Here is a 57671-nt window from a genome sequence, read left to right on the forward strand (position 1 = left end):
CGGAGCAGACGGGGGCGGCAACCTCGATCCTTTACAAGGTCGAGAATTTCTCCTCGCAGCATCGTGTCGTGCCGGTCAACAGCGTGACGCCCGGCGCCTTGCGCGGTCCGGGCAAGAACCCGAGCGCCTACGGCATCGAATGCGCGATCGAGGAACTGGCCTACAAGCTCGGCATGGATCCGCTCGAGCTCAGGCTGAAGAACTATGCCGATCACGATTACCAGTCCGGCAAACCATGGTCGACGCGCCGGCTGCGCGAAGCCTTGACCGAGGGTGCTGAAGCCTTCGGCTGGTCGAAGCGCAGCCACGCGCCGCGCTCGATGCGAGATGGCAAGACGCTGGTCGGCTGGGGCATTGGCTGCGGCACCTTCCCCGTCATCCGGGCACCGAGCGAGGCAATGATCCGTATTCTCGCGAACGGCCGGGTCGAGGTCGTCAGTGGCGCCATCGACATGGGGCAGGGCACCTATACGATCCTTGCCCAGAGTGCCGCTGAGGTCTTCGGCATTCCTGTGGATCAGGTCGAGGTCTATCTCGGCGACTCACGGCTACCGGGTTCGGCGATCGCCGGCGGCTCGATGCTGGCCGGATCGATCATGGGAGCCGTCCATAAGGCTGCGGTCGCGGCGCGCGACGAGCTCATCGGCCTTGCACTCAGCGATGCCAACTCGCCCTTCCGCGATACGGGCGCGAATACGCTGAATTTCGCCGAAGGGCGCATCGTGGCACCGCGCGGCGAGACGCCATCGCTGACGCTTGCCGAACTGATGTCCGCACTGAAACGTGAGGAGATCGAAGTCCGGCGCAATACCCTGCCTGACGGTACAAACGCACAGGAGCAGCTTCAGGCCTGGACCACCATGGCTAGAGTTCAAGGGCCGACCATGGGCGACTATTCGATGCATAGCTGGTGCGCCCATTTTGCCGAAGTTCGGGTCGACGAGGATTTCGGCACGGTGCGCGTCTCCCGCATGGTCTCCGCCTTCGACTGCGGCCGGCTCTATAATCCGCGGCTGGTCGAAAGCCAGTGGCGCGGCGGCATCATCATGGGCATCGGCCAGGCACTTCTCGAAGAAGGGCTTATCGATCAGCGCAACGGGCGCACCATCAACAACAATGTCGGCGATTACCTCGTGCCGACGAATTCCGACATCCCGGATATCCAGGTGATCTCCGTCGGCGTGCCGGATTTCAACGCCTCGGCGCTTGGCGGCAAGGGCGTCGGCGAGGTGGGCATCGTCGGTGTGGCGCCGGCGATTGCCAATGCCGTGTTCCATGCCACCGGCAAGCGCGTTCGCGACCTGCCGATCACATTGGAAAAGCTGCTCTAAGGGCAGAAGGTTCGAGCCGCATTGCGCAAAGCGTGCGGCTCGAATTTTTCGAGGTTGAGCCAGTTCCGATTTGAGCGAACGAGCGGCCGCAGATTTTCCTGCAATCTTACCAGGACGTGGGAACGACTCTGGCGCATTCTCGATGCGCTCAGTCAGCACCCTGGAAAAAACTTCTCCTCTCTCGTCGATAAAAAATATGGATTGGCTTCTCATCGATAGCCTCTCTGCCATTCTGTGCCCCGAGCGAGGGTGACCACAGCAAGGCCAGAGCCGAAGCTGTGTTGTCCGCGTCGCTACCTCGCATAATTTGATCGACAGGAAGACAATTCATGACCTACCGCCCCGATCCGGAACGCTATGACTCGGCCCATTTCCGCCGCGTCGGTCGAAGCGGCCTCAAATTGCCCGCCATCTCTTTCGGCCTCTGGCACAATTTCGGCGATACGACGCCTCTCGATACGCAAAGGTCGATCCTGTTCAAGGCGTTCGATCTCGGCATCACGCACTTCGATCTCGCTAACAATTACGGCCCGCCTGCGGGAAGCGCAGAGATCAATTTCGGTCATATCCTGAGACAGGATCTGGCCGCTTATCGCGACGAGCTGATCATCTCCTCCAAGGCAGGCTGGGACATGTGGCCGGGTCCCTATGGCCGTGGCGGCGGATCGAAGCAGGCGCTGCTTGCCAGCCTTGACCAGAGCCTGACCCGGCTTGGCGTCGACTATGTCGATATCTTTTATTCCCATCGCTTCGATGCGGAGACGCCGCTGGAAGAAACGGCCGACGCACTTGCCCAGGCGGTCCGGCAGGGCAAGGCGCTTTATGTCGGCGTATCGTCTTATTCCGGCAACAAGACGCGCGAAATCGCAGCACTCCTGAAGGAACGTCAGGTGCCGCTCCTGATCAATCAGCCGGCCTATAATCTCTTCAATCGCTGGGTCGAGAAGGATTTGCTTGCCGCCTCGGACGAAGTCGGAGCCGGTATCATCGCCTTCACGCCGCTCGCTCAGGGCCTGCTCACCAACAAGTATCTCAACGGCGTTCCGGAGGATGCCCGCGTCAATCGGCCGGGTGGGGACTTCCTGCGCCCTGAGCATTTGAAAGAGGAGAATATCGATCGCGCCCGGGCGCTCAACGAGATCGCCAAGCGTCGCGGCCAGTCGCTGGCCCAGCTTGCCATCGCTTGGGTTCTCAGGGATCCACGGGTGACGTCGGCCCTGATTGGTGCAAGCTCGGCACGTCAGGTCGAGGAAAACGTGGCCGCCCTGAACGATCTCACATTCAGCCCGGAGGAGCTCGCCGAGATCGATCGTTATGCCGTCGAAGGCGGTATCAATCTTTGGGAAAAGCCCTCGCACGACGAGGCCGTCTGATACGACGGCAGCATCTGCCCGAGATGTCGGGCAGATTGCCTTGCGATGAATAGCAGGCTGAGGGCAGGCTGTTCCTCAGCCGCCATATTCGATGATCTCAAGTCCGGCATTGTAATCCGTCGCATAGATCAGGCCATTGGCGTCAACGAAGACGTCGGCGGACTGGATGACCTTCGGCCGGCCGGGACGGCGGTCGGTCATGACAGTCGGCCCCGCCGGCACGAGAGCGCCGGTTTCGACAGGATGATAGGGGTCGGAAATGTCGAAGGCGCGAATGCCGGCATTCTGCCAAGTCGCAAAGATCAGGGTTTCGGAGACGAACGAGCCGGGCCGGTTTTCATGCAGATTGTGCGGTCCGAAATGACCGCCCTTCTTCGCGTAATCTATTTCGGCCGGGATCGGGAAGGTCGAGACGCTGATCGGATTTTCGGGCACGCGGATGTCGAAGACCCAGGTATGCTTGCGGCCGTCTTCCTCCTTGTCCAGCACGGCTTCATCCGCAACGACAAGAAGATCGCGGCCGGGAAGCGGCAGCGGCGAATGCGTGCCGCCGCCATAGGGCGGGCACCAGTTATGGTGCTTGATGAGCCGGGGGGCGGAATGATCCTTGACGTCGAGAAGCGTCAATCCGCCGTCGCGCCAGCAGGCATAGGCGGTGTCGCCATGGACAAGTGCATGGTGCAGGGCATAACGCTTACCTTCGCCCCAATCCGGCGTTTCTCCCGCCGCCTTGTTCATGCCGGGAAGCCACCACCGGCCGACAAGTTCGGGCCTGGTTGGATCGGCCATGTCGATAGTGACGAAGATATAGTCGGTAAAGCCGTCGAGCAGCGCCGAGGCATAGGCATAGCGGCCGCCGACATACCACAGCCTATGAAAGCCGACGCCTTCGACATCCAACTGGCCGATCTTGCGCGGACGGTTGGGAATGGAGATATCGAACACGCTCATGCCCGCGGTCCAGGCGCGCTCACGTTTTCTGGAGGCGACTGTCTCGCCGACGGATTGCGTGTAATAGGCCTTCTCGTCCGTGAAGGTTTCCACGTCGGCAAAGAGGTCGAGCGCGTTGATGACCAGCAGCAGGTCGTCATGCGTCTGCAGATGGATGTTCCAGGTATTTGCCGGCGCCGGCACGTAATTGACCGTCTGCGGGTTCTTCGGGTCGCGCACGTCGACGATCGAGAGGCCCTGCGACCAGGGATGGGCGACATAGGCGTAGCCTCGATGAACCATCAGCTGCAAGCCATCGCCGCGGCCGCCGATATCGCTATGGCCGATCAGTTTCATGTTGCGGGCAAAGTCGGGTTCAGGCAGATCGGTCGATGCCATGGGACGTCTCACGCTCAGGGGAATGAAAAGGGCCGCCCGTAGGGGCGGCGCCTGTGAAAGCAATTGATAAGGCTCAGTTCTTAGCCGCCGGAATCCAGCTGGCTGTTGCGGCATCGCTCTTCAGGAAGGCCGGGAATTTCTGCTGCAGTTCTTCGATCGTGCCGATCTTGTTGTTGATGAGATCGTCACGCGTGATGAGCGTCGGCTGCAGAAGAACGGAGCGGCCCGGGGACTGGCCGGCAATGGCAAGCGAAACGGCGCGAACGGAAACTTCGCCGACGACGGCAGCGTTCGTGGCAGCGGTAGCGACCCAGGCGCTGTCCGGCTCGACCATCAGCTGGATATCGGCAGTCGAGGTGTCGACACCATAGATCTTCACCTGGCCGGAAAGGCCGAGCTCGTCGATGGCGAGCTTCACGCCCTTGGCAAACTCATCCCACGGCGTAAAGATCACCGAAATATCCGGATTGGCGCGCAGGACGGCCTTGGTCTGGTCGGCCACGGAAGCAGGCACGGTGTCATTGACCACGCCCCAGACGGCCTTTTCCTTCAGATTGTGCTTGACAATGAAATCCTTCCACACCGCATAGCGGCGGTCGAGCGGCGCAAAACCGGCAACGTAGACGGCACCGCCGGTGAACCCGTCACCCTTATCCTTCACGGCCTGGTCAAGCACGAGCTTGGCCATATCCCTGTCGCTCTGTTCGATCTGCGGAATTTGCGGATCGTCGAGGTTGACGTCATAGGCGACGACCTTGATGCCTTTGTCGAGCGCCTTCTGCGCGACATCCTTCAGGACTTCGGGGCGGCCATTGTTGATGATGATGCCGTCGACACCGAGATTGATCGCCTGCTCGACGAGATTGCGCTGCGTGTCGTTGTCATTGCGGGCCTGGGAGACGGTGAGGTTGACGCCAAGCGCATCCGCCTGCCGCTTGACACCGGCCTCGAAGGCCTGCAGCCAGTCGCCGCTGCCCAGGAAGCTGACGACAGCAATATTGACGGTCCTCTTGTCGAAGGGAGCGGGCGCGCCGCTGAGGCCTGCCGCCGATGCCGAGGTCATGAAAAGCGAGCCGGCGACAATGGCCGAAGCGATGGCTTTGAATAATTTGATCATTGAAAATCCATTGAGTGTCGAGTTGGGACGGATGCCGGGATCACGCCTTGCTGCGGCTGATCCCATAGGTAAGTGCAAGCGCACCGACGAGAACGGCGCCCTTGATGAAGTCCTGCGTGTAATAGGGCGCATTCAGCATCGTCAGCCCGTTCAGAAGCACGCCGACGAAGACGGCGCCGATCGTCGTGCCGAGAACGTTGGGGCGGCGCAGTCCCAGCACGGCAAAGCCAATGAGCGAGGCTGCCACGGAATCCATCAGCAGCGAGGCGCCGGAGGAGACGTCGCCACGTCCGACACGGGCAGCGACGATGATGCCGCCAAGCGAGGCGAGAGTGCCCGAAAGCACGTAGGCAAAGGTCTTCAGGCGGGCGATATTGGCGCCGGCGAGCCTGGTCGCGGCTTCATTGCCGCCGGTCGCATAGAGAAGGCGGCCAAGGCGTGTGCGCTCCGTGAGGACGTAGAGCACGAAGGCGACGATCAGCATGAGGATGACGGGGAAGGGAATGGTGCCGAACAGGCTCGACCGTCCGATCGTCAGGAAGGCAGGGTCAACCTTGCCGGTTGCCGTCGTTCCATCGGGAAGAATGAGGCCGACGGAGATAGAGCGCCCGGCGGTTGGGATCAGCTGCAGCCCGGTCAAAAGAAACATGGTCGCGAGCGTGGCGAGCAGATCCGGTACCTTCAGGCGAACGATCAGCAAGGCATTGACGAGCCCGACGATCGCGCCGAAAGCGAGCACCAGCGGCACCGTCTCGTAGGCGTTGAGATTGAGCACGATCATGGCATAGCTCGCCGCCATGACACTCGAGGCGGCGACCGCACCGACGGAAAGATCGAAGCCGCCGATGGCAAGCGTCACCGTAACGCCCGCGCCGATGATGGCGACCACCGAAACCGCCTGCAGGATGCTCATCAGATTGTTGATATTGATGAAGGCCGGCTGGGCGAGGCTGAAGATGATGACGAGGGCAAGGAGGAGGAAAAATACAGCCCCCCGCCGTACGAATTCACGTGGCGATATCGCGCCGTCTACTGCCTTTCCCTCGGGGATCTGGATGGTTCCTTCACTCATCAGGCATATTCCTCGTTCTGCCGATCGCCGTCACTTGCGTGAGCGACCTCTTTCAGTGTGTGATGCTCCATCAGCACCACCCGGTCGGCGACTTCGAGCGCCTCTTCCGGATCGGATGTGGCAATCAGGGTGGCGCGATCGCTATGGGCGCGGATGGCGGCGATAATGTCCTGGCGGGCACCGACATCGACACCCTGGAAGGGTTCGTCGAGCAGCAGCAGGCGGCTCGGCTCCGCCTCCCAGCGCGCGAGCACGACCTTTTGCTGATTGCCGCCGGAAAGCGACCAGACGGATGCGTCGGGACCAGACGCCTTGATGCCGAGGCGCCGAATGGCCTTTTCGCCCTCACGAGTCTCTCGCCCCGAAAACAGGAAACCCGATGGATACCATTGCTTCAGGTGCGGCAGGCTGATCGTGGAGGCGATGCTTTCGCCCGGCCAGTCCAGCGGCATCAGCGAGGAGCGATGCCGATCGGCGGCAGCCATGACGACGCCGCGCGCGATCGCCTCTGCGGGCGAGGCGGGCTCAAAGGGGGCGCCATCGAGCAGCGCGTTGCCGGCAGCGAAGCGTTCGAGGCCGAAAAGGGCCGAGAGAAGCCGGCTTTTGCCGGCGCCGAGAACGCCGGTAATCGCTACGACTTCGCCGGCATGAAGCTTGAGATCGATCGGCGGGCTGCCGGCAAGCAGCCGCACGCCCTGAAGCTCCAGCACGGTTTGGTCGAACCGTTCGCGGCGATGCGGACGAGCGGCCGTCATCGATCGTCCGATCATGGTTTCGATGGCAGCGTTAAAATCGATGGGGCGTGTAAAGTCACCGACATTGCGGCCGCCGCGCAGGACGACTACGCGGTCGGCCAGCGCATCGAGATCGGCGGTTCGATGCGAGATATAGAGAATGCCGAGGCCGCGCGCTTTCAGTTGGCGAACGATATCGTAAAGGCGCCCTGTCTCGCGTGCGGAAAGGCTTGCCGTCGGCTCGTCCAGGATCAGAAGCTGCGCCTTGTTCGAGAGGGCTCGCGCAATGGCAACCATCTGCCGGTCCGCCGTACCGAGGTCGCCGAAATCCCGATCGAGCGGCAGGTCGAAACCGGCTTCCGAAAGGATGGTCGCCGCCTTTCGCCGCACCGTACGCTTCGACAGGAAGAAGGGCTGTCGTCCATCGACGAATTGATTGAGCAGAAGGGCATCTGCCATCGAAAGGCCCGCCACGCCGACGACGTCAGTGGATTGGTGCACGGTGACGATGCCTTGGGCTACGGCCTCGGCTGGACTGTCGGCGTGATAATCATTGCCGTTCCACAAGATCCTGCCTGAATCGGCGCGGTGAATGCCCGACAGGATTTTCACCAAAGTCGATTTCCCAGCGCCGTTGGCTCCCATCAGCGCGACGACTTCGCCGCTGTCGATGGTGAGCGACGCGCCCGCCAGGGCCTGCGTCGAGCCGAAGGCAAGCGAGAGATTTTGAATATCCAGCAAGGTCATGCGTGCAGGCTCGATGATTGTCTGCGACAGCAGTAAGCCACTGCCGCCCAATCACAAGGATCGGCCTTGCTTTGTTGATTTATTCTATAGAATAAATTTTCATTTGGTTTTGCTTAGGTTTACTGGTGATCTCCGTGGGTTGGGAATGAGATCAATCAAACAATATGCCGCTCTGCAGCGCGTGAGTTTAATTTGTCCGAAATGCCAAGGGAGCTGAAAAACCCTTCCTTTAGTCTACTAATTTTATAGACAATATAAAAGCTCGGATATCGCGAATTTCCGTAGTCGTGACGGCATTGGTTTCGCCATTCGGATATATGCGCCAGGAGTTTTTATGGACACAGTTCTTTACCTTGCATCCCTTGCGGCCCGACCGAGCTTCGCTGCAAGCCGACGCATTTGGCCGATCCTGCAACATGTCCTGGCAGGCCTCATGGTGCTCTTTTCCCTCTTGCTATTGCTGCACGCTTTTTGCGGTGCCTGAACGCGCGTCGATCAAGGCCTCCCAAGGCAAGCGAAGAAAAGCCCGGCCCGCAACAGCGCAGGCCGGGCTTTCCAGCGTTACTTGATGGCGTTGAGATCGATACCCTTGGTTTCGCGAACGAAGATAAGGCCGATGACGAGCGTCATCGCAGCGATCGCGATCGGGTACCACAGGCCGTAATAGATGTCGCCCGTTGCGGCACTCATGGCGAAGACCGTTGCCGGCAGCAGGCCGCCGAACCAGCCATTGCCGATATGATAGGGCAGCGACATGCCGGTATAGCGGATGCGGGTCGGGAACATCTCCACCAGGATCGCGGCAATCGGGCCGTAGACCATCGTCACATAAATGACGAGGATCGTCAGGATCAGGATGGTCAAAGGCCAATTGATGGCCGAGGGATCGGCAACCATCTTGAAGGCGCCGCCGTTGGCGATGGTGTAGACCGGCATCTCTGTCGCGCCGCCAGCTTGATCCGCCGTCAGCAGTTTCGCTTTGATGAGATCGGCAACCGGGGTCACCGTCTTATCGCCCGCTCGCACGGTTGCGGCGTTCAGCCCGAGTTCCGGGTTGGCGGCGATGAAGGCATCGAGCTTGGCGTCGGGAACCTTGGCGGCGTCGCGCGCCAGCGGGAAGCCGGCCTTCTGCAAGGCAAGGTTCATGTCATGCGTGAATGCCGCGCTCTTCGCTGCTGCTCCGGCACCTGCCGCCGTTGCGTCATAGGAGGTTATGGTCGCGTCGCCGACCTTGATCGTCGCCGGCTGACCGGCTGGACCTTCGACAATCGTATAGGGCACGGAAGATTTCGCCAGGAAGGACGTGGCGATATCGCACGAATTGTTGAACTTGGCGGTTCCTACGGGATTGAACTGGAATGTGCAATCGCCGGGAGCTGCCGTCACCGTGGCGTGGACCGTCTGTTCCGCTTGGGCGAGGGCGGGGTTTGCGGCGTTGGTCAGCGCCTTGAACAGCGGGAAATAGGTGAGGATCGCCAGCGCAAGGCCCGCCATGATGATCGGCTTGCGGCCGATCTTGTCGGACAGCCAGCCGAAGAACACGAAGAAGCCGCTCCCGATCAGAAGCGCGATCGCGATCATGATGTTGACCGATTGGCCGTCGACCTTCAGCACGTTCTGCAGAAAGAACAGCGAGTAGAACTGGCCGGCATACCAGACGACCGCCTGGCCGGCAGTGAGGCCGAGCAGGGCGATGAGGGCGATTTTTGCGTTCTTCCATTGGCCGAAGGCTTCGGAAAGCGGCGCTTTGGAGCCCTTGCCCTCTTCCTTCATCTTCTTGAAGGCCGGCGATTCGCTGAGCGAGAGCCGAATCCAGACGGAGATGGCGAGCAGCAGGCAGGAGAGAAGGAAGGGAATGCGCCAGCCCCAGGCCGCGAAAGCCTCCTTGCCGAGGGCATTCTGGACAATCAGGATGACGATCAGCGACAGGAACAGACCGAGCGTTGCCGTCGTCTGGATCCACGACGTGTAGTAGCCGCGCCTGTTGTCGGGCGCATGCTCGGCGACATAGGTGGCGGCACCACCATACTCGCCGCCAAGCGCCAGGCCCTGCAGCAGGCGCAGGATGATCAGGATGACGGGAGCGGCGATGCCCCAGCTTGCCGAGCCGGGCAGAACGCCGACCAGGAAGGTCGAGAAACCCATGATCAGGATGGTGACGAGGAAGGTATATTTGCGTCCCACGAGGTCGCCGATGCGTCCAAAGACCAGGGCGCCGAATGGCCGGACGAGAAAGCCCGCGGCGAAAGCCAGCAAAGCGAAGATATTGCGGGTCGCCTCCGGATAATCGCTGAAGAAGGTTGCGCCGATGAAAGCGGCCAGCGACCCATAGAGATAGAAGTCGTACCATTCGAACACTGTGCCGAGCGAAGAGGCGAAGATGACCTTCTTCTCTTCCCTGGTCATGCCTCGACCGTTCGTCTCGGCCACGGACGTGGATGCCATGAATCAATCCTCCCAATTGCACCAGGGACATGGTCAAAAGACCCGTGTCATGTCCCCCATAATGACATTACGCAGGACTTTCCTGCCGATGGGCGCGGAAAGTCGCGCCAGTGGGTGCTCTCCCGATTTCCTCCCCCGGGAGATCACGCACCTGATGCATTTGCGAGTGTTGGCTAAAAATTGAAAATTGCAATGCCTGCAACCGCTGTCGCTATGGAAAACTGTGCGTAAAGCATCAAGAAATACGAATATATCGCTACGGGGCGCTAATACGGCGTACTCGCGGCACGGGGCCGGCGCCAGGAAGACTGGCATCAGCCGTATCTGAAATGTGCCGCGTGCCGGAGGTCACAGGTCCGCGTCTGCGCCGCTCTGGGCCTGTCTCACGCCGGCTGCAGCCGCAGGCGCCGGATCGGCGGAAAGGCAAGGGCGATACCGGCGGCCCCCAGACCGACCATGGACGAACCGATGAACAGCCACGAATAATTGGCGAAGCTGTCGAATATCCAGCCGCCGATCAGCGGCCCGGCCGCCATGCCGATGCTCGAAAGCATCGATGCCGCGCCGAAGACGGTGCCGATGACACGCGGCCCGAAATATTCGCGGGCAAGCACCGCATAAAGCGGCATGACGCCGCCATAGGCGCTGCCGAAAACGATCGCCAGTGCATAGAATTCGCCGAGTTCGCTGACCAGCAGATAGGTGGCAAGTGCTGCCGCCTGTACCAGCAGACCGGCGATCAGCACCGGTTTGACGCCGAGCCTGTCGGCAAGCGTACCATAGAGCAGGCGGCCGCCGAGCCCGGCAAGTCCCTCGACGCTGTAGATGCTGACGGCAGCCATAGGGCCTACGCCGCAGATCGTGGCGTAGCTGACCATATGGAAGATCGGTCCGGAATGGGCCGCGCAGCAGGCAAAGAAGGTGGCGCCAAGGACGATGAATTGCGGCGAGCGGAAGATCTGGCCGAGCGGCACGCTCTTCTCCTCCGCCTGCCCACCCCAGCCGGAGGTCTCCGCCAGAACGGACGCGCACCGCACCAGCAGGGCAGCCGGGATCAGAAGCACCCACGCCATGAGACCGATGACAAGCATAGCGAAGCGCCAGTCATAGGCGGAAATAAGGTAACGGGCGAAAGGCGATACCGTCATCGGCGCGACGCCCATGCCGGCCGACACCAGCGACACCGCCAGGCCTCTTCCCTTGTCGAACCATGCGGTTGTCGCCGCGATCATGGGCGCGAAAAAGGCGCTGGCGGCGAGGCCGACGAGAATGCCGTAAGTCAGCTGGAATTGCAGGAGCGAGCCGGCGCGGCTCGCCAGGACCAGTGCAAGCCCGAGCAGCAGCGCACCGATCGTCACCACGATGCGGATGCCGAAGCGGTCACTTGCCGCACCCCAGGCGAAGGCGCCCAAGCCCATGGTCAGGAAATTCAACGTCATGGCGGCGGCGATGCCGGCATGCGACCAGCCCGTGTCGGCGGCAATCGGCACCTGAAAGATCGCTAAGGAAAACATCGCGCCGAGCGCAACACAGGTCATCAGCGCACCGGCACCGACGATTACCCAACGATAGGACGAATTCATTTCGCAGCTCCTTCCAGCCCGGTTCGGCGCGAGAGATCGGATAATATCCTTTCTCACCATGTCTGGAATAAAGACGATTGCGTCGGGACGATTTCGACATTGCCGCCGGAAAAATTTTCATCGGCTGCGCGGGCGATACGTTTGAAAGTCTGGCGGCCAGATCGCCCACAGGGCGCGTGTGCCCCGGCGTGAGGAATCCTCGGTAGCTTTAAGCGGTAGGGTGATACCTCTCCTTGAGGGGAGAGGTCGCCGCGTAGCGGCGGGTGGGGGTGACAATTGCTTGGCTGCAAAGGTTGCGGCGATCACCCCACCCCGGAGCTATGCTCCGACCTCCCCCACAAGGGCAGGGTGAAAATCAGTGTACCGGAGCAACCAGCGAGAAGAACGCGCCTTGCGGGTCGGTGGCCTGGACGATCCAGCCCCATGTCGAAATCGGACCTAGGTTCCCCACCGAACATCTCGCAGACGCGATGGCCCTGTCAGACATCGGTGTCGTTCCGCAGTCATGAGGACGCCGATCTGTCGGCATCGCGTTGCAACCGCTGTCGGCACGTCGGCACCCGGAATTTAATCTTGAGCTCATATACGGCTGCTAAAACAGCCGCCTCGATGCTGGAAGACCCTGCTTCGCAGCCGAAGGCGAGCTCAAGCAGCTACAAATGATTTACAGCCTCAAAGCAATACCGAACCAGATCTTTACGTCATGGAGCGGCATATTCAATGGCTCATATCGTCATCATTAATCCGCGTTTCGAAACCTCCTATTGGGGTATGGAACACGCGCTTCCGCTGTTCGATGTGAAGGCCAACCTGCCCGTTGCCTGTCTGCCGCTGCTCGCGGCGCTAACGCCCGCGGAACATACCGTTATACTCTTGGACGAGAATATCGAACCGATCGACTACGACCTTTGCGAGAAAGCCGACATCGTTGCGCTGACGGGCATGATCGTCCAGCGCTTCCGGATGACGGAAATCCTGATCGAGCTCAAACGACGCAATTGCTTCACCGTCGTCGGCGGACCTTGGGTTACGGTCAAGGAAGACTATTTCGGCGATCTCGTCGATGTCTCCTTCATCGGCGAAGCGGAGGAAACCTGGCCGAAATTCCTGCGCGAATGGCGGCAGGACAACCATGCGCGGCGCTACGAACAGTCCGACAGAACGGATATGAGCAAGGTGCCGGTGCCGCGCTTCGACCTCCTGAAGATGCATGAATATGCCGTCGGCAGCATCCAGTTCTCGCGCGGCTGTCCCTTCACCTGCGATTTCTGCGATATCATCGTGGTCTTCGGCCGCAAGCCGCGCATCAAGACCAGCGCCCAGGTCATCGCCGAGATGGAGGCTCTGCTGGCCGCTGGAATGGATACGGCCTTCATCGTCGACGACAATCTGATCGGTAACAAGAAGGCGATCAAGGAGGTTTTGCGCGATGTCGTCGCCTGGCAGGAAAGACGTCATTATCCGATGACGTTCCTCACCGAAGCGTCGATCGATCTGGCTGACGATGCGGAGCTGATGCAGCTGATGGTCGATGCCAATATCCGCGTCGTCTTCATCGGCATCGAAACACCGAACGAGGAGGCGTTGCGGGAAACAAAGAAGCTGCAGAACCTGCGCAAGGGCGGCACCATGCTGGAAAAGATCCACGCGATCCAGCAGACCGGCATGGAAGTGTGGTGCGGCATGATCCTCGGCTTCGACAGCGACGATGCGACTATTTTCGATGCGCAGCGCGTCTTCATCAAGGATGCGCGCATCGTCAACGCCATGATCGGCATGCTGGCGGCGATTCCGAAGACGCCGCTCTACACGCGTCTTGCCAAGGAGGGGAGGCTCGATCACGATGATCCGCCCGCCTTCGGCACCAACGTCATTCCGCTCAATCTTTCGCGTGAAACGCTGCGGGATGGATATCTTTCCGTCCTTAGCGATCTGCATCAACCGACGGCTTACTTCGACCGGCTGGATGCGCTTTACATCGATGCTCATATCGAACCGGAAAGCACCCGCTTACGGCACCTTCGTCGCCATCCTTTGCGGCTGCTGGTTCTCAACGCAACATGGGCGATGGAGGCGGCTGGAATTTTCGTTCGCCTGATGCGTGGTGTGAAGGAAGCGGATCTGCGCGCCGTCTATCGCCGGCGGCTTCTCAATCTGCTGCGGCATCGCCGCTCTCCGATCATCCTGCAAATCTACGCGATCAAGTGTGCCATGCACTACCATGCCCATATCATGGTCCAGCAGATGCGCACCGGCGGTGGCATCGTCAACTCATTCTAGCGACGCTTCGGCGAAGAGCTTCATTGCAACGAAGCCTGTTTTGTTGTTGCGCCGGCGCAACACCAGGCGTGAGATTCCTGCAATTCGAAATTGTGGGGTTGCCGTTTTTCCGATCTCGCGTATTATATACCCATCCGCAAATCAAACAGAGGAGGCGTGACATGCATCATACACGAATGTTTACATACGTCTCCGGCGGAATGCTCGTTGCTGGCTTGGTATGCACCATGCCAACCACACGACGAGCTTTTATTTAAAGCCAATAAAGGCTTTATCTACCGCCGTTTAGGCACTTTTCCCATAACTGCATCGTGACCTGCCCAGGGAATGAATCCGCGCATGTTTTGCGCGCTTGCTCCTGAAGCCGGTCAAGCTTCAAGAGGACCTGGCTGCGTAATTGCGCCAGGAAGGACGATGACGCATTCACAATTTTTAGTTGCTGACAGTTTGACGGCGACGATCGACGAACTATGCCAGAAATTCGGTGTCTGGAGGACCGCAAGGGCTCTGCTGCTTGTCGTCTGGAGGCAGCGGCAAACGCGCATGCAGGTGTCCGAACTATCGAATCATCAGCTTCGTGACATTGGTCTGCCGGAGCGGGAGGACACTCCGAGCCAGTTCAATTCCCTGGCGCTACACCTGCGCCGCTTCGGTTAGGCCGAAAAGGATGGGCATGAGCGCTTCATCCCATTCCGCCGATCGATTCCGGCCCGGAAATAGCCTTGACCGACAACGTCCAGGGTATGAAACGCATGATCGGCGGCGCAGACCCGAATGGTTCTGTACGCCGCCGGTTACCATAAAAATGGCTTCACCGCCATCAGCGGGGGATGGCAATCGATGGTCTCCCCTGCTGTGGCGCGAACGATGACCGTTGACATATCGCTCTGTTCGATCGTGGACGGAGTGCAGGTCATCGCGCAGGAAGCAGCGACATTCGCCGCTTTGGCAGCCATCATCCTGGTCTATCTTCTGCTCGTTGCTTTATTCCGTCTTCGCCGGCCAAGCCGCACGCGGTTTAGCCAATTGCCATGCCTTCGGGTTACACGGTCAGGACCGCATATATGACGCCGCCGTTTTCACCGCGCGTGACCGAAACATCCGTGACCGGGTGCTTGACCTTGTCGATGATCGACTGCACATCCTCATTCGTTCGCCAGATCAACGGCCAATTCATGAAGGTTTCCATGTAGCCTTCGACGCCGATATCCTTTGCGAAATTCGCGAGAAGGAACTTGCCACCTGGCTTCAGCATCTGCAGGCAGCGCTCCGTCAGCCGAACGGCGACGCTTTCGGCAAGATAATCGTAAAGACCGGCTGCATAGATGAAATCGAACGTGCCAAGCTTCTGCGCGCGCCCGAGAATGGTGCGGACAGAGCCGTTGATCGCTTCGATGCAGCTGCCATGGAAGGCCGAACTCACGGTACCGACGCTGACGGGATCCTGATCGAGCGCGATCCAGCGCTTGAGCCTGCCGCTTTGCAGAGCCTGGGAGCGCTCCGCTTCACGAAGGTGGCCAGCCGCAATCGCCAGGATTTCGGCCTTGTCGTTCTTTTCGGCCACCGCATCGACATGCGCCGCCAGAAGATCACGCCTCTCCCGCACGGCAACGGCGGACGCGGCTTGCCGGGTAAAATCGTAAACTTCGGCGCCCAGCGCCGAGGCTTCCTTCACCTGTTCGGCGACGGCCGGATGTTCATAAATGAAGTCCAGCAGATAGGCATCGCCGCTATAGCCGCGCGGCTTTTCGAAGGACCATCGGGTCAGAGGGTCCTGAAGCAGGAAGGACGAAACTGGATGCGTCTGCGCAGTGGCGGTGAGATGCGTCCAGGTCCGGGGCGTCACCTTGTTCTTCAACGCCTGCAGGCGCTCCGTCAGGGCTTTCATGATGCCCTGAACCGGTGCACTGGCTTCAAATGCCTGCTGTGCCAAAGAGAGAATAAGGGCAAGTTCGGCCTCGCCCTCTTTAATTTGCTCGGTTGTAAGACTGTTACTCGATGATCTCGTATGTTTCGAGATGGATTGCGCGGTAACGAGGCTATAGCCATCAAGAGCAGTTTGAAATTGTTTCAATTTTAAACGAGTCCGTGAACACTCCGCAAACCATATCTCAGATAAAAAATGAGCGCTATGGTTTTGTTAATGTCACTGCGGCAACGCTGTCGTTATCAAACGGATCAAATTAGCCGCCTTGGTCAAGCGAGTGATTGGTTCAGTCGAGCGACGCAAAGGTAAAGCGGTGGACATGAAGTCTCGGCTAACTCGGGTGATGATGAGTATGCGTCGATTGTCGGGAGGAAGCGGTCTTGGCTGGAAAGAGGCTCGCTTGATGAGCAATCCTGCCGAGCTTCGTGCGCTCTACAAGGACTATGGCAACGAGGCGCGTCGTACCCTGGCACGCAGCGGCCTTTGGCTTGCGGTGCCGGTCTATATTCTTTTCCTGATCACCGACCTGATATTCACTCCCGATGTCTCCCATGTGACGATTCCGGCGCGTTTTTTCATCGGCGGCGTCTCGCTCCTTGTTCTGGAGATCCAGTTTGCGCGCCAGCGTCGCGCCGGAGAGCTTGAGACGACATGCGCGAGCGCCGTGGTCTTCGGGTATGTCGTGTGGCTCGTGCCGACGCTGCAGACTGCCAATGCCGAGGCTTTTTCCTATTACGCCGCCTTCGGCGCCATTTTCATGATGGGCGTCAATCTGTTCTTCAGCCTCGAATTTGCTCTCGCTCTTGCGTCATCGGGGATGATCTTCGCCATCTTTCTGCTATCGCTTGCCGAGTTCCATTACAGCCCGGCCTATTGCCTGGCCTTTACGACCTTTTATCTCTGTTGTTTCGTGTTCACCGCCTATGTGAACTGGAAATTGAACAAGGAGCGTTTCAACGTCTTTCTCAATGCCAGGGAAGCCGAACTGCAGCAGCGCCAGGCGGCGGAACGCGGCGAGGCGCTTCTGCGCCTGTCCATTACCGACTCCCTTACCGGAATGGAAAACCGCCGGGCGGCCGATATAAGGCTCAAGCAGTTCTGGGAGCGTTGGCGTGAGGATGGCGTGGCATTTGCGGTCCTGCTGGTCGACGTCGATTTCTTCAAAAAATACAATGACTATTATGGGCACCAGGAAGGCGACCATTGCCTCATCACGGTCGCCAATGCCTTGTCGGATATCGTGGCGCCTCTGGGTGCGACCGTCGGACGATACGGCGGCGAAGAGTTCATCGTCATCCTCGATCTTGAGCGCGGATCGGACGCACTGGCGTTGGCGGAAGCCATTTGCCAGGGGATCGAGGCGCTGGATATCGTTCATGCCCAGCGGCTCGACGGCTTCCAGCACGTCACCGTCAGCGTTGGGGCGACCGTCACGAGGGATGCAGCCGGCACCAAGCTGGAAAATGTCATCAATGAAGCCGACCGCGCCCTTTATTCCGCAAAGGCGAGCGGCCGCAACTGCGCCAGAATATTCGATCCGAACGAGCTTCCGGGTGGTGACGCCAGCGAGAACATCGCGGCGATACTGAAGATCGCCATCCAGCAGAACCTTGTCTCTCTGGTCTATCAGCCGATCCAATATCTCGAGACGGGGGAAATCGGCGCCTATGAGGCCCTGATGCGCCTGCAATTGCTCGATGGCTCGAGCTCTTCCCCCGCGATCTTCATTCCGATAGCGGAGCGAACGGGGGCCATCATCGAATTGGGCTACTGGGCGATCAGGAGGGCATGCTGCGAGCTGCTATCCCGCGACGTCGTCGAAACGGTCAGCGTCAACGTCTCCCCGATCCAATTGCGTGCGCCGGGCTTTGCGGCACAGGTGGCCGCCATCCTGGCCGAAACCGGCGTTTCCGGGCACAGGCTTGCGTTCGAGATCACCGAGGGCGTCGATATGGAAATACGCCCCGACGTGCTCGACAGCGTCCAGGACCTCAAGAGGCTCGGTATCAAATTCTGGCTGGACGATTTCGGCACGGGTTTTGCCGGTCTATCTTGGCTTCGCCTGATGGAATTCGAAACCGTGAAGATCGACAAATCGTTTCTTCACGACGCGACAAACAGCGACGGCGCCAAGATCCTTCTCGAAGATATCATCGGCCTGGTGCGCAATCGCGGGCATCGCATTCTTGTCGAAGGGGTCGAGAACGAAGAGCAGCTCGATCTCGTCAAATCCTTTGGCATCGATGCCGTTCAAGGGTACCATATCGGCAGGCCCGCACCGCCGCTCAAGCATCCGATCGTGGTCCGCCGTGCGGGACACCGACGCTGGCAGGCATCGGCCTGAGCGCCGGTGCTGGTCCTCAGCGTCACCGCAAAGGCAGCAGCGTCATGAGCGTCAACCTTTCCGAGATCTACCGAAATTATATCGCCTGTTTGAACCGGCAAGACTGGCCAAACCTTGGCAGGTTTGTCGATGAGGATGTTCACTACAACGGCGCCTATGTCGGATTATCCGGCTATCGCAACATGCTCGCGGGCGATTTCCTGGCAATCCCCGACCTCCGTTTCGACATTAGCCTGTTGATTTGCCAGCCGCCGCATGTCGCCAGCCGCCTGCAGTTCGATTGTACGCCAAAGGGGATGCTGTTCGGCATGCCGGTGAACGGCAGGAGGGTCCAATTTTCGGAGAACGTCTTCTACGAGTTTCGGGACGCTCGGATCCGCAGCGTCTGGTCGATCATCGACAAGGCTGCCATTGCGGCTCAGCTATAGATCTTGACGATCAGGTTCGGAAACGGCCGCCGATGGCAGAGCTACTTATGATCAAGGCGCAACGCTATGAAACCGGCGATGAAGGCGGCCAGGCCACTGACGGCAATAGGACCTAAATAGCTGCCGGTGTGATCGAAAATGACACCCGTGGCCGTTGGGCCAATCAAGGCCGCGATACCCACTGCCGTATAGAGATATCCGAGGACAGCGCCGATATGGCGCGTCCCAAACAGATCGGCGGCCACAGCCGGATAAAGCCCGACGCAGCCGCCATAGCTCATGCCGAAAGTCAACGCGAACAATGCCAGCTGGATCATGCCAGTTGCCGATGCCCACAGGGCGAACGAGGCTGCGACCGCGAATGTCAGCGATGCCAAGAGCCGGCGGCGGCCGAGGCGATCGCCGAGACCGGCCAGAAAAAAGCGCCCGATGACGTTACCCACGCCGATGAGGCTTACAAGAACCGTCCCATCTTGAAGCGAGAGGCCCATATCCAGGGTGGCTGCCACGATATGCACATAGGGAATGAAGGTGCAGAAGGACGACAGGATGAGCATGATATAGAAAAGGCGAAATCTGCTGTCGCGCCAGATGGCGAGAGCATTTGCATGGCTGTTCGCCTGAGGCGAGGTCGGATTGGTATTATCGCGCCTTTTGCGCATGACAATTGCAGCCGGCACGCCAAAACCCGCAAGCATGAATGCGAGGGCGACAAAGCATCCACGCCAACCGATGGACGGAAGTGCCTGGCCGACTGCGAAAGGCAGAACGAGGGTGCCGATGCCAATGCCCGCTGTCGCAATGCCCGAGGCCTGACTTCGTTTGCGGATGAACCAGGACTGCACAACCCCAAGGGCTGGAACGTAAGACAGGCCGATCCCAAACCCGATGCCAAAGCCATACCAGATATAAAGCGATAGGAGAGAGCCGGCACGAGTGGCGCCTATATAGCCAAGGATCATAGCGGCTAACCCCAGAAGAACCAGGCTGCGCGGCGACCATCTATCGGCAAGCGGTCCGGCAATCGCCCCCAGGGAGTAGAAAAGGAAAGCGGAAATGGAGAAGACGAAAGCGATCTCGCCGCGAGAGGCACTAAATTCTGCGGCAAGCCCAGGGAAGGTGGCGGAAAAGGAATAGGCGGCTCCGAACGTCACAGCTGTCAGAGCATGGGTGGCGGCAACGACTTTCCACCCCTCCCGCATATCGGCTTCTTCATGGTTATGCGAAAGGGTCAGTTCGGACATCATCGAGCTCTGAAAAAGTCGCGCTGCCGGCCACTATGGCCTACGGCGTAGCGGCCGAACAATGAATAGTGCTGATGCCCTTTATTGATTCCCTTGATCTATCCCGGTTTCGAGGCCCGGCATCGCGAGACCGGGCTATTCGCGAACTATCTGCGAAGAAGCCAGGTCGGTTTCGATGAAAATGCATGATCTGTCGGCGGTCTGCAGGAGAGTGTCCGCGACGCCACCATAGGAAAGGCTGCCGCTTGCCCGCTTGCTCACGCCGAGCACGATCAGATTATATTTTCCGCTGCGGGCATGGCGCAGGATCGAAAGCTCAGGCGAAGGTCCCTGCTGAACCACTTTTTCGATTTTGACGCCGTAGTAGTCGGCAATCGCGCCGACCGTCTTCATAACCTCCCAATTATCGCTGCCGCGGTCGCTGATGCGCGGAATGGCTCTTGCCTGCCGTGGTTCGACGATCAGCAGCACGGCGCAATGAGCGTTTGCCGCCTTGGCAACGGCAAGTCCGAATTCCGCCGCCCTGACGGAGCGCTCCGTACCGCTGACGGGGAGCAGGATTCGCAGATCTTGGGGGCGCTCCGGTAACGCCCCGCGCGCAGTGACGATGGCGGAGGTTCCCTTGAAGGCCGAGGTCATGACCTGCAGGGTCTCACTGAAGCGGCCGTCCTCTCCCATCGAAGGCTCGATGCCGGTGAAGAGAAGGTCGTGGCCGCTGTCCGAGATGTCGCCGAGCATGGTTTCGAGCTCACCATCCTTTTCCCGAGCCGTGACGTGGATATCGCTTTCGGCGCCTATGTCCTTGTCAGGTGGCGCCGACGACAACAGATCGGTTGCGCATTGGCGCAGATCCTCGGCAATGGCTCGGGCTTGCGAGGGTGGTTCCGCGGCAGTTGCCATTTCCGGCTCCCTTTCGGCCTCCTTCGGTTCGCGCACGTCGAGAACGGTGACCGGCATCTTGCGCGTCACTGCGAAGAAGGCGGCAATCCAGATTGCAAGGCGGCTGCTTTGCGAGCCGTCGACGGTCAGCAGGATGCGTTCGAAATTCGCCAGGAAGCTTTCGCTTTCGAATTGCTCGCGCTCGAGCCGATCGCGCTCTTCGTCGCGCAGCGGCAGGCGTGCCAACGCCCAGCGCAGCGTCGGCGGCATCGCCATCGTCGTGATGACGGCCATGGCGACGATGACGGAAAAGAGCTTCTCGTCCAGAACGCCGACGGACAGGCCTATGGTCGCGACGATCACTTCCGTCGATCCCCTCGCATTCATGCCGCAGCCGAGAGCGAGGGCCTCCGATCCCGAATAGCCGCTGATCTTGGCGGCGGCAAAAGCCCCGCCGAACTTGCCGAGGCTGGCAATGACGACGACGGCCGCCGTCAGCAACAATATGGAGGGATCGGCGAGCATGGTGAGATCGGTCTGCAGGCCGGTCAGACCGAAGAAGACGGGCATGAACAGCGCCGTCGTCAGCGCACGAAGCTGCACGTCGATCTGACGGGTGAGGATCGGCGATTCACCGACGAGGATGCCCGCGACGAAGGCGCCGAGCACGGTATGGACGCCGATAAGATTGGTGATGATCGCCATCGTGCCCATGATCGCGACGATGGCGCTGAGCACCGGCAGGTCGCTGCGAAAATTGTCGTTGGTCCAGCGAATGATTTCGAAGACGATCCGCCTGCCAATGGTAAAGCTGACGGCCATGAAGGCCAGCGTGCCGATCGCGCTGGTTGCCAGAGTCGAAAGGTCGACCGTGCCCTTTTCGGCGAGGCCGAAGGTGATGGCGATGATCACCCAGCCGATCGTATCGTCGATAATGGCGGAGGCGACGATCAGCTGGCCGATGTTCCGGCGCATGAAATCCATCTCACGCACCACGGAAGCGACGATCTTCACCGAAGAGATGGAAAGCGCAGTACCGAGAAAGAGAGATGTGACGAGCCGCTTGCCGGGATCGGGAAGCAAGGCGTCTGGGATGAGCTCTCCCAGGACGAAACCTGCGGCAAAGGGAATAGCGATGCCGGTGAGCGAGACGCCCGCAGCAGATCTGCGCAGGCGCGTTGCCAGGCCGAGATCGGTTTCCATGCCAGCCAGCAGCAGAAGGAAGAGGATACCGAGCTGACCGATTGCATCGGTCATATTTTTCTGGCCTGGATCCGAGGGAAAGATGCTGGCCTGCACATGCGGAAGCACCAGGCCGAAAAGGGAGGGGCCGAGAATGATGCCGGCGATGATCTGGCCCATGATCGACGGCTGGCCGATGCGCACCATCCATTCGCCAAGCAACCTGCCCGATACGACAAGCAGGACGATCTGCGCCAGAAACAGCCCTTCGGAGGCATGGCTGGCCTTTTGCCCATCAGCCGCGAAGGCGATTTGCGCGATCGACAGCGATAGGATGAGGGCGATGGGAAGGGTAAGTGCGCTTGAAGGAAATACTTTCGAGGTTCTCTGGCGTGACGGCATGGATCGATCCCACTGAGCAGCAGGAAAACGCGCCAGAGCCTTTGCCGTTCCAGATGGCATCGGCAATTGCCGTCTTGATTTGTCCGGCATCGGGACGGCAAGCCGGTCCGCCGCCCTTGGAGCGGCGGACCAAAACTGATTGGAAAGTCAGACGCGTTCCAGCGCGATGGCAATGCCCTGCCCGACGCCGATGCACATGGTCGAGAGCGAATAGCGGCCGCCGGTTTCCTTCAGTTCCAGAGCTGCGGTGCCGGTGATGCGGGCGCCGGACATGCCAAGCGGATGGCCAAGCGCGATGGCGCCGCCGTTGCGGTTGACGCGCGCGTCGTCATCGGCGATGCCGAGTTCGCGCAGCACGGCAAGCCCCTGCGAAGCGAAGGCTTCGTTCAATTCGATGACGTCGAATTGTTCCTGGCGCATGCCGAGGCGCGTCATGAGCTTGCGTGAGGCGGGAACCGGGCCGATCCCCATGATGCGCGGGGGAACACCGGCGGCCGCGCCGCCGAGGATGCGGGCAATCGGCGTCAGGCCGTATTTCCTGGCAGCTGCCTCTGAAGCAATGATCAGCGCGGCAGCGCCATCATTGACGCCGGAAGCATTGCCGGCCGTCACCGTGCCGCCTTCCTTCTTGAAGGGCGTGCCAAGCTTGGCGAGTGCTTCCATCGTGGTGGCGCGCGGATGCTCGTCCTTGCCGACGACGACCTGATCGCCCTTGCGCTGCGGGATCGTCACCGAGGTGATCTCCCTGGCAAGCCGGCCGTTCTCCTGCGCTGCCGCAGCCTTTGCCTGCGAGCGAACGGCAAAGGCGTCCTGGTCTTCGCGGCTGACCCTATAGTCTTCGGCGACATTCTCGCCGGTTTCCGGCATGGAATCCACGCCATACTGCTTCTTCATGACAGGGTTGATGAAGCGCCAGCCGATGGTGGTGTCGTAGATCTCGGCATTGCGCGAAAAGGCGCTTTCGGCCTTGGGAATGACGAAGGGGGCGCGCGACATGCTTTCGACGCCGCCGGCGATCATGATGTCAGCCTCGCCGGCGCGGATGGCGCGGGCGGCAGTAATAACGGCATCCATGCCTGAACCGCAAAGGCGGTTGATCGTCGTGCCCGACACCGAAATTGGCAGGCCGGCCAGCAGGCCTGCCATGCGCGCGACGTTGCGATTGTCCTCGCCCGCCTGATTGGCGCAGCCATAGATCACATCGTCGACGGCTTCCCAGTCGACCAAGCCATTGCGCTCGATCAGCGCCTTCAGCGGCACGGCGCCGAGATCGTCGGCGCGGACGGAAGAAAGCGATCCGCCGAAGCGGCCGATCGGGGTGCGGATAAAGTCACAAATGAAGGCTTCGGTCATGGTCTTCTCCCTGCGGCGGCGCGCAAAAACGGGCAGCGGATTTGCGACAACGGCATACGAAATATTATAAGCTTAAAGCATTGCGCGCAAATCTGAAAGATAGCAACGCGCTTTAGAGCTTCGGCACGATGAGGTCGGCGACGGGGCGATCGGTATGAAGCGGCGCGCCGGTCATCGCCTGCAGTTCATCCATCGTCATTGCGGCGAGTTTTTCGCGCACGACGAAACCTTCCTTGGCAATGTCGATGACCGCATGGCTCGTATAGATGCGGGTGATGCAGCCGACGCCCGTCAGCGGGAACGTGCAGGCCTCCACCAGTTTCGGCTTGCCGTCCTTCGTCACATGTTCGGTGATGACGAAGACCTGCTTGGCGCCATGAACCAGATCCATGGCGCCGCCGACGGCAGGCACGCCTTTTGAGCCGACGCGCCAATTGGCGAGATCGCCGTTCTGCGCCACTTGATAGGCGCCAAGGATCGCGACATCCAGATGGCCGCCGCGCACCATGGCGAAGCTATCGGCGTGGTGGAAGAAGGAGGCACCCGGCTTCAGCGTGACGGCCTTCTTGCCGGCGTTGATCAGGTCCCAATCTTCCTCGCCTTCCGCCGGCGGCTCGCCGAAATTCAGTATGCCGTTTTCGGTGTGGAAGATCGCCTGACGGCCCGGAGGCTGGTAGCGGGCGACCATTTCCGGAAAGCCGATGCCGAGGTTCACATAGGCGCCGTCTTCGATATCCTGAGCCGCGCGCCAGGCGATCTGCGCGTTGGAGAGCTTGATGTCTTCGCGTGTGTCGATGGTCATACGTAAGCCACTCCGGCTCGAATGAGATTTTCTTCCTGCTGCGGATCGGCGACTTCAACGACGCCGTTGACGAAAATGCCGGGGGTAACGATGTGCTCGGGATCGAGCTCGCCGGCGGCAACGATTTTCGAGACCTGTGCGATCGTCTTGGCCGCGGCCATGCACATCAGCGGATTAAAATTGCGGCCGGCCTTGTTGTAGATGAGATTGCCCTGCACATCGCCGACATGGGCTTTGACAATGGCGAAATCGGCCTTGAGCCAGCGCTCCTGAACATAATGGCGGCCATCGAATTCGGCGATGACCTTGCCGTTGGCGAGTTCGGTGCCATAGGCGGTTGGGGTATAAAAGGCTGGAATGCCGGCGCCGCCGGCGCGGATGCGTTCGGCAAGCGTCCCCTGAGGCACTAGCTCCAGCTCGATTTCGCCCGCCAGATAGCGGTCCGTGAAGGCGCGCGGATCGGATGAACGCGGGAAGGAGCAGATCATCTTCCTGACCATGCCGGCATCGATCATTGCAGCGATGCCGATACGCCCGTTGCCGGCATTGTTGTTGATGACGGTCAGGTTCTTCGGGCCCTTGTCGATCAGCGCATGAATGAGTTCGATCGGCGCGCCGGAGCCGCCAAATCCGCCGATCATGACGGTCGCACCATCACCGATCTCGGAGACGGCAGCCGCCGTGCTCGCAATTGTCTTATCCATGCGCAAACTCCCACTTGCCAATGCGGGCGGACCAAGGCGCCCGTCCTCTTCCTTTCGAATAGATCAGCACGGGCTGGACGGCAATCATTTTGTGCGTTATTTGATATTTGTTCATATAACGCACAAAATGATGCCAAAATCGAGGATCTAAGATGCGCGAAACGGATTTCGTCAGTGGCTTTGCCAAGGGATTGAAAGTCATCGAAGCCTTCGGCGAGACGCGGCAGCGCCTGACGATCGCCGAAGCATCGAAGCTGACCAGCCTCAATCGCGCCACCGTGCGCCGTTCGCTGCTGACGCTCTCCGAACTTGGCTATGCTACTTATGACGGCAAATTCTTCACGCTGACGCCGAAGATCCTGAGGCTCGGCCACGCCTATCTGGCCGCAACGCCGCTGCCGACCATTATCCAGCCGCATCTCGATCAGCTTGCCGAGCGTGCCGGGCAGAATGCGTCAGCCTCGGTGCTCGACGGCACGGAGGTCGTCTATATCGCCCGCGCCTCGCAGCGCCGGGTGATGTCGATCAACCTGACGCCGGGCAGCCGGCTTCCGGCCTTCTGCGCCTCGATGGGCCGTGTGCTGCTTGCGGCCCTGCCGGAAAGCGAGGCGCGCTCCGTGCTTGGGCGAACTGATCTCAAGGCGAACACGCCGAATACCAAGACCGATCCGGAGGAGCTGATGGCGGAGTTTCGTCGCGTGAAGGCGCAGGGCTATGCCGTCATCGACCAGGAGCTGGAAATCGGCCTCTGCTCGATTGCCATGCCGGTCGAAAACGATCGCGGCCAGACCGTGGCGGCAATCAATATCGGCGCACCGGCTGCCTATGTCGCGGCTTCCGACATGGCGGAGCGCTTTCTGCCACTGCTGAAGGAAACGCAGAAGGCGCTGCGGCTGGTGCTGCCGTAACCATCACATTCCCAACCTCTCCCGCTCCTCGATGCGCCAGGCACGCGGCGTCTGGCCAGTCTGCTTCATGAAGAAGCGGGAGAAATAGGCGGGGTCGGCAAAGCCGAGGCGATAGCTGATTTCCTGCACCGTCGCGAAGGTGAAGACCAGTTCGCGCTTCGCTTCGTCCAGCAGCTTGCGCGTGATTAACTCGTGCGCACCATGCCCCGTCCGGCTGCGCACGATACGACTGAGATGGGCCGGTGAGATGCCGAGGCTCTCGGCATAGAAGGCGGCCGGCTTGTGCGAGCGGAAGTGGCGCTGGATCAGGCCCTGCAGCATCTCCATGCGGCGCTCGCTTTCGTCGCCCGGATTGGATTCATCATCGGCTTTCTGAGCGATGCGCGCCGTCAGCAGCAAGGCCGAGGTCAGATAGGCATCGAGCAGATCGTTGCGGCCGTTGCGGTGGCTCGCAAATTCTTCCCCCAACCGTCTCAGCGTCCTGGCGACGTGGGCTGCGTCTTCATCGCGGGTGTCAAGCAAGGTCAGATGCGGATCGGCAAGCCATGTGCCCAGCCGGCTGCGATCGCCCGGCGAAGCTTTGAGGTGCGAGATCAGCACCGTGATGACGAAGCCGTCTATATCTCGCGAAAAGCGGAAGCCGTGATTGAGGCGAGGCGGCACCGTGATGACGGCGGGCGGCGTTATGGCATGGGGAATTCCGTCAAAGATGGCATCACCGGATCCGGCATCTATGTACAAGATCTGGAAAAAGTTCTCATGCCGGTGCAGGCGGATTTCCCAGTGATGCAGGCTGCTGCGGGAGGGAATTGTCTCGCAATGCAGCCAGAAATCCGGCTTTCGGCCGGTATTTTCGCCATAGAGTTCATAGGTCGGCACGTTCTTCGTCATGGCATTCCTCCCTCGCCATGTTCGATTTGTGCAATTTCATGACCGAAATGTCCATTGCGGACTTGCCTCGCGCCGAAGAGACTTGAGGCAAGAAATACGCATGGGAGGAGACGATGCGCACTCAAGTCGCCATTATCGGTTCGGGGCCGTCCGGGCTGCTGCTCGGCCAGTTGCTGACGGAGGCCGGCATCGACAATGTCATTCTCGACCGGGTCGGCAAGGATTATATTCTCGGCCGAGTCCGCGCCGGCGTTCTTGAGGAAGGCACCGTCCGGTTGCTGGACGAGGCGAAGGCGAGCGCACGCCTGCATGCCGAGGGCTTGCCGCATGATGGCTTCTCGCTTGCCTTCGACGGTCGCGATCATCGTATCGACCTTCATGGTCTCACCGGCGGCAAACGGGTTGTCATCTACGGACAGACCGAGATGACCCGCGATCTGATGGCCCGCCGCGAGGAAAGCGGTGCTCCAATCATCTACAGCGCTGCCAATGTCCAGCCACACGACTTCGATGGCGATACGCCCTATCTGACTTTCGAAAAGGATGGCATTTCGCACCGTATCGATTGCGATTTCATTGCCGGCTGCGACGGCTTCCATGGTGTCAGCCGCAAATCGGTTCCGGAAAAGGCGATCCGCAGTTTCGAGAAAGTCTATCCCTTCGGCTGGCTCGGTGTGCTGGCGGAAGTGGCCCCCGTCAATCACGAGCTGATCTATGCCAATCATCCGCGCGGATTCGCACTATGCTCGATGCGGTCGATGACGCGCAGCCGCTATTACATTCAGTGTCCGCTCGACGAGAAGGTCGAGGACTGGAGCGACAATCGCTTCTGGGAGGAGCTGCGCCGTCGGCTGCCGGCCCACCATGCCGAGGCTCTGGTGACGGCGCCGTCCTTCGAGAAATCGATTGCGCCGCTGCGCTCCTTCGTGGCTGAACCGATGCGTTTCGGTCGCCTCTTCCTTGTCGGCGATGCCGCCCATATCGTGCCGCCGACCGGCGCCAAGGGGCTCAATCTGGCGGCGAGCGACGTGCATTACCTGTTTTCGGGTCTCTCCGAGCATTATCAGGACCGCTCGAATGCCGGACTGGAGGCCTATTCCGCCCGCGCGCTTGCACGGGTCTGGAAGGCGGTGCGCTTTTCCTGGTGGATGACGACGATGATGCATCGCTTTCCCGATACAAACGATTTCGACCAGAAGATCCAGGAAGCCGAGCTCGACTATCTCACCCATTCCCGTGCCGCTTCGACCGCGCTCGCCGAGAATTATGTCGGCCTGCCGTTTTAGGCGAGCATCAGAGCTTCTTGGCGACCTCGCTTGCTGCTTCCCGGATCGTCTGCATCAGGATCGACAAGGGAAGGGTGGGGATGGCGTCGGTGCGCATGGTCAAGCCCACCGGTCCCTTCGTCTCGGTGGTATCGATCGGCAGAAGTGCCAATAATCCGTCCTCGACATCGCCGGCAACGACGCCGGCTGAGATGATCCAGATAGCGTCGTTCGAGCGCACGAAAGCGCGGCCGAAGGAGTCGGACACGGTCTCGATCTGGTTGGGCAATCCGCCGGCGCCGTTGGCGATCAGGAAGCTCTCGACGAAGGGTCGGATGATCGAGCCGCGCGTCGGCAGCAGGACCGTATAGCGATTGAGATCCGAAAACAGCGACTGCCTGCCCGATAGGAGCGGATGGCCGGCCCTGACGGCGAAGACGACCTGTTCGGAGTAGAGGTGCTCGAAGGAAAAGCCGGTCATTTTGTCGGGGCTTGCCAATCGGCCGACGACGAGATCGAGATCGCCGACTCGCAACTGCTCAAGAAGGACCGCGTTTTCGCCTGTCACGATCTTGATGCGGCTCCAGGTCTCCTCCTTGAGGAACAGGTCCATTGCCCGCGGCATGATCCGCGTGGAAACTGTCGGCAGCGCGCCTACCCGGATCGGCGGCGCTTCGCCGGAGCGCTCCTGCGAGACGGAATCCAGCCCTTGTCGGAGTGCTGTCAACGCGGCACCGGCATGGCGGAGAAAGACTTCGCCATAGCGGGTGATGCGGATGCCGCGCCCGTCGCGCTCGAAGACGGCGACACCAAGCGCTTCTTCCAGCTCGCGGATGGTCTTCGTCACCGCCGGCTGGCTGATATTCAGCAGGCCAGCCGCCTTGATCACGCTTTTCTGGCGCGCAACCTCGACAAAGGTCTGCAGATGGCGGAATTTGATGCGTGCGTCGAGCATGCTCACTCATAACCCCGGAGTTATTGTAGAGCAAAGAAATATCATTTTACCTAACCAGATTATACATCCAATCTCGCGGTCGAGGAGATTTCCAGTGCAGTTTGCCCGCATCAACGACGTCACGATCCATTATCAGATCATTGGCGGCCCCGCCGACAAGCCGGTTCTTGTCTTTGCCAATTCGCTCGGCACCGATTTCCGGATCTGGCGGGATGTGATCGTGCGTCTGGCCGGCGATTTCGCCATCGTGCTTTACGACAAGCGCGGCCATGGTCTCTCGGATCTCGGTCAGATGCCCTATTCCATCGAGGATCACGCCACCGACCTTGCCGGCCTGCTCGATTTCCTCTCGGTCAAGAATGCCATTATCTGCGGCCTGTCGGTCGGCGGGCTGATCGCGCAGTCGCTCTATCAGCGGCGGCCGGATCTGGTGCGGGCGTTGATCCTCTGCGACACCGCGCACAAGATCGGCACGGCCGAGAGCTGGAATGCCCGCATCGCCAAGGTCGAGGCTGATGGTATCGAATCCATCGTCGATTCCATCATGGAGCGCTGGTTCACGCCCGCCTTCCGCCGGCCGGAAAACCTCGCCTATGCCGGCTATTGCAACATGCTGATCCGCCAGCCGGTTGCGGGCTACGCGGCTACCTGCGAGGCGCTTCGCGATGCCGATCTGACCGAGGCGGCCGCCAAGATCTCCGTGCCCACCATCTGCATCGTCGGTGATCAGGACGGTTCGACGCCGCCCGAGCTGGTGCTGTCGACGGCAAAGCTCATTCCGAATGCACGCTATGAAGTGATCAAGGACGCCGGCCACATCCCCTGCGTCGAACAACCCGAGGCGTTGACCGAAGTCATCCGTGCCTTCATCGACGTCGTCCTGCGTGGAGAACAAGCCTGATGAATGATCCCACCGCGCCGTCCGAGCGCTATCTGCAGGGCATGGCGACACGCCGCGCTGTGCTCGGCGATGGCCATGTCGATCGCGCCCAACAGGCTGTGACCGATTTCGACCAGCCTTTCCAGGAACTGATCACCGAGGCAGCCTGGGGGCATGTCTGGTCGCGCCCGACGCTCAGCCGGCGCGAGCGCTCCATCGTGACGATCGCGCTGCTGGCAGCCCTTGGTCAGGATGACGAGGTGGCCATGCATGTGCGCGCCACGCGCAACACCGGCGCGACGCGCGACGATATCTGCGAGGCTCTTCTGCATGTGGCGATCTATGCCGGTGTGCCGGCCGCAAACCACGCGATCAAGATCGCCAAGCAGGTTTTCGAACAGATGGACGCCGAACAGGCGGCATGAAGCGAGGCAGACATGTCCGATAGAAGCAACAGCAAGCCCGAAACGGGCGCCTTTTTCGCGAGAGACCGCGCCTGGCATCCGCCAGCCTTTGCGCCGGGATATAAGACGTCCGTGCTGCGCTCGCCGCAGCGCGCGCTGCTGTCGCTCGACGGCACCATCTCCGAAATTACCGGACCGGTCTTCGGCCATTCCATATTGAATGAGCTCGATAACGACCTGATCCATAATTTTGCCAAGCCGGGCGAGAGCGCTATCGGTGAGCGGATCATTGTTCATGGTCGCGTGCTCGATGAGCGCGGCCGGCCGGTGCCGGGCGTCCTGCTCGAATTCTGGCAGGCCAATGCCGGCGGCCGTTACCGCCACAAGAAGGAAACCTATCTCGCGGCCATCGATCCGAATTTCGGTGGCTGCGGCCGCGCCATCACCGATGATGAAGGACGCTATGCCTTCCGCACCATCCGCCCCGGCGCCTATCCCTGGCCGAACGGCGTCAATGACTGGCGTCCGGCCCATATCCACTTCTCCGTCTTCGGCCATGGCTTTGCGCAGCGGCTGATCACGCAGATGTATTTCGAGGGCGATCCGATGATCTGGAAATGTCCGATCGTCGGCACGATCCCCGACAAACAGGCGATCGAGCAGCTGATTGCGCCGCTCGACTGGGGCAACACGATCCCGATGGATGCCCGCGCCTATAAATTCGATATCGTGCTGCGCGGTCGCCGTTCGACCCTGTTCGAAAACCGGCTGGAGGGCAATTGATGATACAGGATCTCGGCTACCTCAAGGAAACGCCGTCGCAGACGGCAGGGCCTTACGTCCATATCGGCCTGACGCCGAATTACAGCGAGATTAGCGGCGTCTACGAAACCGATCTCGGCTCCGTCATGGTCAACGACAAGACGCTCGGCGAGCGTATCACCGTGACGGGCAGGGTTCTCGACGGCGCGGGAGCGCCGGTCAAGGATGCCGTCCTCGAGATCTGGCAGGCCGACAGCGCCGGGCTTTATAACAGCCCCTCGGAGTTGCGTGGCACGGCCGATCCGAACTTTACCGGCTGGGGGCGTTGTCCGACCAGCTCGACCGACGGCGTTTTCCGTTTCGAGACCATCAAGCCCGGCCGCGTTCCCTTCAAGGACGGCCGCAAGATGGCGCCGCACATCACCGTCTGGATCGTCGCCCGCGGCATCAACATCGGCCTGCACACGCGCATGTATTTTCCGGAGGAAGCTGCCGCCAACGCGGAAGATCCATTGCTTGCCCGCATCGAACACAAGGAGCGCTTGGCAACGCTGATCGCTCACAAGGAAGGTTCCGTCTACACCTTTGATGTCCATTTGCAGGGCGACAAGGAAACGGTTTTCCTCGATATATAGACCATGAGCGTTTCTCCCTTCGACCATCCATTCCTGTCTGGCCTTCTCGGGGACGAGGAGATTGCGGCCTATTTCTCGGCCAAATCAGATATTCGCGCCATGCTCTCTTTCGAAGCGGCGCTTGCCGAGGTCGAGGCGCGGCATGGGTTGATCCCGCAGGAGATGGCTGCGCATGTCGCTAAGGTCTGCGCGGATTTCGAACCCGATCTACAAAGGCTGAAGACGGCAACGGCATCGGATGGCGTCGTCGTGCCGGATCTTGTTCGGCAGCTGCGCAAGGCGGTCGGAGAGGATGCCGGCAAACATGTCCATTTCGGTGCCACCAGCCAGGATGTCATCGACACCAGCCTGATGCTGCGGCTGAAGGCGGCGGTTTTCATCCTAAGCAACCGTCTCTTTGCCGTATCCTCCGCGCTCGCCAAACTGGATGAGCGCTTTGGATCGAACAGGCTCATGGGGCACACCCGGATGCAGGCTGCGATCGCGATCACCGTGTCCGATCGGCTGCGGGCATGGCGCCATCCGCTCGATCAGTATCGCGACCGGCTGACGCAGGAGACTTTTCCGCTGCAATTCGGCGGGGCCGCCGGTACGTTGGAAAAATTCGGGCCGAATGCGGCGGAAGTCAGGAGTTCGCTGGCACAAGCGCTCGGCCTCACGGACGAGCCGCAATGGCAGAGCCAGAGGGGGCGCATTGCCGAACTGGCGGGGCTATTCTCCATGATATCAGGCAGCCTCGGCAAGATCGGCCAGGACGTAGCACTTCTGGCACAGGCGGGCGACGAGATCGAGCTTGCCGGCGGCGGCGGTTCCTCGGCCATGCCGCACAAGCAAAACCCGGTCGCTGCCGAAACGCTGGTCACGCTTGCCCGTTTCAATTCCGTCCAGCTTTCGGGCATTCATCAATCACTCGTGCACGAGCAGGAGCGCTCTGGCGCCGCCTGGACATTGGAATGGCTGCTATTGCCGCCTATGGTGGTGGCAACGGCAGCTTCGTTGCGCCACGCGTTGCAACTGGTCGGTTCGATCAAGCGCTTGGGAACGACAGCCGAGTAGGATATTCGTCGCCATTCATAACTGAATTGGTATGGAAGCAAGGTTTTATTTCATTTTACATCACCATTTCCCATGAGAAATTGGTGATGATCAGAATTTGAATGATCAAGGGCAGCTCAAAAAGACGGCTGCCGGGAGGAGAGAAAATGAAACGGTTTGTCTTGGCCGCCATTGCGGCCGTTGCTCTTGGCGGTGCTGCCTATGCCGATACCATCAAGGTTGGTGTCATCGGTCCGTTTTCCGGCCCGTTCGCGCTGCAGGGCAAGAATTTCAAGGCCGGCATCGACGCCTATATGGCCGTCAACGGCAAGAAGGTCGGCAATGATGAGGTGGAGGTGATCTACCGCGATTTGCCCGCGGCCGATCCCGCCCAATCGAAGTCGCTCGCCCAGGAGCTCGTCGTCAAGGAGAAGGTCCAGTATCTCGCCGGCTTCTACTTTACCCCGGATGCGATGGCCGTGACGCCGATCCTCAAGCAGGCCAATGTGCCGATGGTGATCTTCAATGCGGCGACCTCGGCCATCGTCACCAAGAGCCCGCTCGTCGTGCGCACATCCTTCACCACCTGGCAGACCTCGACGCCGATCGCCAAGGTTGCCTATGATGCCGGCGTGAAGAAGGTCATCTCCGTCGTCAGCGATTATGGTCCGGGCGTCGATGCCGAAAACGCCTTCAAGGCTGGCTTCAAAAAGCAGGGCGGCGAAGTGGTGCAGGCGATCCGCATGCCGCTTTCGACCAACGACTTCAGCCCGATCATGCAGCGCATCAAGGATTCCGGCGCGCAAGGGGTTTTCGCGTTCCTGCCCTCCGGTCCTACGACGCTCGGTTTCGTCAAGGCCTATAACGAGAATGGCCTGAAGTCTGCCGGCATCAAGCTCTTTGCGCCGGGCGACCTGACGCAGGAATCCGATTTGCCGGCGCTTGGCGATGCCGCGCTCGGCATGCAGACGACCTTCCACTATGCGATTTCGCATGACTCGCCCGAAAACAAAGCCTTCGTCGCCGCTGCCGACAAGGCGATCGGCAATCCGGCCGAGCTGACCTTCCCCGCCGTGGGCGCCTTCGATGGCATGCATGTCATCTACAAGATGATCGAGGCGACCGGCGGCAAGCAGGATGCGCAGAAGGCCGTCGATGCCGTGAAAGGCCTGTCCTGGGTCAGCCCGCGCGGCCCCGTCACCATCGATCCGGAAAGCCGGCATATCACGCAGAACATCTATCTGCGAGAAGTCGCCAAGGGCGATGACGGCAAATACTACAACAAGGAAATCCAGACCTTCGAGAAGCAGGGCGATCCCGGCCTTGCCGCCGCGAAGTAAGCGCTCCAGTACCTGATCCCCTGATCGGAAGATTCTGTTCAGGGGATGACGGCGGTCGCGCAACAACAAACCGGACCAGCGATATCAATGCAAACCGTGCTCAGCATAGCAGTCGATGCCCTCGCTTACGGCATGGTGCTGTTCGTCATCTCCATCGGCCTTTCCGTCACCATGGGGCTGATGCGCGTCGTCAATCTTGCCCACGGCGCCTTTGCCATGATCGGCGGCTACATCGCTTCCTACGCGGCGCGCGATCTGGGGCTTGGCTACGGTGCGGCCGTATTGCTGGCTGTGGTGGGCACGGTCATCATCTCCATCCCGATCGAACGGCTGCTTTATCGGCGCATTTATGGTGCGCCTGAGTTGACGCAAGTTCTGATGACGATCGGCATCACCTTCTGCATCATCGGCATTGCCAATTACGTCTTCGGCCCCACTCTAAAGACCATCCCCTTGCCGGGCAGCCTGCAGGGCTCCGTCGATCTCGGCTTCCGCACCATCGGCACCCATCGTATCTTCGCGATCGTCTGCGGCCTCATCGTCGCCCTGGCCTTGTGGTATACGATCGAGAAAACCTCCTTCGGCGTGAAGCTGCGCGCTTCCGTCGATAATGCCGCGATGGCGGCCGCTCTCGGCGTCAGGACGGAAATCGTCTATGCAGTCAGCTTCGCGATTGCCGTCGGGCTTGCCGCTTTCGGCGGCGTGGTCGGTGCCGAACTCCTGCCGGTCGAGCCCTATTATGCTCTGCGCTACATGGTGACCTTCTTGGTTGTCGTCTCCGTCGGCGGAGCCGGCTCGATTTCCGGCGCGCTGCTTGCATGCCTCATCCTTGGCTGCATCGATACAACAGGCCGTTACCTCATGCCGGAATATGGGGAATTCTTCTTCTATCTGGCCGTCATTGCCATCGTCTGCGTCTTCCCGCGCGGCTTTGCCGGGAGAATGAAGTAACATGGCTTTGACCCTTGAAAGAGAGGCGGCGCCGACCGTGACCAGACATCGCACATTTGGGCAGGATTTGATCGCGATTGCGGTCATCGTCGTCACAGCCGCTGCCGGCTACCTGCTGTTTCCGGATAATCTCGCCCTCCTGACGCGGCTGATCGCGATCGCGCTTCTCGTCCTCTCGCTCGATCTCGTCACCGGCTATTGCGGCGTGGCGACGCTCGGCCACGCAGCACTGTTCGGTGCGGGAGCTTATGCAGCGGGCATTGCATCGGCCCATTACGGCATCAACGATCCCTTGCTGATGACGCTTGCCGGAATCGCCGGCGGCGCGGTTGCCGGGTTGATCTGCTCCATCGTCATTTTGAGAGCTAATGGCCTGCCGCAACTCGTACTGTCGATCGCGCTGGTCTATCTCTTCCACGAATTCGCCAACAAGGCATCGGGCTGGACGGGCGGCAGCGACGGATTGTCGGGCATTTCAGCAGATCCGCTGTTCGGTGTTTTCGAATTCGATCTTTACGGGCATACGGCCTACTTCTATGGCGTTGCGCTGCTGCTGATCGTGCTCGTGCTTTTGCGCTTTCTCGTGCGTTCGCCCTTCGGCATGCTCTGCCGCGGTATCCGCCAGGATCCTTTACGCATCCGCGCCATGGGGGCATCGCCAAAAGTGGCGCTGATCAAGATGTATATGATTTCCGGTGCCGTTGCCGGCATTGGCGGCGCACTGAATGCGATCTCGACGCAGGTCGTCGGCCTTGACAGTCTGTCTTTCACGCAATCGGCCGAGGCGCTGGTCATGCTCGTGCTCGGCGGTACCGGTTCGCTGTTCGGTGCGCTCGTCGGCACGCTGATCTTCATGCTGTTCGAGGATTACGTCTCCGCCGCCAATCCATTCCACTGGCTGACGATCGTCGGCGCACTGCTGATCCTCGTCGTTCTTTTCGCGCCGAAGGGCATCTATGGCACCGCCGCCGCTTATGTGGCTCGCCGCAGGGAGGCGCAGGCATGAGCGCTATTTTCGAAGTCAGCAATCTCAAGAAGGCGTTCGGCGGGCTGACGGTGACCAACAATGTCAGCCTATCCATGGCGCCGGGAGATCGCGTCGCCTTGATCGGGCCGAATGGCGCCGGCAAGACCAGCTTCGTCAATCTCGTCACGGGTAATCTGCAGGCGGATTCCGGTGAGGTGCGCATCGCCGGCCAGAACGTCAATAAGATCGAGGCCATCGGCCGGGTGAGGCGCGGGCTGGTGCGTTCGTTCCAGGTGACCAGGCTGTTTCAGGATATGACGCCGGCCGAGCATGTCGGCATGGCGGTGCTGCAGCGGACAGGGCGCTCCGGTCGCATGTTCGGTAATTTCCTTTCCATGCGCGATGTCATGGCCGAGACGGAGGAGTTACTCGGCACGCTCGGGCTTGTGGCACTCGCGCATCGCAAGGTCAGCGAGATTGCCTACGGCCAGCAGCGGCTTCTGGAAATTGCCGTCGCCATGGCCCTGAAGCCGAAGGTGCTGCTGCTGGATGAGCCTGCCGCCGGCGTGCCGCAGAGCGATACCGGCCGCATCGAGCAGGCGCTGGCCGATCTGCCCGCCGATCTCGCCGTGCTGATGATCGAGCATGACATGGACCTCGTCTTCCGCTTCGCCAAGCGCGTCGTGGTGCTCGCGGCCGGCACGATCATATTTGACGGATCGCCGAAAGACGTGACGCAGGATGCGCGGGTGCGCGAAGCCTATCTTGGGAGCTATGCCAATGCCGGCCACGCCGCTTGAAGTCGAAAACCTGTCGGCCGGCTATGGTCCGACACGGGTGCTGGAAGGTGTTTCCTTTTCCGTGCCGGCCGGCGGCCGGCTTGCCGTGCTCGGCCGCAACGGCATGGGCAAGAGCACGCTGCTGGCGACCCTTGCCGGCCAGACCCGGCGTTATGACGGCCGCATCCGGCTGGGCTCGGCCGATATTGCCGGGCTGCCAAGTGCCAGACGCGCCCATCAGGGCCTCGGCTATGTGCCGCAGACGCGTGACGTCTTTCCGACGCTGACGGTGGAGGAAAATCTCTCCGTTGGGCTGAAGGGACGGCCGAAGAGCGCCTTGCAGGAAGCCTATGACATGTTTCCGCGCCTGCAGGAGCGTCGCAGGAATTTAGGCGGCCAGCTTTCGGGCGGTGAGCAGCAGATGCTGTCGACGGCCCGCAGCATCCTCGGCCGCCCCTCCGTCCTGCTTCTCGATGAGCCGCTGGAGGGGCTGGCGCCCGTCATCTGCGAGGAGTTGATGGCGGCCTTCGCCAAGCTCGCCAAGTCGGGCGACATGACGATCCTGCTGGTGGAGCAGCGCATCCAGAGCGCACTGGATTTTGCCAGCGATGTTATCATTCTGGAGCGTGGCCGACTTGCCTGGAAGGGGACGCCCGAGGGGCTGGCTGCGGATCATGGCGCAGTCGAGCGTCTGCTCGGCGTCGGTGGATTGCATTAGCGCATCCACTTCCGACTGTGCTCCAATGGAGCGCGGCCTTATAATGAAACGCCATGCTCCCACCAGCCGCCTGCCGTTGCGGCGGCTGTTCCGTTTGTCGTAGACAGTCCGCCTGCTTTTTTTCAGGAGGTGCAAGATGGACCGATTTACCGGTGGCTGCCTGTGTGGCAAGGTACGGATCGTTGCGTCGGGGCGACCCTATCGGGTCGGCATTTGTCATTGTCTCGACTGCCGCAAGCATCACGGCGCGCTTTTCCATGCCTCCGCGATTTTTCCCGAGGATGCGGTCAAGATCGAAGGCGAAACACGCGACTACGCCGGCCGCTTTTTCTGCCCTCACTGCGGCTCGTCTGTTTTCTCGCGAAGCGCGGACGAAATCGAAGTGAACCTCGGGTCTCTCGATGCTTCCGATCAGTTGAAGCCGACCTACGAACTCTGGACCGTTCGCCGCGAATCCTGGCTGCCGCCGTTTCCGCTCGCGAGGCGATATGATCACGATCGCGAGGCAACGAGCCGCTTCGAGGATTAGGTCGGGCTCGCCGCAAGCGTTATGATGACAAAAATTGTCAGGGCGATGACTATCGATTCGTGTTGACGACAAAACGTTGACGATTTATCGATATATTATCATCGTTATTGGCATCGTTCTGCTGGAGGCGGGTTTGTCGGAGAATATTTCGGGTCGTTGGGATTTCTGGATCGATCGCGGCGGTACCTTTACCGACGTGGTCGGGCGCGATCCGTCCGGTGCTCTCCACGCCCGCAAGATCCTCTCGGAAAATCCCGAGGCTTATCGTGATGCCGCCGTTCATGGCATTCGTCTCCATCTCGGTCTTGGCAAGGGCGAGCCGGTTCCCGAAGGTGCGATCGGTGAGGTCCGCATGGGCACGACGGTCGCCACCAATGCGCTGCTGGAGCGCAAGGGCGAACGCCTTGCGTTGGTGACGACGAAGGGATTTCGCGACGCGCTGCGCATCGGCTATCAGGAGCGCAAGAAGATCTTCGCGACCGAGATCGTCAAGCCGGAAGCGCTTTACGAAGATGTCGTCGAGATCGAGGAGCGGGTGCTTGCCGATGGCACTGTCGAACTGGCCCTGGACGAAAAGGCGACTGAGGCGGCGCTGCGCGACCTTCTTGCCAAGGGTTATCGCTCCGTCGCCATCGTCTTCATGCATGCCTATAAATTCCCGGCGCATGAGGCTGCGGTCGCGAGGATCGCAAGGTCGATCGGCTTCGAGCAGGTCTCCGTCAGCCACGAAGTCTCGCCGCTGGTCAAGCTCGTCGGCCGCGGCGATACGGCTGTTATCGACGCCTATCTCTCGCCGGTGCTCGGCCGCTATATCCGCCAGGTCTGCGATGAGCTCGATGTCGAGCGCACCGGCGCACGCGTCATGTTCATGATGTCGTCGGGCGGATTGACGGCCGCCGATATGTTCCAGGGCAAGGACGCGATCCTCTCGGGTCCGGCTGGCGGTGTGGTCGGCCTTGCGAAGACAGGTGAGCAGGCGGGTTTTGCCAATGTCATCGGCTTCGACATGGGCGGCACCTCGACGGATGTTGCGCATTTCGATGGCGAATATGAGCGTGCCTTTGAAACGGAAGTGGCCGGTGTCCGCGTCCGCGCGCCGATGATGCTGATCCACACCGTCGCTGCCGGCGGTGGCTCGATCCTGCATTTCGATGGTGATCGCTTCCGTGTCGGCCCGGATTCGGCCGGTGCCTTTCCAGGTCCGGCCTGCTATCGCAATGGCGGCCCGCTGGCCGTCACCGACGCCAACGTCATGGCCGGCAAGCTGCTGCCGGAATTCTTCCCGTCCATCTTCGGACCCAGCCAGGATCAGCCGCTCGATGTCGAGACGGTGCGGACCAAGTTCGCATCTCTTGCAGCCGAAATCGGCGATGGGCGAAGCCCGGAAGACGTTGCCGACGGCTTTATCCGCATCGCGGTTGCCAATATGGTCGAGGCGATCAAGAAAATCTCGGTGCAGCGCGGCTATGACGTCACGCGCTATGCGCTCAACTGCTTCGGCGGTGCCGGTGGCCAGCATGCCTGTCTGGTGGCCGATGCGCTGGGGATGAAGAGCATCCTTCTGCATCCGATGTCCGGCCTTCTCTCCGCCTATGGCATGGGCCTTGCCGATATCCGCGCAACGCGCCAGAAGGCACTCGGCGTTTCCCTCGATGATGCCGCACCTGCCGCCATCGCAGCGCTTGGCAGCGAACTGCGCGGCGAATGCGTGCCCGAATTGGAAGCCCAAGGTGTCGCAACGGCCGAGATCAAGACGATCCGGCGCGCCCATATCCGCTATGCCGGCACCGATACCCTGCTGGCGGTCGAGACGACCTTTCCGGAAATCGACACTTCCGCGCGGCTGCGCAGCCAATTCGAGGCGCTGCACAAGCGCCGCTTCGGCTTCGTTGCCGAAGACAAGCCTCTGGTCGTGGAGGCCGTCGAGATCGAAACGATCGGCGGCGCTGCTGCCGATATCACAGTCGAGCTGGAGACGAGAGCCGAAGGTGAAGCCGAGGCTGTGAGGCGCACCTCCTTCTACTCCAACGGAGCAAGTCACGATGCGGCCGTCGTCCTGCGTCAGGCGATCAAGCCCGGCCAGACCGTGACCGGTCCGGCCATCATCATCGAGCCGAACCAGACGATCGTCATCGAGGACGGCTGGCAGGCGCAGCTGACCACGAGGGATCATATCGTCCTCACGCGCATCAAGGCGCTGCCCGAGCGCAATGCCATCGGCACCAAGGCCGATCCCGTCATGCTGGAGATATTCAACAATCTCTTCATGTCGATCGCCGAGCAGATGGGCATGACGCTGCAGAACACGGCCTATTCGGTCAACATCAAGGAACGGTTGGATTTCTCCTGCGCCGTCTTCGATGCGGAAGGCAATCTGGTCGCCAATGCGCCGCATATGCCGGTTCATCTGGGCTCGATGGATGCGTCGGTCGCAACCGCGATCCGCGAAAACGCCGTCATCCATCCGGGCGACGTCTTCCTCATCAATGCGCCCTATAATGGCGGCACGCATCTGCCTGACCTCACGGTCTGTACGCCGGTCTTTGATGATGCCGGTCAGAAGATCCGCTTCTGGGTCGCCAGCCGCGGCCATCATGCCGATATCGGCGGCATTTCGCCGGGATCGATGTCGCCACTTGCCACCCATATCGAGGAAGAGGGCGTCTATATCGACAATTTCAAGCTGCTCGATCGCGGCCGCTTCTGTGAAGCGGAGCTTACCAAGCTTTTGACGGGCGCCCGCTATCCCGTGCGCACGCTGGCGCAGAACATCAACGATCTCAAGGCCCAGGTCGCCGCCAATGAAAAGGGCGTCGCCGAGCTGAAGAAGATGATCGCGCTCTTCGGTGAAGACGTAGTGGATGCCTATATGGGCCACGTTCAGGACAATGCGGCGGAAAGCGTGCGCCGTGTTCTCGATCGTCTGTCGGATGGCGAATTCACTTACGAGATGGATCAGGGCTGCAAGATCGTCGTCAAGATCTCGATCGACAAGGACAAGCGCGAGGCGACGGTCGATTTCACCGGCACGTCGGCGCAGCGCCCGGACAATTTCAACGCGCCGCAGCCGGTCACCCGTGCCGCCGTGCTCTATGTCTTCCGTGTCCTCGTCGAAGCCGATATTCCGATGAATGCCGGCTGCCTCCGGCCGATCCGCATCATCATTCCCGAAGGCACGATGCTGACGCCGAAATATCCAGCTGCCGTTGTTGCCGGCAATGTCGAGGTCAGCCAGGCCGTGACCAACTGCCTGTTCGGCGCGGTCGAGGCGCTTGCCGCAGCCCAAGGCACGATGAACAATCTGACCTTCGGCAACGACGCCTATCAATATTATGAGACGATCTGCTCCGGAGCGCCGGCAGGACCTGGCTTCAATGGCGCCGATGCGGTGCACACGCATATGACCAACTCGCGCCTGACGGATCCCGAAATCCTCGAGACGCGGTTCCCGGTCGTGCTGGAGAATTTCCACATTCGTCCGAATTCGGGCGGGCGCGGCAAGTGGAACTCCGGCAACGGCACGCAGCGCACCATCCGCACGCGTGAAAAGCTGGAATTCGCCATCCTGTCGGGCCACAGGCGCGTGGCACCCTTTGGCATCAAGGGCGGCGAAGCCGGACAGACTGGCCGCAATTATGTCCGTCGCAACGACGGCAAGATCGAGGAACTGATCGGCTCGGCCCATACCGTCCTCGAAGCTGGCGAAGCCTTTACGGTCGTCACTCCCACCGGCGGCGGTTACGGAAAGCGGGATGAATAGCAATATGATGCCGTGTCGAGCGGCAACCGACCGCTCGGCTCGTCGAATCTGCGGGGCCTTGATCCGGTTCGAAGGAGTTTTCAGGTGACGTCCGAGGAAAAGAGTAAGCGACGCGAATTGATAGTCTCGTCGGCCCATCTGGCCGGCGGCAGCTCGCCGGCCTTATCGGAGCTGGAATACGGGTCGATCCTCTTTTCCCATGCCTTCAATCGATGGCTGGTGCGCTGCATGGCGGCGGCCGGCGTGCCCGGCCTTTCGCCGGTCGAGATCCTGATCATTCATTCCGTGCGGCATCGCGACCGGCCGAAAACGCTCGCCGATCTCTGTCTCGTCCTCGATATCGAGGACACGCATGTCGCCAATTACGCCATCAAGAAACTGGAGGCGGCAGGCCTCGTCAAAAGCGGCAAGGCCGGCAAGGAAAAGACGATCCGCGTCACCGACAAGGGCCTGGACGCATTGCAGCGCTATACGGAAATTCGCGAGCGCCTGCTGGTGGAGGCGACCAAGGTCTCCGGCCTGTCGCAGGATGGCCTGTCCGACATTGCTTCGCATCTCAGGGCATTGTCCGGCTATTACGAACAGGCCGCACGGTCGGCAGCGACCCTGTAAGCAGCGAGGAAAGCAGGCGACCGCCGCAATTCTTGGTCGCTTTAAGGCCTCTTTCCGTCAAGATCACGATCTCGTGCCGACCCCGAACCGGAGCGTCAACCCCGGCCCCTTATCTATTCTGTTGCGCCATACCTATATTAGGTCTGTGCGATCCGTTGGCGGATGTTCGTCCAACGATCGGTATCGATCGAACGATATGAGATCCAGTTTTTACCACCGCACGACTTTTGGAAATTGCTGGCTTCGCACGATAGCAAAAGTGTGCTTTTTTTGACCGAAAGGGGAATGGTGTAAAAACTTCCATGAACAACGATAGTTTTGAGCTGAAATTTTGGGGCGTGCGGGGAAGCATCCCTGTATCGGGACCGGAATTTGAGCGGTACGGCGGCAATACGTCGTGCATTGAGTTACGGCATGACGGCAGGCATATCTTATTCGACGCCGGGACGGGGTTGCGCGAAGCGGCGGCGTATCTGGCCAAGGAAGGGGTTCGCGACATCGATCTCTTCTTCACCCATTCTCACTATGACCACATTATCGGCCTGCCCTTCTTCAATGCCATCTATGATCCGAGGGTCAGCGTCGATCTCTGGTCCGGCCATCTTGCCGGCAAGACGACGACCCGGCAGCTGATCGGCCAGTTCATGCGGCCGCCATGGTTCCCCGTCGAACCCGATATCTGTCGCGCCGAGATGAGTTTTCGTGATTTCGCCGCTGGTGATACGCTGAAGCCGCATCCCGGCATCGTGATGCACACCGCCAGGCTGAACCATCCGGGCGGCTGCATCGGCTATCGCATCGAATGGTCGGGCCGGGTCATCGCCTTGGTCTACGATACCGAGCATACAGCCGGCAAGCTCGATGAAGCCGCGCTGGCCCTGATGGCCGATGCCGATATCGTGATATATGACGCGACCTATCTCGAAGCCGAGATGCCCAAATATCTGGGCTTCGGCCATTCCACCTGGCAAGAGGGCATCAAGCTCGCCAAGAAGGCCGGCGCCAAGCGGCTGGCCCTGTTTCACCATGCTCCCGGCCGCACCGACCGCGAGCTGGACGACATGCAACGCGATGCGCAGCAGAGCTTCCCCGGCGCATTCGTCGCCTTTGACGGGCAGTCGCTGCAGCTCTGAAGCCTGCCGCGGCAGCGGAGCATGCTGGAATTGCGCTAAAGCGTGTCGCGATCTTTCAGATTCGCTTCTCGCGCTTTAGGTGTTTGGTTTTGCGCATGTCATCGTCGCAAAACCGCTGCACACTTTCGCGCGGGCATGCTTTAGTTGATGAAATTGCCGACCGGCCGCCATTCGATGGCGGCATGGCCGGCCGTTTCCGCAAACAACGCCTCAACGAAATCCCAGGCAAGATCGTCGTGGACGAGATGGTGGGTCATCACGCCGATCGGTTCGTCATTGCCGTCGAAGCGGTTCTGAAGCTCCTCCACCAGGCGTCCGATCATGTCAGCATGCGGCAGTCCTCCGCGCACGCCGTGCCATCGCATGATGTCGATATGCGTGTTGACCAGGCCGATGGGTGCCTGCTTGGCCAGCCCGAAAACCGAGACGGCACGGTAGCCGAACGGTTCGAGATGCGGGAGCAGTCCATCGTCGATCCGGTTCCATGGCGGCACCAGCAAAGGGCAAAACTGCGTGGGATAAAGGGCTTGCAGCTTGTCGAAGCCGCGATGAAGCTCATCGAGCACGATAGCCTTAGGCCGGTGCAGGCCGAGCTCCTGCTTCTTGGTGTCATCAGGAGCATAGTTCCGATGTGTCCAGCCATGCACCGTCGCCGTGATGCGGCTTTCGGCCGCCAGCCGTTCGGCCAGAGCTTCGCCTGTCGGCGCCGGAATGATCGCGAGTGCCATCGGCACGTCGAACCGATTGGAAAGCGATAGAAGCCGGTCGAGGGCAGGGGTCGGCTCGATGGCGTCGTCGTCGCGGAACCATAGCTTCGCCTTTCGCCCGGCCGCGCCCCAGCGCCGCAACTCCTCGCGCAAGGGCTGCCACTCGGCTCTATCGTTCATAATGGCTATCTCCCAGATAGTTTCGAAGGATGGTTTCGAGCCGTTTCGATGCGGCGCTCAAGGAACGCTCCTGATGGACGAAGCCGTAGGCGGCGTCCGCCATGGCCCGTCGCTGCTGCTGATCGCCGAGGAGCTGCGAAATTGCATCGGCATAGGCCTTCAGATCGCCCTCCGGCGTCAGCAATCCGGTTTTTCCCGCCATCACCACCTCCGGCACGCCAGCCGTCGCCTGCGCGATCACCGGAAGGCCGGCCGCCTGTGCCTCAAGATAGGCAAGGCCATAAGCCTCATTGCAACCAGGCCAGACATAAAGACCGGAGCTCGCAAGCTCCTCTGCGATCTCCGTCGTGGAGCGTTCTCCGCGCCACTCTATCCGTCTCTCGTCGAAAGTCGAAAACAGTGATCTCACCTCGGTCCGCATCGGCCCATCGCCGATGACCGTCAGGATCCAGTCCTGATCGCGGATGAGATCGAGCGCTTTGGCCAGTATGGTGTAGCTGTCGAACTTGTCGCCCTTGCGCAGCATCGCCACGGTGATCAGCCGTCGCGGATCGGAGGACGAGCCCGCGAAGGGGGCGGCATCGATGAAGGGCAGGAAACGCTCGTAGCGGCCCTCCGGAATCGCATCCTCAAGGCCGAGCCGGTCCCTTTCGGTAAAGCACAGATTGACGGCGGCAAGCCTTACTGCATCGGCAATGAGGCGCTGGTTTTCAACCCAGCCGTTTTCGTCATGGCGGCGGGAATAGGATGCCTCCGCCGTGACATAGGGAATGCCGAGCCCTCTCGCGATCGGTGGGCCGATAAGATCGGGGGTCTTGTAATAGGGATGGTAAGTGAACCACAGGTCGGGCGGCGTCTCATCCTGCCAGCGCTCGAGCAGGCGATCCACTTCGCCTTCCGCCTGCCGTGCGATTTCCACGCGTGGACCGGCCTCCGGCGTCGGCGTGAAGCTTCGCAATTCGGAAGCGACGTCGACCCGATGCCCTGCCATTTCCAGCGCCGCGATGATCTGGCGAGCCATCAGCCGATCGCCGGAAGGGACCGGGTGGCCGGGAGATTTCAAGGGGGCGTAAAAGGCGATCTTCATGCTGCCGGCACGTGGTTGACGATTAAGTGATGGTATGAGCCTGAATCGTGAGAAAGTTGCCCGAATTCCGACCGGTTGCGTGACAATAAGATCCCTGCTTCAAAAAGCCGCATCCTCGACAGTATGCGGGGTTGCGGCTACTGCATAATTCCTTAAATCGGAATCGATTTGAGGATAAAATTATGCAGCAGATTAAAAGTGCTACGGCGATCTTTGCGCGTCATATATGACGCGCGGTACCGTAGATGAATAGGCGATAGCCGTTTTCCCACCTGTTGTGAACGGGCAATATACATTGGGTTTGATGACCATCGAGGCAAGAAAGCCAATCATGTCCGACCGCCTCGTGCGAAAGCTGCGCCTTGGCTCCGGTTTGATCGTATTCGCCTTCGTGATCATGCATCTGGCCAATCATGCCCTCGGGCTGATTTCGCTCGGCGTGGCCGAACATGCGCAACATTGGTTCATGTTGGTTTGGCGCAATCCGGTTGGAACCGTGCTTCTTTATGGCGCCCTGATCGTCCACATTCTGCTCGTGCTTAAGATGCTTTACAGGCGCCGCACGCTTGTCATGCCTGCCGGCGAGGCCTTCCAGATCGTTACGGGCCTGCTGGTGCCGGTGCTTCTGATCGATCACATCGTCGGCACTCGCATCGTGCATGAGGTTTATGGCTATCACGACACCTACAGCGCGATCGTGCGCACCCTCTGGATAACATCGCCGGTCAACGGCGTGCGTCAGTCGCTCGTGCTTCTGATCGTCTGGCTTCATGGCTGCATCGGCGTTCATTTCTGGCTGCGCTATCGTGCCTGGTACATGGCAATCGCGCCCGTCATGCTGTCGCTTGCCATCGTTCTGCCGATTCTCGCCTTGCTTGGCTTTGCCGCAATGGGCAAGACGGTGGCACATGAGGTCGCTCAGGAGGACGAGCGCGGCTATCCCGGCGGCTACTATAGCGACATGCGAAGCTATGGCGAGACGGGGTCGGTGCCGGGCAGTCAGATGGTCGAAACTCTATGGCCCTACCGCGCCGGGTTCTATGGGGCATTCAGCCTGTCGATCGTCGCTCTCTTCGGTTTCCGCGCGCATCGCAGACTGCGTGAGCGGCAATATCAGATCGCCATCCGCTATGCGGGCGGGGAGGTCGTGCATGCGCCACGCGGCTTCAGCGTACTCGAGGCAAGCCGCCTTGGCGGCATACCGCATTATTCGGTTTGCGGCGGCAAGGGCCAGTGCTCCACGTGCCGTGTCCAGATCATTGAGGGGCAGGAAAACCTGCCGCCGCCGGAGCCGCTGGAGCAGAAGACGTTGAACCGGATCGGCGCTACGCCGGATGTCAGGCTTGCCTGCCAGCTGCGCCCGACCGGCAATGTCAGCGTCCTCCCGCTCCTGACGCCGATGGCCGAGGCGACGATCCCGGTTTATAGCCAGACCGCCAGCCCAGGCCGCGAGCGCGAGATCGTCGTCTTCTTCTGCGATCTGCGCCATTTCACCGCGCTGACGGAATCGCGGCTTCCCTTCGACATCGTCTTCCTGCTCAACCGCTATTTCGCCATCGTCGGCCGCATCATCGAGGAGAATGGCGGCCGTATGGACAAGTTCATCGGCGATGGCGCGATGGCGCTCTTCGGCCTGCGTACCACGCCGAAGGAGGCAAACCGGCAGGCCTTGAAGGCCGCGGCCGCGATCATACGGGAGATCGACAAGCTCAGCGCGGAACTGGCCGACGAACTGGCCGCTCCGCTTGAAATCGCCATCGGCCTTCACAGCGGCTCGGCCGTGGTCGGCTCGATGGGATATGGCAGCGTCAAGAACGTGACGGCGATCGGCGACACGGTCAATGTCGCCAGCCGCCTGGAAAGCGCCGCCAAGGAATTCAACAGCGCGCTCGTCTTTTCCGAGCCGGTGGCCCGGCTCTCGGAGGTCGATATGGAGGGCATCGAAAGCCGCGAGATTGCCGTGCGCGGTCGCGGCGAGCCTTTGCGGGTCTATATCGTTTCGAAGGAAACGAGCGGCCGCTTTGCCTGATGTGCCGACAGGGCACCGGCGGCGTATCAGCCGATCTTCTCCGTTTGCAACGCAACGGCCCTGGTGTAGGGATGCTCGCCATGTTCGACCGCAAGCTGCTTACAAGAAAATACTGGCGCCGCGCCCTTCGCAGGAAGCGGGATGCGATCGCCACTCGCCTGTTCGACACGCGCCTGGGTCGGGACATTCTCGTCAGCGCGCTCGGTCCGCGCGTCAAGACGATGACGGTGGACTGCGGCGACCATGTCCTGAGCTTCTCACCGGCCGATTACATCGGCCGTAAGGTGTTTCGCAAAGGGCATTTCGAGCGCGATCATGTCGCCCGGCTGCTGAGCGTGCTGCGCGAGCGCGGTCTGCTACGCAAAGGCTCTGTTCTTCTGGAGCTCGGCGGCAATATCGGTACGCAAACCTGCTATTTTGCCCTCAGTGGCGCCTATGACCGCATTGTCAGCGTCGAGCCGGATCCGCGCAATTTCCGGCTGCTGGCGATCAACGTCGCCGATAACGGCCTGCAGGAGATGGTAACGGCGGTCAATTGCGCCGCCGGCGATCGCGGGGGGCAGCTCGATTTCTATCTCAATCACAAGAATCACGGCAAAAGCAGCGCGTTGCGCCAAAGCGCAACCGACGAGAAAATCTCGGTTCCCGTCCTGCCCGTTGGCGATATTCTGCAGCAGGCCGGCATCGATCCCGCCGATATCGGCCTGATCTGGATGGATATCGAAGGCTATGAGCCCGTTGCTTGCCGGTCGATGCAGGCACTGATGGCACGCAAGGTGCCGCTCTACATGGAATTTACCCCCGCCTTCTACGGCAAGGATCAGGCCAAGGCTTTCATTGCCGATCTCGCCAGGCACTACGGCGAATGCCTTGCATTTTTCGAAGACGGCGAGCAGACGATGAAAGTCGTCGAACTGCCCAGCGAAGGCGAGCAGTTCGATGTGCTGTTTCTACGCTGAAATTAGCGACGCCGATAGATGAAATAGCGCCCTTGCTTGACGGCAGCGGGCAGGGGAAGCGCCTGAAGATCCGGATGATCGAGGGGAAGGCCGCTGACGGCAATCCCGCCTGAAACGAGCACGCCGGCCATGATCCCGGGCAACCAGGTCAGCGTCACCGCATCCTTGTCCTCGTAGCCGGTGCCGATATCGGCATGGGCAAGCGAGGCCTTCGCGCCGACGAAGCCCCTGGCCGTGTCCTTGATTTCACCGAGGATGAGATTGTCGGCCGACGGCATGGACGGGCCGTAGGCATTGGCCGCCCGATCGAATGCGATGATGCGGCGATCGGGGAAAAGTTCGCGCAGATGGTCGAAGGTGCGGCCATTGCCGAGCCCCAGTTCCAGCACGGGTCCGTCAAGCGTTCTGACCTCCTCGGCAACGGCGTTGAGGATGTCGCGCTGCGCACTCAGGCGGCGAATGAAACTATCCAGGCGGCTCATCGTATTTCAAATATCCTTGGCGTCTTGTGCCTCTCTCCCGACCGGAGTAGCACGGCCCGCATCGCGGCGTCGACCGCCCGCTGGTTTTTCGGCGCTTTTGCTGTAGGGATAGATCGTCGCGGTGCTCACTGAAGGGGGAAATATCATGGTCGAACCACCGAAAGATGATTTCTTCCATAAACTCACGGGCTTCACCCGTTTCGAGGGCGTGACCGACAGCGCCAATTATCAGCCGCTGCCGGACGACTGGTTGATTGCGATCGCCGATATCGTCAGCTCGACGAAGGCAATCGCCGCCGGCCACTACAAATCAGTCAACATGGCGGGCGCCAGCGTGATTTCCGCCGTGCTCAACGCGTTGGAGAGAGGTGATTATCCCTTTGCCTTCGGCGGGGACGGCGCTTTGGTGGCGATCCCTCCGTCGGGAGAGGAGCGGGTACGCCGTGCGCTGGCGGCCGTCCGGGCCTGGGTGATGGAGGAATTGCAGCTCGACCTGCGCACGGCCCTGGTGCCGATGACGGTGATCCGCGGCGAGGGCCTGGACGTGCGGGTCGCCCGCTTCAGCCCGAGCAACCACGTTTCCTATGCCATGTTTTCCGGCGGCGGGACGAGCTGGGCGGAACGGCAGATGAAGGCAGGACGATTCATCGTCGAGGCGCCGCCGACAAAGGTAGAGCCGGATCTGACCGGCCTTTCCTGTCGTTGGAACCCGATCAAGGCACATAACGGCGAGATTGTCTCCATCATCGCCATTCCGGGCGATGCCGGCAACGACGCTAGGTTTCAACGGCTGGTCGCCGATATCATTGCCATCTCCGCCGAGCAGAACCGCGACGGTCATCCGGTGCCGGTCGAAGGCCCGACGCCGGCATTGAGCTTCGACGGCGCGGATATCGAAGCGCGCGCCGTGGCCGCTCCCACCGATCGCTGGTGGCGAAAGCTGGCCATCGATGCGCAGATCGTCCTCGTCTGGATTCTCGACAGGTTCGGCATCAGGGCCGCGACCTTCGATGCCAAGATCTATCGGCGGGACCTTGCAGCAAATTCCGATTTTCGCAAATTCGACGATGGACTGAAAATGACGATCGACGTCGATGCTGCGCATCTCAAGCGCATCGAGGCGCGTCTGCAGCAGGCGGAGGCCGCAGGTGTCTGCCGCTTTGGACTGCACCGGCAGGACAGCGCCCTGATGACATGCTTCGTGCCGACACCGCTTATGCGAGACCATATGCATTTCATCGACGGTGCGAGCGGCGGATATGCAATGGCGGCAATGGCCTTGCGGGAAAAGAGGCCGCCGGCGCTTGCCGCGGGCGAGTGATTTTCACGCGATGGAGCGGTGACGCGACTGGCAGCCTCGGGCCGCGGTCGCGATTTTATCGATCCGCTTCGTTTTTGCCATTGTTTCAGCGTCATATGCGCCTTATCTCAAAGAGAACAAAACGAGAGTCGCCGGTTGCGGCGATCGTCTTTTGCTGCATTTCATATGCGGGGGTGCGGGAGAAATGCAGCCGGATTTCTGGCGTCGACATGACCTGACGAAGGAAAGCATCGACGCTGTCGCATGGTGATTTTGTCCGACCTCAAGCCGATAGGCAGGGGGTTGCGGAGACGGCGGCATTCCATGGCCGGGACGAAACATCAGGCATTGCAATATGGACCGCGGGGATAATGACTATTCATTCGAGTGTTTCCGATATTCTTCTCGATAAAGTAGCGGAATGGCTGACGCAGGCGGCGCTGACCGGCGAAAACCTGGAGACCATCGTGCGGGGCTTCTGCGAGCGCATGGCGGCGACGGGGATGCCGCTCGTTCGCGTGCATCTGACCTTTTCTATGCTGCATCCGCTTTATGATGCTCTCGGATTTACCTGGCGGCGGGCGGGCGGCCTGACGATCGAAGGCTATCGCCATGTTAACGATCGGCCGGAACGCTTCATGCAGAGCCCCTATTACTATCTTCTCTCCAATAATCTCCTGCATTTGCGTCGTCGGATCGATGTGGATGGAGCCGTGGAGTTTCCGATTTTCGAGGACCTGCGCAAGGAGAAGGTGACCGACTATATGGCCTTCGTGCAGACCTTTGGAGCGGGTTCTGTCCAGGGCATGATGGGTTCCTGGTCAACCGACAGCATCGGCGGCTTCAGCGAGGAGATGATCGGAGCGCTGATGCGCATGCAGAACCATCTCGCCATGGCGGCCAAGATGGCGGTTCTAGGTAAGCTCGCCAACAACATGTTGACCACTTATCTCGGCGGCGACGCCGGCAAGCGCGTGCTGAACGGGCAGATCCGCCGCGGCGACGGCGAGACGATCCGCGCGGCGCTGGTCATGGGTGATATGCGGCAATCCACCGTCTATGCCGAAAAGGAAGGGCGGCAGGCCTATATCGATACGCTGAACGAGTTCTTCGACGCGATCGCGGCCCCCTTCAACCGCAATGGGGGCGAAATCATGAGCTTTCTCGGCGATGGATTCCTGGCGGTCTATCCCTGCGGCCGCCACAAGGATCCGTCCAAGGTGGCTTGCGAAGCGGCGCTATCGGCCGTTTTCGAGGCGCAGCGCCGCGTTGCTGCCCTCAACAAGGATCGCCAGGCGCGCAATTTGAGCGAGGTGCGTTACGGAATAGGCCTGCACGTCGGCAACGTCATGTTCGGCAATGTCGGATTGAAGGATCGGTTGACGTTCTCGGCCTTCGGCGCCGCCGTCAACGAGGTGGAGCGGCTGCAGTCCCTGACCAAGAAATATGGAACGGAGGTTGTCGCGAGCCAGGCCTTTTCCGGCTACACCGACTGCGAGTGGGGAACACTCGGGGAAGAAAAGCTGCGCGGCGTGCGCCAGCGCTTTACAGTGGTCTCTCCGATGGCAGCCTCCATTGCCAATGGTACGGTGGAGGTTTTCCACGACGCGGCGGCGGACGGGCTCTCCGAAGCCGAGCAGGTTATCCTCCTGCACAGGGATGCCAAGAAGTTCGAAGGCCGTGTTCAAGTCGAAAACCTGACCCAGTGACCTCTGCCGCAGCCTGGTTCAGCATAGGCCGATATATCACTGGAAAGACGACAGATTTTTTACAGTCTTTGCACCGCCTTGACCAGCTAGACACCCGTTATGCCCTACGTTAGTGTGCCGCCTAAGGCCACAAAGGTCATGTGAGCGGGAAGTAATATGTATGGCGTCAGGGACTGATCTACTGCGTATTGAGAACCTCGACGTCTCGTTTTCCCTTTACGGGGACAATCTGCGTGTCGTCAAAAACGCCGGTTTGAGGGTGCTTCCCGGCAAGGTCACGGCCCTTGTCGGCGAGTCCGGTTCCGGCAAATCCATTATCAGCCAGTCGATCATGGGCATCCTGCCGACGCCGGCAACCGCGACGGGGCGGATCCTTTTTACCGACCCACTCGACGGCGAGACCACCGATCTTCTCCAACTGCCGCGTGATGGCGCCGCTATGCGCAGGCTGCGTGGCGCGCGCATGGCCAAGATTTTCCAGGAGCCGATGACGTCGCTGTCGCCGTTGCATACGGTGGGCAACCAGATCAGCGAAGTGCTCCGTATTCACAGCCCCGACACCAGCAGGGCGGAGCAGCGCGAGAAGACTGAGGAAATGCTGAGCCTCGTCGGCTTTCAGGATCCCCAACATACTTTCGACATGTATCCTTTCCAGCTCTCCGGCGGCATGCGCCAGCGTGCGATGATCGCCATGGCGCTGATCTGCAATCCGGCGCTGCTGATTGCCGATGAACCGACCACCGCGCTTGACGTCACCATCCAGGCGCAAATTCTCGGTCTGCTGCGCAACCTCCAGCAAACCTTCAACATGGCGATGCTCCTGATCACCCATGATCTCGGTGTCGTGGCGAATATGGCCGACGAGGTCGTCGTTATCTATCACGGCGAAATCATGGAGGCCGGGCCGGTCGAAACGATCTTCCGCCAGCCGCAGCATCGCTATTTGAAGGCCCTGATGTCGGCGGTGCCGCATTTCGACATGAAGCCGGGCGAACGGCTGAAGTCCCTTCGGGATGTCCCCGTCAATCTCGGCACCTTTTCCGGCAAGAAGAAGCTGATCGGCAACGGCGCGCCCGCCACCGGCACGGCACCCGATGTCCTGCTCAGCGTAAGCAACCTGACCAAGACCTATACATCGAAGGCCGGCGGCCTGTTCGGCAGGCGGGACGGCACGAAGTTCCGTGCCGTCGATAATGTCAGCTTCGATATCCGCCGCGGCGAATGTCTCGGCTTGGTCGGCGAAAGCGGCTGCGGCAAGACGACAGTGAGCAAGATCCTCATGCGCGGCATCACGGCCGACAGCGGTTCCGTCAGCTTCGACGACGGCAGCGGCAAGATCGACGTGCTGTCCGTCAAGGGCGACGAGTTGATGGATCTGCGCACGAAGATACAGATGGTCTTCCAGGATCCGGTTTCGTCGCTTTCTCCGCGCATGACGATCCGCAATATTCTGAGCGAGCCCCTGGAAATCCATGGGCATGGCGATAGTGCCGAACGCAAGGAGAAGGTCGAGGCGCTGATGCAGGCGATCGGCCTCGACAAGCATTTTCTCAGCCGTTACCCGCACAGCTTTTCCGGCGGCCAGCGCCAGCGCATCGGCATTGCGCGCGCCCTGGCACTTGGGCCGAAGCTTCTCATCCTGGATGAGCCGGTCTCGGCACTCGATGTGTCCGTTCAGGCGCAAATCCTGAACCTCCTCAAGGACTTGCAAAAGGAACTCGGCCTGACCTACCTGTTCATCTCGCACAATCTCGCCGTGGTCGATTACATGGCGGACAGGATCGCCGTCATGGCGCGGGGGCGCATCGTCGAAATCGCGCCGCGCGAAATCATCCTTCGCGATCCCGTTCATCCCTATACGCGCTCGTTGCTTGCCGCCGTCCCGTTCCCCGATCTCGACCGGCCTCTGGATTTCTCCGCTCTGAACAGCGAGGGACCGGCCGCCAAACAGAAATGGGGGCCGCAATTCTCGGAAAGCGCGGACGGAGACCTTGCCTATGCTGATCTGGGCGGCGGCCATTTCGTTCGCGCCCGCCGGGGCGTCGAAGCCCAGGAGCTGCGCAAATGGTAACGCGGCGAAGCTTTCTCGGCCTGCTGGCTTCCACCATATTGCCGCCGCCTCTTGCTGCGGCGGAGGTCGACAACGAGCCGGACTATCTCGCCGATTGGCTGCGAGCCGGCCAGATGCCGCATCTTGCGAAGCGGCTGCCGAAATTTCCGCGCGTCGTCAATGTCGCCGCCATGGGGCGCACGCCCGGCCGCTACGGTGGCTCCGTCCGTACGATCATCGGCAGCCAGAACGATATCCGTCTCATGACGATCTACGGCTATGCGCGCCTCGTGGGTTACGATCGCACGCTGACGCTTCAGCCGGATATTCTGGAATCCTTTTCCGCCGTCAACGACACGGTCTTCACCTTCAAGCTGCGTGAAGGGCATAGATGGTCCGATGGGCATCCGTTCACCGCCAACGACTTCCGTTACTGGTGGGAGGATGTCATTCTCAACAAGGAGTTGACACCCGGCGGTGGCGCGCTCGAATTGCGCCCGCACGGAAGCCTGCCGAATTTCGAGATGCTCGACGAGCTCACGGTGCGCTACACCTGGGATGATCCCAATCCGAATTTCCTGCCGATCCTTGCCGCTCCGCAGCCGCTCGTCATTGCCGGGCCGGCCCACTATCTCAAGCAGTTCCACAAGAAATACCAGGACAAGATTCGTCTTTCATCGCTGATGCAGGAAAACAGAGCGAAGAAATGGCAGGATCTGCATATCAAGATGGGCCGCTCGTACCGCCCGGAAAACCCCAATCTGCCGGTGCTCGACCCGTGGAAGAATACGACGGCGCCGCCGGCGGAGCAGTTCGTGTTCGAGCGCAACCCCTATTTCCATCGCGTCGACGAGAACGGCCGGCAACTGCCCTATATCGATCGCATGATCCTGGACATCAGTTCGTCGTCGATCATTCCGGCCAAGACCGGGGCAGGAGAAAGCGATCTTCAGGCAACCGGCATAGACTTCAACGACTATACTTTCCTGAAAGAGGCCGAGAAGCGCAATCCGAGCAAGATTAAGGTCGATCTTTGGAAGGCAGCGCGTGGATCGCGTGTCGCCCTGTACCCCAATCTCAACAGCGCCGACGCCGTCTGGCGCGACCTCTTGCGCGATGTTCGGGTCCGCAGAGCGCTGTCGCTTGCGATCGATCGTCACGAGATCAACATGGCGGTCTTCTACGGTCTCGGAACAGCGAGCGCCAACACTGTGTTGCCTGACAGCCCGCTTTTCAAACCCGAATATGCCTCTGCCTGGATCGCGCATGATCCGGATCAGGCCAATGCTCTTCTGGACGCCGCCGGCCTTGACAAGCGGGATGAAGACGGGGTCCGCTTGCTGCCGGACGGCCGGCGAATGGAAATCACCGTTGAGACACCGGGCGAAAGCACGCTTGACACGGACGTGTTGGAATTGGTTACCGATCATTGGCGCAAGGTCGGCATTGCACTTTTCACCCGCGTATCGCAACGCGATATTTTCCGCAGCCGCGCCATGGGCGGCCGCATTCTGATGTCGCTGTGGTACGGCCTCGACAATGGGGTGGCGACGGCCGACATGAATCCGGGCGAATTGGCACCGACGACCAATGACCAGATGCAGTGGCCGCTTTGGGGCATGTACTATCTATCGCGCCAGACACAAGGCGTGGCGCCGGACGTGCCGGAGGCAACCGAGCTGATCAAGCTGCTGGGCGAATGGGAAGAGGCTGCCTCCTCCTTCGAGCGGGCCGAGGTCTGGCACAAGATGCTGAAGATCTATACGGACCAGGTTTTCTCCATCGGTCTGGTCAACGGCACTTTCCAGCCGATCGTGCATTCGGCGCGCATGCAGAATGTGCCGGAAAAGGCGCTCTACGGCTTCGATCCGACCTGTCTGCTCGGCGTCTACATGCCGGATACCTTCTGGATGAAGGAGGATCGTCCGAATGCTTAGATATATTCTCTGGCGCGTTGCGGTGATGCTTCCGACCCTGATCGTCATCTCGATGCTGGTCTTTACGATCATCCAGCTGCCGCCCGGCGACTTCTTCGATAGCCAGATCGCGGAATTGCGCGCCCAGGGTGATACCGCGAATCTTCAGGATATGGAGAATCTTCGCCACGAATATGGGCTCGACAAGCCCTTGCCGCTTCAATATCTGCACTGGGCCGGAGGTATGCTGCATGGCGATTTCGGCTATTCCTTCGAGTATCAGCTGCCGGTTTCGGAAGTGGTCGGCGATCGGCTCTGGCTGACCATCCTCGTGTCGATGACGACGATCCTTCTGACCTGGTTGATCGCCTTCCCGATCGGTATTTATTCCGCCACCCATCAATACAGCTGGGGCGACTACGGGCTGACCTTCCTCGGGCTGCTCGGTATCGCCATTCCGAACTTCATGCTGGCGCTGATCCTGATGTATTTCGCCAATGTCTGGTTCGGCGTATCGATCGGCCATTTGATGGATCAAAAATATCTCTCGCAGCCGATGAGCTGGGAAAAAGCGCGCTCGATCCTGTCGCACCTGTGGATTCCGGTCATCATCGTCGGCACGGCCGGAACGGCGGGCATGATCCGCCGCCTACGCGCCAATCTGCTCGACGAGATGCAGAAGCAATATGTCGTCACAGCGCGCGCCAAGGGGCTGCATCCGTTGAGGGTGCTGGTGAAATATCCATTGCGCATGGCGTTGAATTTCTTCGTCGCCGATATCGGGTCGATCCTGCCGGCGATCATTTCCGGTGCCGAGATCACCGCCATCGTGCTGTCTCTGGAGACGACCGGCCCGATGCTGATCCGGGCCTTGCAGAGCCAGGACATGTATCTCGCCGGCTCTTTCCTGATGTTCCTGGCCTTTCTCAACGTCATCGGCGTGCTGATCTCGGATATCGCCCTTGGCTTTCTCGATCCCCGCATCCGCTTGCAAGGCAGGAGCACAAAGTGAGCGTATCCCTGCCAAAGCCCGGTGCTCCTCTAGAGCACTATGTCTCGAACGCGAATTTCGATCCAGATCAGTTCGAAGCCACGTCCGCAGGCCAGCAACGCTATTACATGGCGTCGCAAAAGAAGCTGATGTGGTGGAAATTCAAGCGCCACAAGCTTGCGCTTGCATCCGGCATCTTCCTTCTGCTGGCCTATGGCATGATCGTGATTGCGGAATTCCTGGCGCCCTACGGGCTGCACACCCGCAATGTCGACTATATCCATTCGCCGCCGCAGATGATCCACCTGTTCGACAAGGGCAATTTCGTCGGGCCGTTCGTCTATGGCCGCAAGATGACGCTCGATATCGACTCGCTGCGCCGGATCTACACGGATAACCCCTCCGATGTGCAGCCGATCCGTTTCCTTTGTCGCGGGGACGCCTATCGCTTCTGGGGGCTG

48 protein-coding genes (2 of these 48 only partly in view) are annotated in these 57671 nt (G+C 60.4%); 30 read left to right on the forward strand and 18 right to left on the reverse strand.

Going from position 1 to position 57671, the window contains the following annotated elements:
- Positions 1–1331, forward strand: the 3' portion of a protein-coding gene (locus PH552_RS16475) for a xanthine dehydrogenase family protein molybdopterin-binding subunit (RefSeq protein WP_112342467.1). Its footprint begins 958 nt before the window's first position; only the last 1331 of its 2289 coding nucleotides appear in the window; the start codon falls outside the window, past its left edge; its stop codon occupies positions 1329–1331.
- Positions 1332–1660: 329 nt separating this feature from the next.
- A complete protein-coding gene (gene mgrA / locus PH552_RS16480) occupies positions 1661–2704 on the forward strand; it encodes an L-glyceraldehyde 3-phosphate reductase (protein ID WP_112342466.1) in 1044 nt (347 codons plus the stop codon).
- 75 nt (positions 2705–2779) lie between these two features.
- On the opposite strand, the gene PH552_RS16485 is transcribed toward mgrA, so the two are convergent.
- From PH552_RS16485 to PH552_RS16510, 6 genes are all read right to left on the reverse strand, one after another.
- On the reverse strand, positions 2780–4033 hold the full coding sequence (locus PH552_RS16485) for an LVIVD repeat-containing protein (RefSeq protein WP_112342465.1): 1254 nt from the start codon (positions 4031–4033) through the stop codon (positions 2780–2782).
- A gap of 73 nt (positions 4034–4106) precedes the next feature.
- A complete protein-coding gene (locus PH552_RS16490; RefSeq protein WP_112342464.1) occupies positions 4107–5150 on the reverse strand; it encodes a substrate-binding domain-containing protein in 1044 nt (347 codons plus the stop codon).
- A gap of 40 nt (positions 5151–5190) precedes the next feature.
- Positions 5191–6222: an ABC transporter permease gene (locus PH552_RS16495; RefSeq protein WP_112342463.1), complete on the reverse strand. Its 1032-nt coding sequence runs from the start codon at positions 6220–6222 to the stop codon at positions 5191–5193.
- On the reverse strand, positions 6222–7703 hold the full coding sequence (locus PH552_RS16500; RefSeq protein ID WP_112342511.1) for a sugar ABC transporter ATP-binding protein: 1482 nt from the start codon (positions 7701–7703) through the stop codon (positions 6222–6224). Before PH552_RS16500 ends, PH552_RS16495 begins: the two co-directional genes overlap by 1 nt.
- A gap of 561 nt (positions 7704–8264) precedes the next feature.
- Entirely contained in the window at positions 8265–10148 is a 1884-nt protein-coding gene (locus tag PH552_RS16505) for an MFS transporter (RefSeq protein ID WP_112342462.1), read from the reverse strand.
- 383 nt (positions 10149–10531) lie between these two features.
- Entirely contained in the window at positions 10532–11731 is a 1200-nt protein-coding gene (locus PH552_RS16510; protein WP_285166180.1) for an MFS transporter, read from the reverse strand.
- 720 nt (positions 11732–12451) lie between these two features.
- Here PH552_RS16510 and PH552_RS16515 point away from each other — a divergent pair.
- Positions 12452–14011, forward strand: coding sequence for a B12-binding domain-containing radical SAM protein (locus PH552_RS16515; protein WP_112342460.1), 1560 nt, complete (start codon positions 12452–12454; stop codon positions 14009–14011).
- Between the two features lie 414 nt (positions 14012–14425).
- Positions 14426–14668, forward strand: a complete 243-nt coding sequence (locus tag PH552_RS16520; protein WP_112342459.1) for a YjiS-like domain-containing protein — start codon at positions 14426–14428, stop codon at positions 14666–14668.
- A 137-nt stretch (positions 14669–14805) separates the two neighbouring features.
- Here PH552_RS16520 and PH552_RS16525 read toward each other — a convergent pair whose 3' ends face one another.
- The gene (locus PH552_RS16525) at positions 14806–14970 is read right to left on the reverse strand and encodes a hypothetical protein (protein WP_162736959.1); all 165 of its coding nucleotides are present in this window, start codon (positions 14968–14970) and stop codon (positions 14806–14808) included.
- Positions 14971–15053: 83 nt separating this feature from the next.
- Positions 15054–16085 (reverse strand): class I SAM-dependent methyltransferase, encoded by a 1032-nt coding sequence (locus PH552_RS16530; protein ID WP_112342458.1) that lies wholly within the window; start codon positions 16083–16085, stop codon positions 15054–15056.
- A 256-nt stretch (positions 16086–16341) separates the two neighbouring features.
- Here PH552_RS16530 and PH552_RS16535 point away from each other — a divergent pair, with 256 nt between their 5' ends.
- Together PH552_RS16535 and PH552_RS16540 are read left to right on the forward strand one after the other, a co-directional pair.
- Positions 16342–18282: a putative bifunctional diguanylate cyclase/phosphodiesterase gene (locus PH552_RS16535; RefSeq protein ID WP_245430358.1), complete on the forward strand. Its 1941-nt coding sequence runs from the start codon at positions 16342–16344 to the stop codon at positions 18280–18282.
- A 44-nt stretch (positions 18283–18326) separates the two neighbouring features.
- On the forward strand, positions 18327–18710 hold the full coding sequence (locus PH552_RS16540; RefSeq protein ID WP_112342456.1) for an ester cyclase: 384 nt from the start codon (positions 18327–18329) through the stop codon (positions 18708–18710).
- Positions 18711–18751: 41 nt separating this feature from the next.
- Here the strand turns inward: PH552_RS16540 and PH552_RS16545 are convergent, their stop codons facing one another.
- The 5 genes from PH552_RS16545 to PH552_RS16565 form a co-directional block, all read right to left on the reverse strand.
- Complete coding sequence (locus PH552_RS16545; RefSeq protein ID WP_112342510.1) at positions 18752–19954, reverse strand: MFS transporter; 1203 nt, start codon at positions 19952–19954, stop codon at positions 18752–18754.
- A gap of 135 nt (positions 19955–20089) precedes the next feature.
- Positions 20090–22417: a cation:proton antiporter domain-containing protein gene (locus tag PH552_RS16550; RefSeq protein WP_112342455.1), complete on the reverse strand. Its 2328-nt coding sequence runs from the start codon at positions 22415–22417 to the stop codon at positions 20090–20092.
- A 147-nt stretch (positions 22418–22564) separates the two neighbouring features.
- A complete protein-coding gene (gene pcaF, locus PH552_RS16555; protein WP_112342454.1) occupies positions 22565–23770 on the reverse strand; it encodes a 3-oxoadipyl-CoA thiolase in 1206 nt (401 codons plus the stop codon).
- 112 nt (positions 23771–23882) lie between these two features.
- Positions 23883–24572, reverse strand: a complete 690-nt coding sequence (locus PH552_RS16560; protein ID WP_112342453.1) for a CoA transferase subunit B — start codon at positions 24570–24572, stop codon at positions 23883–23885.
- A complete protein-coding gene (locus tag PH552_RS16565; protein ID WP_112342452.1) occupies positions 24569–25276 on the reverse strand; it encodes a 3-oxoacid CoA-transferase subunit A in 708 nt (235 codons plus the stop codon). The genes PH552_RS16560 and PH552_RS16565 overlap by 4 nt, the downstream gene beginning before the upstream one ends.
- Before the next feature lie 152 nt (positions 25277–25428).
- Between PH552_RS16565 and PH552_RS16570 the strand changes: the two genes are divergently transcribed.
- Positions 25429–26184, forward strand: coding sequence for an IclR family transcriptional regulator (locus tag PH552_RS16570; RefSeq protein WP_112342451.1), 756 nt, complete (start codon positions 25429–25431; stop codon positions 26182–26184).
- Positions 26185–26187: 3 nt separating this feature from the next.
- On the opposite strand, the gene PH552_RS16575 is transcribed toward PH552_RS16570, so the two are convergent.
- Positions 26188–27075 (reverse strand): helix-turn-helix domain-containing protein, encoded by an 888-nt coding sequence (locus PH552_RS16575; protein ID WP_112342450.1) that lies wholly within the window; start codon positions 27073–27075, stop codon positions 26188–26190.
- A 113-nt stretch (positions 27076–27188) separates the two neighbouring features.
- On the opposite strand from PH552_RS16575, the gene pobA reads away from it, so the two are divergent.
- Positions 27189–28361, forward strand: a complete 1173-nt coding sequence (gene pobA, locus PH552_RS16580) for a 4-hydroxybenzoate 3-monooxygenase (protein WP_112342449.1) — start codon at positions 27189–27191, stop codon at positions 28359–28361.
- A 7-nt stretch (positions 28362–28368) separates the two neighbouring features.
- Here the strand turns inward: pobA and pcaQ are convergent, their stop codons facing one another.
- Positions 28369–29295 (reverse strand): pca operon transcription factor PcaQ, encoded by a 927-nt coding sequence (gene pcaQ / locus PH552_RS16585; RefSeq protein WP_112342448.1) that lies wholly within the window; start codon positions 29293–29295, stop codon positions 28369–28371.
- 94 nt (positions 29296–29389) lie between these two features.
- On the opposite strand from pcaQ, the gene pcaD reads away from it, so the two are divergent.
- From pcaD to PH552_RS16655, 14 genes are all read left to right on the forward strand, one after another.
- Positions 29390–30196: a 3-oxoadipate enol-lactonase gene (gene pcaD, locus PH552_RS16590; RefSeq protein WP_112342447.1), complete on the forward strand. Its 807-nt coding sequence runs from the start codon at positions 29390–29392 to the stop codon at positions 30194–30196.
- Positions 30196–30600 (forward strand): 4-carboxymuconolactone decarboxylase, encoded by a 405-nt coding sequence (gene pcaC, locus PH552_RS16595; RefSeq protein ID WP_095437121.1) that lies wholly within the window; start codon positions 30196–30198, stop codon positions 30598–30600. Before pcaD ends, pcaC begins: the two co-directional genes overlap by 1 nt.
- A gap of 12 nt (positions 30601–30612) precedes the next feature.
- Entirely contained in the window at positions 30613–31362 is a 750-nt protein-coding gene (pcaH, locus tag PH552_RS16600; RefSeq protein ID WP_112342446.1) for a protocatechuate 3,4-dioxygenase subunit beta, read from the forward strand.
- A 2-nt stretch (positions 31363–31364) separates the two neighbouring features.
- Positions 31365–31976, forward strand: coding sequence for a protocatechuate 3,4-dioxygenase subunit alpha (gene pcaG, locus PH552_RS16605; protein ID WP_181592353.1), 612 nt, complete (start codon positions 31365–31367; stop codon positions 31974–31976).
- 3 nt (positions 31977–31979) lie between these two features.
- Complete coding sequence (locus PH552_RS16610; protein ID WP_112342444.1) at positions 31980–33032, forward strand: 3-carboxy-cis,cis-muconate cycloisomerase; 1053 nt, start codon at positions 31980–31982, stop codon at positions 33030–33032.
- A 146-nt stretch (positions 33033–33178) separates the two neighbouring features.
- Positions 33179–34351 carry an ABC transporter substrate-binding protein gene (locus tag PH552_RS16615; RefSeq protein WP_112342443.1) on the forward strand — a complete coding sequence of 391 codons (1173 nt, stop codon included), beginning with the start codon at positions 33179–33181 and terminating at the stop codon, positions 34349–34351.
- An 87-nt stretch (positions 34352–34438) separates the two neighbouring features.
- Positions 34439–35302: a branched-chain amino acid ABC transporter permease gene (locus tag PH552_RS16620; protein ID WP_112342442.1), complete on the forward strand. Its 864-nt coding sequence runs from the start codon at positions 34439–34441 to the stop codon at positions 35300–35302.
- A gap of 1 nt (position 35303) precedes the next feature.
- Positions 35304–36308, forward strand: coding sequence for a branched-chain amino acid ABC transporter permease (locus tag PH552_RS16625; protein ID WP_112342441.1), 1005 nt, complete (start codon positions 35304–35306; stop codon positions 36306–36308).
- Positions 36305–37069: an ABC transporter ATP-binding protein gene (locus PH552_RS16630; RefSeq protein ID WP_112342440.1), complete on the forward strand. Its 765-nt coding sequence runs from the start codon at positions 36305–36307 to the stop codon at positions 37067–37069. The genes PH552_RS16625 and PH552_RS16630 overlap by 4 nt, the downstream gene beginning before the upstream one ends.
- A complete protein-coding gene (locus PH552_RS16635; RefSeq protein ID WP_112342439.1) occupies positions 37050–37766 on the forward strand; it encodes an ABC transporter ATP-binding protein in 717 nt (238 codons plus the stop codon). The genes PH552_RS16630 and PH552_RS16635 overlap by 20 nt, the downstream gene beginning before the upstream one ends.
- Before the next feature lie 136 nt (positions 37767–37902).
- Positions 37903–38295: a GFA family protein gene (locus PH552_RS16640; RefSeq protein WP_112342438.1), complete on the forward strand. Its 393-nt coding sequence runs from the start codon at positions 37903–37905 to the stop codon at positions 38293–38295.
- A 133-nt stretch (positions 38296–38428) separates the two neighbouring features.
- On the forward strand, positions 38429–42055 hold the full coding sequence (locus PH552_RS16645) for a hydantoinase B/oxoprolinase family protein (RefSeq protein WP_112342509.1): 3627 nt from the start codon (positions 38429–38431) through the stop codon (positions 42053–42055).
- An 84-nt stretch (positions 42056–42139) separates the two neighbouring features.
- Positions 42140–42667 (forward strand): winged helix DNA-binding protein, encoded by a 528-nt coding sequence (locus tag PH552_RS16650; RefSeq protein WP_112342508.1) that lies wholly within the window; start codon positions 42140–42142, stop codon positions 42665–42667.
- 302 nt (positions 42668–42969) lie between these two features.
- Positions 42970–43800 (forward strand): MBL fold metallo-hydrolase, encoded by an 831-nt coding sequence (locus PH552_RS16655; RefSeq protein ID WP_112342437.1) that lies wholly within the window; start codon positions 42970–42972, stop codon positions 43798–43800.
- A gap of 140 nt (positions 43801–43940) precedes the next feature.
- Here PH552_RS16655 and PH552_RS16660 read toward each other — a convergent pair whose 3' ends face one another.
- Positions 43941–44687 carry a polysaccharide deacetylase family protein gene (locus PH552_RS16660; protein WP_113249745.1) on the reverse strand — a complete coding sequence of 249 codons (747 nt, stop codon included), beginning with the start codon at positions 44685–44687 and terminating at the stop codon, positions 43941–43943.
- Positions 44677–45774, reverse strand: coding sequence for a glycosyltransferase family 4 protein (locus tag PH552_RS16665; RefSeq protein WP_112342435.1), 1098 nt, complete (start codon positions 45772–45774; stop codon positions 44677–44679). Before PH552_RS16665 ends, PH552_RS16660 begins: the two co-directional genes overlap by 11 nt.
- A gap of 304 nt (positions 45775–46078) precedes the next feature.
- Here PH552_RS16665 and PH552_RS16670 point away from each other — a divergent pair, with 304 nt between their 5' ends.
- Together PH552_RS16670 and PH552_RS16675 are read left to right on the forward strand one after the other, a co-directional pair.
- On the forward strand, positions 46079–47803 hold the full coding sequence (locus tag PH552_RS16670; RefSeq protein WP_113249766.1) for an adenylate/guanylate cyclase domain-containing protein: 1725 nt from the start codon (positions 46079–46081) through the stop codon (positions 47801–47803).
- Positions 47804–47883: 80 nt separating this feature from the next.
- Complete coding sequence (locus PH552_RS16675) at positions 47884–48762, forward strand: FkbM family methyltransferase (RefSeq protein WP_113249765.1); 879 nt, start codon at positions 47884–47886, stop codon at positions 48760–48762.
- 2 nt (positions 48763–48764) lie between these two features.
- On the opposite strand, the gene PH552_RS16680 is transcribed toward PH552_RS16675, so the two are convergent.
- Positions 48765–49244, reverse strand: coding sequence for a class I SAM-dependent methyltransferase (locus tag PH552_RS16680; protein ID WP_112342433.1), 480 nt, complete (start codon positions 49242–49244; stop codon positions 48765–48767).
- A gap of 145 nt (positions 49245–49389) precedes the next feature.
- On the opposite strand from PH552_RS16680, the gene PH552_RS16685 reads away from it, so the two are divergent.
- From PH552_RS16685 to PH552_RS16710, 6 genes are all read left to right on the forward strand, one after another.
- The gene (locus tag PH552_RS16685; protein WP_112342432.1) at positions 49390–50565 is read left to right on the forward strand and encodes a DUF3095 domain-containing protein; all 1176 of its coding nucleotides are present in this window, start codon (positions 49390–49392) and stop codon (positions 50563–50565) included.
- Positions 50566–50915: 350 nt separating this feature from the next.
- Positions 50916–52253 carry an adenylate/guanylate cyclase domain-containing protein gene (locus PH552_RS16690; RefSeq protein WP_112342431.1) on the forward strand — a complete coding sequence of 446 codons (1338 nt, stop codon included), beginning with the start codon at positions 50916–50918 and terminating at the stop codon, positions 52251–52253.
- Positions 52254–52413: 160 nt separating this feature from the next.
- The gene (locus PH552_RS16695; RefSeq protein ID WP_112342430.1) at positions 52414–54324 is read left to right on the forward strand and encodes an ABC transporter ATP-binding protein; all 1911 of its coding nucleotides are present in this window, start codon (positions 52414–52416) and stop codon (positions 54322–54324) included.
- Positions 54318–56240 (forward strand): ABC transporter substrate-binding protein, encoded by a 1923-nt coding sequence (locus PH552_RS16700; protein ID WP_112342429.1) that lies wholly within the window; start codon positions 54318–54320, stop codon positions 56238–56240. The genes PH552_RS16695 and PH552_RS16700 overlap by 7 nt, the downstream gene beginning before the upstream one ends.
- Positions 56233–57231, forward strand: a complete 999-nt coding sequence (locus PH552_RS16705; protein ID WP_112342428.1) for an ABC transporter permease — start codon at positions 56233–56235, stop codon at positions 57229–57231. Before PH552_RS16700 ends, PH552_RS16705 begins: the two co-directional genes overlap by 8 nt.
- On the forward strand, positions 57228–57671 hold the 5' portion of the coding sequence (locus PH552_RS16710; protein ID WP_112342427.1) for an ABC transporter permease. It continues 732 nt past the right edge of the window; 444 of the gene's 1176 nt are visible here — the first part of the coding sequence; the start codon lies at positions 57228–57230; its stop codon lies off the right edge, out of view. The genes PH552_RS16705 and PH552_RS16710 overlap by 4 nt, the downstream gene beginning before the upstream one ends.

Origin of the sequence: Rhizobium aureum (assembly GCF_030182495.1) — a bacterium.
Lineage (GTDB): Bacteria > Pseudomonadota > Alphaproteobacteria > Rhizobiales > Rhizobiaceae > Rhizobium > Rhizobium tropici_C.

Coding starts and splice junctions, on each gene's coding strand:
- mgrA (WP_112342466.1), top strand. CDS start 1,661: ATGACCTACCGCCCCGATCCGGAACGCTATGACTCGGCCCATTTCCGC.
- PH552_RS16485 (WP_112342465.1), bottom strand. CDS start 4,033: ATGGCATCGACCGATCTGCCTGAACCCGACTTTGCCCGCAACATGAAA.
- PH552_RS16490 (WP_112342464.1), bottom strand. CDS start 5,150: ATGATCAAATTATTCAAAGCCATCGCTTCGGCCATTGTCGCCGGCTCG.
- PH552_RS16495 (WP_112342463.1), bottom strand. CDS start 6,222: ATGAGTGAAGGAACCATCCAGATCCCCGAGGGAAAGGCAGTAGACGGC.
- PH552_RS16500 (WP_112342511.1), bottom strand. CDS start 7,703: ATGACCTTGCTGGATATTCAAAATCTCTCGCTTGCCTTCGGCTCGACG.
- PH552_RS16505 (WP_112342462.1), bottom strand. CDS start 10,148: ATGGCATCCACGTCCGTGGCCGAGACGAACGGTCGAGGCATGACCAGG.
- PH552_RS16510 (WP_285166180.1), bottom strand. CDS start 11,731: ATGAATTCGTCCTATCGTTGGGTAATCGTCGGTGCCGGTGCGCTGATG.
- PH552_RS16515 (WP_112342460.1), top strand. CDS start 12,452: ATGGCTCATATCGTCATCATTAATCCGCGTTTCGAAACCTCCTATTGG.
- PH552_RS16520 (WP_112342459.1), top strand. CDS start 14,426: ATGACGCATTCACAATTTTTAGTTGCTGACAGTTTGACGGCGACGATC.
- PH552_RS16525 (WP_162736959.1), bottom strand. CDS start 14,970: ATGATGGCTGCCAAAGCGGCGAATGTCGCTGCTTCCTGCGCGATGACC.
- PH552_RS16535 (WP_245430358.1), top strand. CDS start 16,342: ATGAGCAATCCTGCCGAGCTTCGTGCGCTCTACAAGGACTATGGCAAC.
- PH552_RS16540 (WP_112342456.1), top strand. CDS start 18,327: ATGAGCGTCAACCTTTCCGAGATCTACCGAAATTATATCGCCTGTTTG.
- PH552_RS16545 (WP_112342510.1), bottom strand. CDS start 19,954: ATGTCCGAACTGACCCTTTCGCATAACCATGAAGAAGCCGATATGCGG.
- PH552_RS16550 (WP_112342455.1), bottom strand. CDS start 22,417: ATGCCGTCACGCCAGAGAACCTCGAAAGTATTTCCTTCAAGCGCACTT.
- pcaF (WP_112342454.1), bottom strand. CDS start 23,770: ATGACCGAAGCCTTCATTTGTGACTTTATCCGCACCCCGATCGGCCGC.
- PH552_RS16560 (WP_112342453.1), bottom strand. CDS start 24,572: ATGACCATCGACACACGCGAAGACATCAAGCTCTCCAACGCGCAGATC.
- PH552_RS16565 (WP_112342452.1), bottom strand. CDS start 25,276: ATGGATAAGACAATTGCGAGCACGGCGGCTGCCGTCTCCGAGATCGGT.
- PH552_RS16570 (WP_112342451.1), top strand. CDS start 25,429: ATGCGCGAAACGGATTTCGTCAGTGGCTTTGCCAAGGGATTGAAAGTC.
- PH552_RS16575 (WP_112342450.1), bottom strand. CDS start 27,075: ATGACGAAGAACGTGCCGACCTATGAACTCTATGGCGAAAATACCGGC.
- pobA (WP_112342449.1), top strand. CDS start 27,189: ATGCGCACTCAAGTCGCCATTATCGGTTCGGGGCCGTCCGGGCTGCTG.
- pcaQ (WP_112342448.1), bottom strand. CDS start 29,295: ATGCTCGACGCACGCATCAAATTCCGCCATCTGCAGACCTTTGTCGAG.
- pcaC (WP_095437121.1), top strand. CDS start 30,196: ATGAATGATCCCACCGCGCCGTCCGAGCGCTATCTGCAGGGCATGGCG.
- pcaH (WP_112342446.1), top strand. CDS start 30,613: ATGTCCGATAGAAGCAACAGCAAGCCCGAAACGGGCGCCTTTTTCGCG.
- PH552_RS16610 (WP_112342444.1), top strand. CDS start 31,980: ATGAGCGTTTCTCCCTTCGACCATCCATTCCTGTCTGGCCTTCTCGGG.
- PH552_RS16615 (WP_112342443.1), top strand. CDS start 33,179: ATGAAACGGTTTGTCTTGGCCGCCATTGCGGCCGTTGCTCTTGGCGGT.
- PH552_RS16620 (WP_112342442.1), top strand. CDS start 34,439: ATGCAAACCGTGCTCAGCATAGCAGTCGATGCCCTCGCTTACGGCATG.
- PH552_RS16625 (WP_112342441.1), top strand. CDS start 35,304: ATGGCTTTGACCCTTGAAAGAGAGGCGGCGCCGACCGTGACCAGACAT.
- PH552_RS16630 (WP_112342440.1), top strand. CDS start 36,305: ATGAGCGCTATTTTCGAAGTCAGCAATCTCAAGAAGGCGTTCGGCGGG.
- PH552_RS16635 (WP_112342439.1), top strand. CDS start 37,050: ATGCCGGCCACGCCGCTTGAAGTCGAAAACCTGTCGGCCGGCTATGGT.
- PH552_RS16640 (WP_112342438.1), top strand. CDS start 37,903: ATGGACCGATTTACCGGTGGCTGCCTGTGTGGCAAGGTACGGATCGTT.
- PH552_RS16655 (WP_112342437.1), top strand. CDS start 42,970: ATGAACAACGATAGTTTTGAGCTGAAATTTTGGGGCGTGCGGGGAAGC.
- PH552_RS16660 (WP_113249745.1), bottom strand. CDS start 44,687: ATGAACGATAGAGCCGAGTGGCAGCCCTTGCGCGAGGAGTTGCGGCGC.
- PH552_RS16665 (WP_112342435.1), bottom strand. CDS start 45,774: ATGAAGATCGCCTTTTACGCCCCCTTGAAATCTCCCGGCCACCCGGTC.
- PH552_RS16670 (WP_113249766.1), top strand. CDS start 46,079: ATGACCATCGAGGCAAGAAAGCCAATCATGTCCGACCGCCTCGTGCGA.
- PH552_RS16675 (WP_113249765.1), top strand. CDS start 47,884: ATGTTCGACCGCAAGCTGCTTACAAGAAAATACTGGCGCCGCGCCCTT.
- PH552_RS16680 (WP_112342433.1), bottom strand. CDS start 49,244: ATGAGCCGCCTGGATAGTTTCATTCGCCGCCTGAGTGCGCAGCGCGAC.
- PH552_RS16685 (WP_112342432.1), top strand. CDS start 49,390: ATGGTCGAACCACCGAAAGATGATTTCTTCCATAAACTCACGGGCTTC.
- PH552_RS16690 (WP_112342431.1), top strand. CDS start 50,916: ATGACTATTCATTCGAGTGTTTCCGATATTCTTCTCGATAAAGTAGCG.
- PH552_RS16695 (WP_112342430.1), top strand. CDS start 52,414: ATGGCGTCAGGGACTGATCTACTGCGTATTGAGAACCTCGACGTCTCG.
- PH552_RS16700 (WP_112342429.1), top strand. CDS start 54,318: ATGGTAACGCGGCGAAGCTTTCTCGGCCTGCTGGCTTCCACCATATTG.
- PH552_RS16705 (WP_112342428.1), top strand. CDS start 56,233: ATGCTTAGATATATTCTCTGGCGCGTTGCGGTGATGCTTCCGACCCTG.